The sequence below is a fragment of the Paraburkholderia sp. J94 genome (assembly GCF_905220285.1).
Taxonomy (GTDB): domain Bacteria; phylum Pseudomonadota; class Gammaproteobacteria; order Burkholderiales; family Burkholderiaceae; genus Paraburkholderia; species Paraburkholderia tropica_A.
In genome coordinates, this window is sequence record NZ_CAJMZH010000020.1 from 56652 (window position 1) to 113435 (window position 56784).

Sequence of the window (56784 nt, forward strand, 5' to 3'; positions counted from 1 at the left end):
GCATCAGGTTTCAAGGTGCCGGTGCTGAGTTTCGGCACGGGCACGTTCGGCGGCAAGGGCGAATTCTTCGAGGCGTGGGGCGCGACCGACGTGGCCGAAGCGCGCCGCCTCATCGACATCTGTCTCGAAGCGGGCGTGAACATGTTCGATAGCGCCGACATCTATTCGAACGGCTCATCGGAATCGGTGCTCGGCGAGGCGCTCAAGGGGCGGCGCGACAAGGTCATCATCTCGACCAAGGCGACCTTCCGTTTCGACGACGGCGCCAATAGCGTCGGTTCCTCGCGCATTCATCTGCGGCGTGCTGTGGACGCCGCGCTCAAGCGTCTGCAAACCGACTACATCGACCTGTTCCAGCTGCACGGTTTCGACGCGAAAACCCCTGCCGAAGAAGTGCTCTCGACGCTCGACGATCTGGTGCGCGCGGGCAAGATCCTCTACACGGGCGTGTCGAATTTTTCGGGCTGGCACCTGATGAAGTCGCTCGCGGTCGCCGACCGCTACGGCTATCCGCGCTACGTCGCCAATCAGACCTACTACTCGCTGATCGGCCGCGACTACGAATGGGAACTGATGCCGCTTGGGCTCGATCAGGGCGTGGGCGCGGTCGTGTGGAGCCCGCTCGGCTGGGGCCGTCTGACCGGCAAGATCCGTCGCGGACAGCCGCTGCCGCAGACGAGCCGTCTGCACAAGACCGCCGATCAGGGGCCGCCGGTGCCCGACGAAACCCTGTTCCGCGTGCTCGACGCCATCGACGGAATCGCGCAGGAAACCGGCAAGACCGTGCCGCAGATCGCGCTGAACTGGCTATTGCAGCGTCCGACCGTGGCGACCGTGCTGATCGGCGCGCGCGACGAGGCGCAGTTGCGTCAGAACCTCGGCGCGGTGGGCTGGAACCTCACGGCCGAACAGGTCGCGAAGCTCGACGCCGCGAGCAAGGTGCGGCCGGTCTATCCGTACTGGCATCAGGAAGGGTTCGCGGAGCGCAATCCGGCGCCGGTCGAGTGGTGAATCCGCCGCGCCGGTCGTGGGCAAGGGCGGCCGTCGCGGACCAGCGCCGCGCGGCACTTGCCTGACAAGTTCAGTTCGTGACGGACGCGCGCAGGATTTCGGCCGCGCCAAGGTGGATCGCCAGCGCGAAGAAGTCGCGTTCGGCGATGTTGGCCGATCGGGCGATGGCGAGCGCGCGGTCGTGGTCCTGCGGATGCAGAAGCAGTTTGACTTCGATCTTGGCGGGCGGCGTGAGGCTGGACTCCATGGCATTGCTCCTTCGGTAACCGGGCGCTCGGCCCGTGTGGGTGCGTGAGCCCATTACCGGCCGCCAGTGCGCGAACGCGCGCGGGCCGTCGGCCGGGGCGAAAGCCTCGGCGGTCGAACGGCGCTTGACGTGGAGTGGGCCTGGGAACGCCGCCGCATCTTGTGGACGCGGCGGCGCGATGCGCGTGCCGGTATTAGCGTGGCGCGCGCGGTCGCCCTTGTGCGGCGACGAAATCGACTGCGAATTGAACGACGTAAGAGACGACGTAACTGCGGGTGGAACCGGTGTCAGACGGGTACGGCAAGGAAGCGAACTGCATAAGCTGGCAACCTCCGGAATTATTTTTCTCGTGCGGCTGGGCGCCGCATCTGGTACGGGGCAGAGTATAGCCATGTCTTGACCTGGGGTAAACCCCTAGGTGTTACACCTTAGTCAAAACGTTGTTGCAACGGTTGATGTAATCGAGCGCCGACGCCGGACGGCGCCTTGAGGCGCGGTCCGGCATGGCAGAAAGAGCGGGGATTCTGGCGGGGAACGCCTGGCAAATACCTGGCGGGTGCGAAGCGGGTGCCAGGCAAGCGCCGGGCTGAGGCCGGCGCTGGGGCGGGCGAGCTTAGCCCGTGGTGTCTTTGCGCAGGCGCGCACGCGCCTCGCCGAGCGATTCGAAGCGGCCGTGCGTGTCGTCGAACACCGAAATCGTGCCGTGGCCGATGTCGTAGACCCAGCCTTGCAGCTCGAGCTGGCCTTGCGCCACGCGGGCCGCGACCGCCGGGTGCGTGCGCAGATGGGTGAGTTGCAGCCGCACGTTTTCCTCGACCAGCGCCTGCACGATCTGGTTTTCGTCGAGACCGCGCGTCTGCACGACGCTGCGCGCCGCTTCCGCGTTACGCAGCCAGGCCTGCACCGTCGGCATGCCGGCGGTGGCTTCGGCGCCCAGGGCGAGGCCCTTCATCGCGCCGCAATCGGTGTGGCCGCACAGCACGATCTGGCGCACGTTCAGCGCGAGCACCGCGAATTCGACCACGGCGGACACGCCGCCGAGCATTTCGCCGTAGGCCGGCACGATGTTGCCGATGTTGCGGCAGACGAACAGCTCGCCGGGGCGCACCTGCGTGATCATCTCAGGCGAGACGCGCGAGTCGGCGCAGGTGATGAACAGCGTGTGCGGCGCCTGGCTGTGCGCGAGGCTGCGGAACAGCTCCTTGTTGCCCGGGAACACGTTGTGACTGAACTCGTCCACGCCGTCGAGCAGGTGCAGCAGATCGCAGCCGCACGATTCGGAGTGTTCGTGCGAGTGAGTGTTGTCTGGCATGGGAGTTTCTCTCTTTATCATGAATCGACACAATCGAATGGCAACAGCGGGAGTTTACGCCGAGGCTTCGCGTTTCGGATCGGAAACCTGCCGTCCGACCGTGCGTTTTGCCTGTTTTCCCGCTTTCCGATCGGCAACCGGCTGAGCCGGCCGCCGCCTGCCGCCGCCACGCGCGGGGCGCTCAGGCTTCGGATTGTCGCCGGGTATTCGACACGCATTTTCTCACGCCGGGGGCGCCTGCGTGCCGCCGCGAGCATCGATCGGTCTGGTGGGTCGGGGCCTGGTGGGCCTTGTTGTCAAACGACCGGCTAGCCGGTCGGCGAGCGCCGGCGCGGCGGTGGTCCGGCTGACCGTCCAACTGGCCGTCCGATGCTGGCGGGGCAGCATTGTACGCGACGCGGCCGCTTACGCGGATGTGGGTTTCCGAAAGGAACGCGAGGAGGCGTCCGCGCGGGCGGGCGTGATCGTGTGGATTGATCAGCATTGCCTGGCAGTTTCGCCTGCCACGGCGGCGGGATGGCTGGCGGATGCGGGTTGCCGACGCGCGCGCGCACGCACGCGCGCCGATCCGTGTCCGCCTGCGCCCGGCACCGCTCGACGACGATTCGAGCGGCGCGGGTAGCGGTGGAGATAGGCCGATATCGGCTGCCAGCGTCGACAGCGCGGTCAGGATTCCAGCGCGGCGCGCGTGGCGTTGGCGCGGCGGCCCGGCATGAAATACCAGACGGCGGCCAGCGCCTGAATGACGATCAGCGCGCTCCAGACGGCCTGATGGGCGGCGACCGGATAGTGGCCGTCGACGGCGGTCCAGTGTCCGAGCGCGGCGCCGATCGCGATCTGCGCCACGAAGATCCCGACGAAAATCACGAGCGTGAACGTGGTATTCACTCGCCCGATCATCCGCGCAGGGAAGTATTCGGCGAGGACCGCGTAAGTGAGGATGCCGGTGCCGCCGAGCGCGCCATACGCCGCCCAGAGCACGGGCGCGGGCAGCGGCACGCGCGCCGCGAGCAGCGCCTGCACGATCACGAACAGCACCATCGTCGCGCCGGAGAAGTGCGCGACGCTCACGCCGCGCCGTTCGAAGCTGCGCGCGAGCGCGCCAAAACCGATATTGCCGACGATGAACGCCGCGCCCAGCACCGAGATCAGCGAGGCCGCGCGGCTCGTCACGTCGGCGGTCCCGGCAGGCACGACGTCGCGCAGGAACGCGCCGACCCAGAGCGACTGCATCGCGTAGAACACCGTCTGCGTGAGCGCCGAAAACGACGCCGTCTTCCAGAACGCGTGGCTGCGCAGGATGTGCGCGGTGCCCTTGAACTGTTCGAGCACGCTCGCCTGATGATGGGTGTCGCGCGTGCGCGGGCCGCCGATCCAGATGATGGCCGCGATCGCGGCCGTGAACACGGCGAGCCCGACGCTCACCGCGCGCCACGGCGCGAACGAGAGCAGCCAGGAGAGCGGCGCGCCCACCGCGACGCCGCCGAGTCCGCCGACCGCCATCACGAGGCCGTTGACGAGCGTGAGCTGCGCCACGGGGAAGTGCTGCGCGGTCGCCTTGAACGCGCCGCCGAGGCACACGGACACGCCCACGCCCACCAGCAGGCGTCCGGCCATCATCGCGCCCATGCTGTGCGCGAGGCCGAAGACGAGCGCGCCCGTCGCGGCGACGAGCATGACGCAGGCCGTCACGCGGCGCGGGCCGAAGTGGTCGAGCAGCACGCCGGCGGGAATCTGCGCGCCCGCGAAGCCGAGGAAGTAGAGGCTCGTGAGCGTGCCGAGATCGGTCGCGGTGAAGCCCATTTCGTGCGTCAGGAACGGTGCGAAGCCCAGATTGACGCCGCGAAACAGATAGGAAACGAAATAGCCGAGCGCGAAAACAACGAAAACGCGCAATCTGAGAGCGGTCATGAGGCGGACGGGCGCGTGGACAAAGCGTACGCGTTGAATGGCTGGGCCCTGATTATTGGCGAAAAGCCGGGCGCGAGGCCAGCGAGAGATTTCAGCCGCGATTGTGAGTAAAATTTGACGTCATGTCCCGAACGCTCCCTCCTTTGCAGGCCCTGCGCGCGCTAGAAGCGGCGGCGCGGCGGCGCAGTTTCAGCCGCGCCGCGGAAGAATTGCATTTGACGCACAGCGCCGTGAGCCACCATCTGCGCGGGCTCGAAGCGGAACTGGGCGTCGAGCTGTTCCGGCGCGCCGGCGGCCAGATGATCCCGACCGCGGCGGGCGCGCAGCTCGCCGAGCGCGTGCGCCGCAGTCTCGACGACCTGCGCGACGCGCTCGACGCCACGCGTCCCGGCGTGAGCGGCGTCACGCGTCTCGAACTGAGCGTGATGTCCGATTTCGCGTCGGTGTGGCTGATCCCGCGTCTCGGCGACTTTTACGACCGCTATCCCGACGTCGATCTGTCGATGCGCATGCATGCCGACGTCACGCCGCCCGATCCCTATCCGTTCGATATCGGCATCTGGCATCGCCGGGTCGACGAACCCGGTTTCCAGATCCGCAAGCTGCTCGACGACCAGGTCGTGGCCGTGTGCAGCCCCGCGCTGCTCGCGCGCTACCCCGATTTCCGCATCGCCGACCTGCCGCACATGCCGCTGCTGCGCTTCTCGCGGCGCTCGTGGCGCGACTTCTTCGAAGCCGCTGGGGTGGCGGGCGCGGAGCCCGAGCGCGGCCCCATCTTCGACGACGCCGGCCTGCTGCTTCAGGCGACGGTGGCCGGGCAGGGCGCGGCCACCGCGCGGCTGCAACTCGCGCGCGATTTCATCGAACGCGGCGAACTGGTGCAACTCGGGCAGGTGCGCATTCCCGCCTCGCTCGACTATTACTTCACCTGGCGCGAGGGCCATCCGCGCGAAGCCGCGATCCAGCAGTTCTATCGCTGGGTCAAGTCGCAGCTCGCGCGCTGAATGCGCATGTTTTAGGGCGCCATTCCGTGCGGATAAAAATCAATGCGGGTAAAACCTGTGTCGATGCGCGTCAACGGGCGGTGAATGACATACGTTGTTTGCGATAAAGGCGGGCAATGACGCGCGAATACCGCGCCAATGGTGAGCCAATAGCGAGTCAATGGTGGGTGAATAGCGCGCCAATGCAGCATCGAATAGCCGGCAATAGCGTGCAGTAAAGGGTGAAAAGAAAGATGCATCCGCAATATTCATTGTGCATGCACTCTTTAGGCGCACATTGCGCACGCGGCATTGTCCGGCAATGAAAACGCGTGAATGCGATTGAATGGCATCACCATAAACGCGCTTTGTCCTGGCATCCGGGACGGCGTGTGGTGGCGGACTGCAGGGGCATGCCGATTCGTCTGTGGAAATGAAGTCACAGATTAGCCACAGAAGGCCCGTGCCACGACGGTTTCGCATCAAGGTTGAAATAATTGGAGTATCGTTAGTTCCCGATGCGATTGCCGCAGTCACATCTGCCGCAATGACAGCGTCTGATTCGAAGTGAAAGCGTAGTGCACGGCCCCTAGAGGGCTATCAAAAAACTGTGACAACAGGAGAAAACTGCATGAAGGCTATTCAGGCGTTCAAACTGGCGGCAGGCACGATGCTCGTCGCCGCTTCGCTCCACGTGTATGCGCAGGACGCCGCCAGCGCGCCCGCCGCTGCACCGACCGACGCAGCCCAGGCTCAGCTGAAGGACTCGAAGGCGCAATACAAGTCCGCCAAGGCCGCTAACCGCGCGCTGTCGCGCAAGGTGCGTTCGGCACTCGCGAAGTCCAAGGACATCAGCGTGGCCAACATCACCGTGCGTGCTCGCGACGGCGCCGTGGTCCTGCAAGGCACCGTGCCGGAGCAACCGCAGATCGACCGCGCCACGGAAGTGGCCAAGGGCGTGGCCGGCGTGACGTCGGTGAAGAACGCGCTGACGATCCGTCCGGTCGGGACCTGATCCGCTGCACCCGAACGGGAATGCATCGCGCGCGTGGGGCGCGGGATGCACTCCGGTTCCGCTTCGAAACCGCACATGCCATTCGCGAACCGAATTGCATGTGCGGTTTTCTTTTGTGCGCGCGTTCAGGCCTCGACGTAGTGCATCTCGGGCGATTCGCCCATCAGCAAAGGCTGATTCGCGTCGGCGGCGGCGCGCAGATAATCCCATAGCGACGTGATGCGCCGCAGCTTGCGCAACTCTTCGCGGCTGCACAGCCAGAAACGCCGCGTCACCACGATTTCATCGGGCAGGACCGAGACCAGACGCGGATCGGGTTCGGCCATGAAGCACGGCAGGATCGCCAGCGCGCTGCCTTGCACGGCCGCGTGATATTGCGCGATCACGCTGGTGCTGCACAGATTCGCCTTGACGTTCGGCGCCGCGCGTTCGAGATAGAGCAGTTCGTGGCTGAAGGCGAGATCGGCGACATAGCTGATGAATGCGTGATGGCGCAGATCGGTGGCGCTGCGAATCGGCGCGTGTCGCGCGAGATAGTCAGGTGTCCCATACAATCTCAGCCGATAGTCGCTGAGCTTCGTATAAACATATTGGCCGCGCTCCGGGCGCTCCAGCATGATCGCCAGATCGGCTTCGCGTTTCGAAAGACTCACGAAATGCGGCACCGGCAGCAGGTCGATCGACATGTCGGGATGCTGGCCCGTAAAACGCGCGAGTTGCGGCGCGAGAAAAAAGCAGCCGAACCCCTCCGTCGATCCCACTCGCACATGTCCCGACAGCGATTGCGCGCCCAGCGCGAATTGCTCGCTCGCCGACTGCACCGTGGTTTCCACGGCGTCCGCGTAGGCGAGCAGTCGCTGGCCCTCGGCGGTCAGCACGAAACCGCCCGCGCGCGACTTGTCGAACAGCACCGTGCCGAGCGCGGCTTCCAGCTCGCGCACGCGCCGCGCCACCGTGGTGTGATCGACACCCAGGCGCTTCGCCGCGCCGCTCGCGCGCTGCGTGCGCGCCACTTCGAGGAAGTAGCGCAAATCGTCCCAATTCAATGTCTCCATCTGTCCCGTTGTGTTTTTTTGCATATCGGATGGGCTTTTTCATCTCTATGCCGTGGATATTCGAATAACTATACTCGTTTGCAGGTCGCTGAAAAGACGGCCGCACACAATATGGATGGAGACAAACGATGCACATGCAGTCCACCCCGGACGGGGCGGCAGTGGCCGTTCCCGTTCCAGAACAAAAACGCAGGACGCGCGACTATCTGATCGCCGGCTGGGCCAGCATGGCCGGCACCACCATCGAGTGGTACGACTTCTTCCTCTACGGCACCGCCGCCGCACTCGTTTTCAACAAGGTTTTCTTCCCGACGCTCGACCCGATCCTCGGCACGCTCGCGGCCTTCGCGACCTATGGCGTGGGCTTTATCGGCCGTCCGATGGGCGGCATCGTGTTCGGCCATTTCGGCGACCGCGTCGGCCGCAAGTCGATGCTGCTCGCCACGCTGCTGCTGATGGGCATTCCGAGCATGGTGATCGGCCTGATTCCTTCGTATCAGAGCATCGGTTATTGGGCCGCCGTGCTGCTCGTCGCCATGCGTTTTCTGCAGGGCATGGCCGTGGGCGGGGAATGGGGCGGCGCGGTGCTGATGGCTGTCGAACACGCGCCGCCGGGCCGCAAGGGCTTCTTCGGTTCGCTGCCGCAAACGGGCGTGGGTTTCGGCCTGATTCTTTCGTCGATCGCGATGGCGGCCGTCACCGCGCTGCCTGAAGCGGATCTGCTCTCGTGGGGCTGGCGCATTCCGTTTCTGGCGAGCATCGCGCTCGTGCTGCTCGGCTGGGTCATTCGTGTGCGCGTGCCGGAATCGCCCGATTTCGAGCGCGTGAAAAAGGAACGCGCGCCCGTGAAAGCACCCGTGCTCGAAGTGCTGCGACGCCAGCCGCGCGACCTGCTCATCATCATCGGCGCGCGGACGGCGGAGAACACGTGGTTTTATCTCGTGGTGGCGTTCGCGCTCGCCTATGCCGCGAATCAGCTGAAGATTCCCAAGGCGCAGATCTTGCACGCGATTACGGCGGGCGCCGCGCTCTCGCTCGCGACCATGCCGTTCTGCGGCTGGCTCAGCGACCGTATCGGACAGAAGCGTCTGTTTCTCGCGGGCCTCGTCGTCATGGCGGCGTTCGTCGCGCCGTTCTTCGCGATGCTCGAAACGCTTCATCCGCTCACGGTGTGGTGGGCGATGGTGCTCGGCGTCGGCGTGGTGTTCCCGATTCTCTATGCGCCCGAATCGCAATTGTTCGCCGCGCAGTTTCCGGCGGAAATCCGCTATAGCGGCATCTCGGTGTCGGTGCAGGTGGCCGGCGTGCTGGGCGGCGGCGTCGCGCCGATGATCGCGACCGCGCTGCTCGCCTGGGGCGGCGGCAATCCGCATTATGTGGTGGCGTATATGGTGGCGCTGGGCGTGATCGCGTTTCTGTGCACGCTGGCCATGCGCTCGCATTACGATTGATAGATGGTTCGTATTCCTACCAATCCGGTTTCAACCGCAGTCGAGACCGGACCCGTTCATCCCTTTCGCAGAGAGTTCATCATGAACGCAGTCACCCAGGATTCCAACGCGCAGGTCTCGACCGTCAAGCTGCTGATCGACGGCGAATTCGTCGAATCGAAAAGCCAGGAATGGCGCGACATCGTCAATCCGGCCACGCAGGAAGTGCTGGCGCGCGTGCCGTTCGCGACCGTCGCCGAAGTCGATGCCGCGGTCAAGAGCGCGCACGCCGCGTTCGCGGAGTGGAAGAACACGTCGCTCGGCGTGCGTTTGCGCATCATGCTCAAATTGCAGGCGTTGATTCGCGAGAACATGTCGCGCATCGCGAAGACGCTCACGGCCGAGCAGGGCAAGACGCTGCCCGACGCCGAAGGCGATATCTTCCGCGGCCTCGAAGTGGTCGAGCACGCCTGTTCGATCGGCACGCTGCAACAGGGCGGTTTCGCCGAGAACGTGGCGGGCGGCGTGGATACGTACACGCTGCAACAACCGATCGGTGTCTGCGCGGGCATCACGCCGTTCAATTTCCCCGCCATGATTCCGCTGTGGATGTTCCCGATGGCGATCGTCTGCGGCAACACCTTCGTGCTCAAGCCGTCCGAACAGGACCCGCTCTCGACCATGCAGCTCGTCGAACTCGCGCTCGAAGCGGGCATTCCGAAGGGCGTGCTCAACGTCGTGCACGGCGGCAAGGAAGTGGTCGACGCGATCTGCTCGCATCCGCTCGTGAAGGCGATTTCGTTCGTCGGCTCGACGGCGGTGGGCACGCATGTCTATCGCCTCGGCAGCGAACATGGCAAGCGCGTGCAGTCGATGATGGGCGCGAAGAATCACGCCGTCGTGCTGCCCGATGCGAACCGCGAGCAGGCGCTCAACGCGCTGGCGGGCGCGGCGTTCGGCGCGGCGGGTCAGCGCTGCATGGCCACTTCTGTGGTCGTGCTGGTGGGCGCGGCGCAGCAGTGGGTGCCCGAACTCGTCGAGAAGGCGAAGACGCTCAAGGTCAACGCGGGCCACGAGCCGAAAACCGATGTGGGTCCGGTGGTCTCGCGTGTCGCGAAGCAGCGCATTCTCGGCCTGATCGAATCGGGCGTGAAGCAGGGCGCGACGCTGGCACTCGACGGCCGCGACGTGAAGGTGCCCGGCTACGAGGACGGCAACTTCGTCGGCCCGACGATCTTCACGAACGTGAAGACCGATATGGACATTTACACCCACGAGATTTTCGGGCCGGTGCTGGTCGTGCTCACGGTGAATACGCTCGACGAGGCCATCGCGCTCGTCAATGCGAATCCGTTCGGCAACGGCGTGGGCCTGTTCACGCAAAGCGGCGCGGCGGCGCGCAAATTCCAGAGCGAAATCGATATCGGCCAGGTGGGCATCAATATTCCGATTCCGGTGCCGGTGCCGTATTTCAGCTTCACGGGTTCGCGCGGTTCGAAGCTCGGCGATCTCGGTCCGTACGGCAAGCAGGTCGTGCAGTTCTACACGCAGACCAAGACCGTCACGGCGCGCTGGTTCGACGACGCGACCGTCAACGACGGCGTGAACACCACGATCAGCCTGCGCTGAGCGCTCATTTCACCCGCACATAAAAAATGGAGAGAGGCTCATGAAAATCGGTTTCATCGGGCTGGGCCATATGGGCGCGCCGATGGCGCTCAATCTGATCAAGGCGGGCCACACGCTGAGCGTGTTCGACCTGAGCGCCGACGCGATGCGCACGCTCGCCGACGCGGGCGCGACGCTGGCCGCGTCGCCGAAAGCGGCCGCCACGGGCGCGGAGTGGGTCATCACCATGCTGCCCGCCGCCGCGCACGTGCGCACCGTGCTGAGCGCCGAAGACGGCGTGCTAGCGGGCGTCGCGAAGGGCGTGACGATCATCGATTCGAGCACCATCGATCCGGCCAGCGCGAAGGCGTTCGCGGCGCTCGCCGAAGCGAACGGCAACCGCTTCGTCGATGCGCCGGTCTCGGGCGGCACGGGCGGCGCGGTGGCGGGCACGCTCACCTTCATGGTGGGCGGCACGGCGGCGCTCTATGAAAGCGTGAAGCCGGTGCTCTCGGGCATGGGCAAGAACATCGTCCATTGCGGCGAGACCGGCACGGGGCAGGTCGCGAAGCTCTGCAACAACCTCGTGCTCGGCGTGACGATGGCGGGCGTGGCGGAAGCGATGGCGCTCGGCGAGGCGCTCGGCATCGACGCGAAGGTGCTGGGCGGCATCATGAATACGTCGACGGGCCGCTGCTGGAGTTCGGACACGTATAACCCGTTCCCGGGCGTGATCGAAACGGCGCCGTCGTCGCGCGGCTATACGGGCGGCTTCGGCACCGATCTGATGCTCAAGGATCTGGGCCTTGCCACCGACGCCGCGAAGCAGGCGCGTCAGCCCGCGTACATGGGCGCGCTCGCGCAGCAGCTTTATCAGGCGATGAGCAGCCACGGCGACGGCAAGCTCGACTTCTCGGCGATCATCAAGCTCTATCGGCGCGAGAGTCACGAGAAGGGCTGAGCGTTTCAGCCTGGTTTGAATACGGCGCGTGCGCAGATCGGCACGCGCCGTTTTACGTTAACGGCGATTTAAAGGGTTAAAGGGTTCAAGGGGTTTAAATCGCCTCGATCGCCTTCATGCGCGACTCGATGCGTTTGAGCAGGCGTTTGAACCACGCATCGAGCAGCGCGTTCGAGGGCGCGGCGAGCGTCGAGCACGCGAGAATGCGATAGACGTCGTTGCGCGTGAGCTTGGACGGACGCGCGGGATCGAGCCAGTCCTCGTTATCGACGAGACGTTCGAGCGTTTCGAGGCCGATCAGGATCGGCCACAAACACGCGAGGCGCAGACGCAGCGACAGACGCGGCAGCGCGAACGTGTAGTCGATGGCCGCGCGGAAATGATCGAGCGCGATGCGCACGAGGCCGAACATCAGCGGACGCGCGCGCGCCGAGGTGCCCGGCTGCATCAGGTCGGCGGGCGAGAGCGCCGCTTGCGCGAGCATCGTGGCGGGCAGATAGCAGCGGCCGATGCGCAGATCCTTGCCGCAATCGCGCAGCACGTTCACCATCTGCAAGGCCTTGCCGAAGCGCACGCCGCGCTGGTACATGGTGTCGCGCAGCGCCGGATCGAGCGCGCCGGGAATATGCAGGTACGTCATCTTCGTCCAGAACTCGCCGACGCAGCCCGCCACCAGATACGTGTAGCGGTCGAGCTCGTCCCACGTGCCGAGCGCGGCCACCTGGCCCGAGCGCTCGTCGGGGAAGGTGCGCAGATCGAATTCCATGCCTTCCGTGAGCGTCGTGACGATCTCGCGCACGGCGACGCGGTCGGCCTCGTCGAGCTGGCCGAGCACGTCGAGCGCGCCGTCGAGCGATTCGAGCAGCCGTTTTTCGTCCGATTGCGTCTGCTGGCCGGCGACTTCGCTGGCGATGCGCTTGAGCGCGTCGCCGTCGGCCGCGCCGGCGGACGTTCCATTCACGCGCTCGCGGAACGCCAGCAGCAGCGCGAGACGCTGGGCGGGCGGGATCAGCGAGGTATCGGCGATGGTGTCGGCGGCGCGCGCGAGCAGATACGCCTCGCCCACGGGGTCGCGCATGCCCACGGGCAGCACGCGCAGCGTGAGGTAGAACGAGCGGGAAACGCCTTTGAGCAACGGCCCGAGCAGGTAGGCCCGGTTAGAATTCTGCATGTCGGTTGGCTGGATGAGGCTGAATAACGGCAGCCGCATTGTAGCGTGGACGACGAGGGACCGACCCGGTAGCGCCTGGGCGCCGAATTTGGGGGCACGCCTGGGCCAAACTTCGACCACACCAGCGGCTAGGCTTCGGGCCAATTCCCGATGGCCGTAATTGCCTGCGTTTTCCACGACACCCGCTCGCGGTGCAAATCTCTCCGCGCATTTCCGCGCGCCCCATTGATCTCCTGTTCAGGTTTTTGTCGGCTTATCGACAGTCGCGGTAATCGTTTTCGTTACGACGTATTTTTCGCCCCTCATTCCCCATTTCGCGTGACGTAATTTGAAAGGACCGCGATTCAAGGCGTGAATCGCAGGCGTGGCGTGCAATGCCGCGCGCATTAACGGACCGCAAAACGCCGATCTCTTACGCGGCAATATTGATGAAAGTAATACGCGTAACGCTAGGGGTAATGGCTTCGCGGCGCCATCTCACTACACTCCGCCGATGGTTTTTGTCACGGAGGCGCCGTCTATGTCCACGTCCACGTCACTTGCCATCGACTCGCTGCGCGGTTTCGAGCTGACCGCGGACGGCCAGTATCTGATGGTGAATAGTAATCAGCCAGACAGCGTCGCCGTGCACTGTTCGGTCATGCACGAATTGCTGGCCGCACTCTCGAACGCGATTGGCCGTTCGGAGCGCATTCGTCACAAGAGTGCGAGCGTCAAATTCACCATGCCCTGCGAGGCGTGGGAGATCGGCCGCGAGTCGGGCGCCGTGCAGCATCTGGTGGTGAGCTTCCGCTTGCCGGGCGGCGCGGAACTGTCGTTCCGCCTGCATCCGTCGCAAGCCGCGCACATGACCGAAGTGCTCTCGCTCGCGACCGGACTCGCCAAGCCGCTGCGGCCCGCTTCGATGCGCGTGCAATAGCGCAGGGCGGCCGTGCGCCGGCCGCTTCGTCACGTGGCCGCGGCTCCCGCCGCTGCCGTCCTTCTCGCCGCGCGCGCAAACGCGGCGTTCCCGTTGGCCTTACTCTCGACCTCCCGCATGACGGTTTCATCTACCACGCGCTACACCCGCGCGCTGACCTTCGCTGGCCTTGGCCTGAGCATGGCCGCCACCGCGCACGCCACGGAACCCTTCGTGGTCCAGGACATTCGCATCGACGGCCTGCAGCGCATCGAACCGGGCACCGTGTTCGCCTATCTGCCGATCAAGCAGGGCGACACCTTCTCCGACGACAAGGCCTCCGACGCGATCCGCGCGCTCTACGCAACGGGCTTCTTCAGCGACGTGCGCATTGCCACCGAGGGCCGCACGGTCGTCGTGCAGGTGCAGGAACGCGCGGCGATCGGCACGATCGACTTCGCGGGCATTCACGAGTTCGACAAGGACAATCTGAACAAGGCGCTCGGCGCCGTGGGTCTCTCGCCGGGCCGCAGCTACGACAAGGCGCTCGTCGACCGCGCCGAGCAGGAACTCAAGCGCCAGTACCTCACGCGCGGCTATTACGCCGCCGAGGTGACGACCACGGTCACGCCGATCGACCGTAATCGCGTGGCCTTGCTGTTCTCGGTGATCGAAGGACCGAGCGCGAAGATCCGCCAGGTGAACTTCATCGGCAATAACGTGTTCACCGAAAGCACGCTGCGCGACGAGATGCAGCTTTCGACGCCGAACTGGTTCTCGTGGTACACGAAGAACGATCTGTATTCGAAGGACAAGCTCACGGGCGATCTGGAAAACGTGCGCTCGTATTATCTGGATCGCGGCTATCTGGAGTTCAATATCGACTCCACGCAGGTCTCGCTGTCGCCCGACAAAAAGGACATGTATCTGACGATCTCGATACATGAAGGCGAGCCGTACACGATTTCGAGCGTGAAGCTCGCGGGCAATCTGCTCAATCGCGAAGCCGAACTCACGAAACTGATCGGCGTGAAAAAAGGCCAGCGTTTCTCGGCGCAGAAACTCAAGGACACGACCAAGGCGCTCGTCGATCATCTCGGCGAATACGGCTACGCGTTCGCGACCGTCAACGCCGAACCGCAGATCGACCAGCAGCATCACACCGTGGCGCTGACGCTGCAAGTCGATCCGAGCCGCCGCGTCTACGTGCGGCACGTGAACATCACCGGCAACACGCGCACGCGCGACGAAGTGATTCGCCGCGAAATGCGCCAGCTCGAAAGCGCGTGGTTCGATTCGAACCGCCTTGCGCTGTCGAAGGACCGCGTGAATCGTCTGGGCTATTTCACCAACGTCGATGTGACGACCGTGCCCGTGGAAGGCACGCAGGATCAGGTCGACGTGGACGTGAACGTGACCGAGAAGCCGACCGGCACGCTCTCGCTGGGCGTGGGTTACGGCTCGGGCGAAGGCCCGATCATTTCGGCGGGCATTTCGCAGGACAACGTGTTCGGTTCGGGCAATACGCTGTCGCTGAACGTGAATACGGCGAGCACGTACCGCACGCTGTCGGTCACGCAGATCGATCCGTATTTCACGGTCGACGGCATCAAGCGCATTACCGACGTCTATTACCGCACGACCGAGCCGCTTTATTATTCGAGCACCAACGACACGAGTTTCCGTATCGTTTCGTATGGCGCGGACATGAAATTCGGCATTCCGTTTTCCGAAACCGATATGGTGTATTTCGGTCTCGGCATCGAACAGGATCGTCTGGATATCGACTCGACCACGCCGCAGACGTATAAGGATTACGTCGCCGATTTCGGCCGCGTGTCGAATATCGTGCCGTTGACAGTGGGCTGGTCGCGCGACAATCGTGACAGCGCGCTGGTGCCGAGCCGCGGTTACTTCGCGCAGGCCAACGCCGAATACGGCACGCCTGCCGGCCTGCAGTACTACAAGGCCGACGCGCAGATGCAGTATTACTACTCGTTCGCGCGCGGTTTCGTGCTGGGCCTGAATTTCCAGGGCGGCTACGGCAACGGCATTGGCGGCGCGTACCCGATCTTCAAGAACTACTACGCGGGCGGTATCGGTTCGGTGCGCGGCTACGAGTCGGGTTCGCTCGGTCCGCGCGACTCCAGCACGGGCGATCCGATCGGCGGCTCGAAGATGGTGGTCGGCAATATCGAACTCACGTTCCCGCTGCCCGGCACCGGCTACGACCGCACGCTGCGCGTCTTCACGTTCCTCGACGGCGGTAACGTCTGGGGCACGGAAGGCAACAGCACCGGCGCGAACGGCCTGCGTTACAGCTATGGCGCGGGTCTGGAATGGATCTCGCCGATCGGGCCGCTCAAGCTCGACATCGGCTTCCCGATCGTCAAGCACTCGGGCGATCAGTATCAGAAGTTCCAGTTCCAGATCGGTACGTCGTTCTAAGCGGCGATCAGATCAGCAACTCGAGCGAGTGATACAGGCGGCGCCGCTCTGGATCCTGCGAGGATTCTCCAGAGCGGATCGCCTGCTTGAGGCAATCGAGAAAGCATTCCGCGGCGGCCGAGAGCGGCACGCCGCGCCGCGCGACCACGCTCACCACGGTGCGGTCCACTTCCTCCTGTAGCGACAGCGCGCGCAGATTCTCGCGCGCGATGCGCGTTTCCACCAATGGCCACGGAAAGATGCTGGCCATGTCGGTGTTCATGATCAGCCCCATCGCGACGATGAACGAATGCGCGAGATGCACCGTGCGCGGCAGCGGCAGGCCGTGGCGGCGGAACACGTCGTCGGCGATCATGTCCTTGCTCGCCGGGTCCCAGTTGAGCAACCATTCGCAATCCTGAAGATCGCGCAGCGAATGCGTGTGTTCGAGCGGATGACCCTTGCGCACGACCACGGCGGATTCGGTGGCGAAGATCGGCGTCTGCGTGAATTCGGCGTGCAGCGACGCGAGTCCCGGTTTGCCGAGCGAGAAGTCGAGCGAGCCGTCGCGCAGACGCGGCATCACGATATTGAGCAGCCCCTCGTAGAACTCCAGCTGCATCTCGGGCATGCGCGCGCGAAACAGCGTGACGGCGTCGGGCAGAAACGAGAGCGCGAGCCACGGCGTCACGCCGATGGCGAGCTTGCCGCCGCCGCTGCCGCGCCGCGCGTCGAGTTCGTCCTGGGCGCGCGCCATCTGATGCACGATCGCGCGCGCATGCACGAGCAGCGCCTGACCCGCCTCGGTGAAGGCGATGCCGTTCGCGTTGCGCGTTACCAGTGCGATCTGCTGCTCGGCTTCGAGTTCGCGCACGGCCTTGGTGGCCGCGGCGGGCGAGATGCCGAGCGCGCGCGCGGCCGCGCGGATGCTGCCGGTATCGGCCATGGCGACGAGCGCCCGGAACTGATGGAACTTCATGAGGGAAAACCCGAGTGCGTACCTCTGGTTGGCGGGCCAACCATTGTAGGGCTGTCGGCGAAAAAACGGCGTCATTATCCTGAGCCTTGCTGAACCTCGCTGAACCTCGAACCGCATCGAAGCAGGAGACTCCCCGATGAACACGATGGCGATCCCGCCCGAAATTGCCGCGATCGAAGCAGAAATGATCGCGCTGCGCCACGCAATCCACGCGCACCCCGAACTCGGCTACGAGGAGTTCGTGACGAGCGATCTGGTCGCGCAGCGGCTGGCCGAATGGGGCTATGAAGTCCATCGCGGGCTGGGCGGCACGGGTGTGGTGGGCACGCTGAAAGTGGGCAGCGGCGCGCGGCGTCTGGGCCTGCGCGCCGACATGGACGCGCTGCCGATTCACGAAGCCACCGGGCTCGATTACGCGAGCCGCATTCCCGGCAAGATGCACGCGTGCGGTCACGACGGCCACACCGCGATGCTGCTCGCGGCAGCGAAGCATCTCGCGCAGTCGCGCAGTTTCGACGGCACGCTGCATCTGATCTTTCAACCGGCCGAGGAAGGCCTGGGCGGCGCGAAGCGCATGCTCGACGAAGGTCTCTTCGAGCGCTTTCCGTGCGATGCCGTGTTCGCCATGCACAACATGCCGGGCTTTCCGACCGGCAAGCTGGGATTTCGCGCGGGGCCGTTCATGGCGTCGTCGGATACGGTCGTGATCGATATCGACGGTCGCGGCGGCCATGGCGCGGTGCCGCATAAGGCCATCGATCCGGTGGTCGTCTGCGCGAACGTCGTGCTCGCATTGCAGACCATCGTGTCGCGCAACGTGCCGCCGCTCGACATGGCGATCGTCACGGTCGGCGCGATTCACGCGGGCGACGCGCCCAACGTGATTCCGCAAACCGCGCAGATGAAACTCTCGGTGCGCGCGCTGCGGCCCGAGGTTCGCGATCTGCTGCAAGCGCGTATTACCGCGCTCGTGCATGCGCAGGCGAGCGTGTATGGCGCGACGGCGCGCATCGATTATCAGCGCCGTTATCCTGTACTGGTGAACGATCCGGCGATGACCGCCTTCGCGCAGGACGTCGCGCGCGACTGGCTCGGCGAAGCGGGGCTGATTCACGACATGGACCCGCTCACGGGCAGCGAGGACTTCGCGTTCCTGCTCGAACATTGCGCGGGGAGTTATCTGATCATCGGAAACGGCGACGGGGAGGGCGGCTGCATGGTCCACAATCCCGGCTACGATTTCAACGACGATTGTCTCGCGACGGGCGCCGCGTACTGGGTCAAACTGGCCGAACGTTTCTTGCAGCCTTGATACCGAACACTTGATTCGGATAGCGAAGGATTAAAGGATCGGGCGCCGCGCGCTCGAACCGGGACAGGAGGAGACTCACGATGAACGCCAGTTCGCTGCACAGCGCCACGGATGCGTCGCCGCAAGCGCACACGCGTGTCACGCGTGCGAAAGCAATCGCCGCGATCACGCTCGGCAACGGCCTCGAGTTTTTCGATTTCACGGTTTACAGCTTCTTCGCCTCGACGATCGGCGCCCTGTATTTTCCGGTGCACGGCGCGCTGAATCAATTGATGCTTGCCGTGGGCAGTTTCGGCGTGGGTTTCATCGTGCGTCCGCTGGGCGGCGTGCTGATCGGCGCGTTCGCCGACCGCGCGGGCCGCAAGGCCGCCATGACGCTCACGCTCTGGCTCATGGCGCTCGGCTCCGCGCTGATCGCGTTCGCGCCCACGTATGCGCAGATCGGGCTCGCCGCGCCCGCACTCATTCTGCTCGCGCGTCTGATCCAGGGCTTCGCGGTGGGCGGCGAGGTGGGCGCGTCCACGTCGCTGCTGCTCGAATACGCCGACGACCGCACACGCGGCTTCTATGGCAGCTGGCAGTTCGTGAGCCAGGGGCTCAACGCCGTCTGCGGCGCGCTGATCGGCGTGGCGCTCTCGACGGCTCTGACGCCTTCGGCGCTCGAAAGCTGGGGCTGGCGCGTGCCGTTCGTGCTCGGCATGCTGGTCGCGCCCGTGGGCGTTTATATCCGCCGCCATCTCGACGAAACGCTCGTGCATGCACAGCCCGACGAAGGCGCCGCCGCCGTGGACGTCGCGCGGCCGTTGCGCGAGATTTTCACGCGTCATCGCGTGGCGCTCGTAGCGGGTGTGGTCACCACGATCGGCGGCACGGCGGCCAACTATATCGTGCTGTTCTACATGTCCACCTATGCGATCAAGATGCTCGGCTTGCCGGTTTCGGTGGGCATGAGTGCGGCGCTGGTGGCCGCGCTTGTCACGGCAGTGTGCTCGCCGTTCGCGGGCTGGCTCTCCGATCGCGTGGGGCGCAAGTGGGTGCTCGGCGTGTCGCGCGTGCTGCTGATCGCCGCGATTTATCCCGCGTTCATGCTGATTCACGCGATGCCCACGGTCGGCATGGTGCTGACCGTGGTGGGCGTGCTGGGCGCGATCGTCGCGTTCACGGCGGTGCCGAACATCGTCATGCTGCCCGAGCTTTTTCCTCAGTCGATCCGCGTCACGGGCATGTCCATCGTGTATTGCCTGGGTGTCTCGATCTTCGGCGGCTTCGCGCAATTCTTCGCGACTTGGCTCATCAAACTGCTCGGCGATCCGCTCGCGCCCGCGTGGTATCTGATTGGCTGCGGCGCGGTTTCGCTGCTGGCCTTGCCGTTGATTCGCGAACCGGCCGGACGTCCGCTCGATTGAATACGGTTTTGGCACGCGCCGACCGTTTCTTTACGCGATCTTTGCGCGCGTCTTTCTAGAATCGAGCCATGTTCAACTACGCGCGCGCCGCGCAATCGTGCGGCGCGCAACTACCCGACATGGCTTCGCTGCTTCCGCATCATCTCGCCTCCGTTTCGTCCTTTAAACCCAAAGCGCCGCGTGCGCGCATCGATCAGGCTCGCGCCACGCAAAGGCTTTCGTGCGTGCGCATGATCGTGCGCGTGGCGACGCACGACGCGCAACTCGCGCGCCGCCTGCTTCACGCCATGCTCGGCGAGGCGATGGGCGCGTATACCATCGACATCGACCGGCGCAGCGAACTCGCTTGCCTGCATGTCGAACTCGAACGCAAGCGCGTGCCGGAAGCGATGGCGTTACTGATCCGCACGTTGCCCGGCGCAGAATTCGGCACGATCAAACGGCTCGAACGCGATCATTAATGCGCCCGGCATTAAGCGATTCGGTTTTCAGGTTTGCAATCATCCAATCTATTTTCCGTTGCCATTTGCGTAACGCGATACACCATTATTTCGCCATGCATAGCAAACGGATGAGAGTGGCAAACATAAGGATGCAATGTCAAGAAACACAGTAAGATCTGCTCCGAGCTTCAAGGCGGCGCAGCGCGTCCGGTAGGTATGCCCGGAGCCGCCTCGGGTTCGTCGGTCCAGCGTAGATCGTCGACAACGGAGAGAACAGCATGGCATGCGGAATTCGGGTTGCCCGTTTGTGCTTGTCGTTGGGATTGCTGCTTGGGGTTGCCGCGTGCCATGAGAAGACGCCCACCGCGTCCGCGCCGCCGCCTGCGAATGTGGATGTGATCGACGTCGCGCTGCGCGACGTGCCGGTGGCATTCGATTATGTGGGACAGACGGAAAGCTCGCAGCAGGTCGAGATCCGCGCCCGCGTGAATGGCTTTCTGGAAAAGCGCATCTATCAGGAAGGCTCGCTGGTTCATCAGGGCGACGTGATGTTCGTGATGGACCGCAAGCCGTTCGAGGCCGCGCTCGACGCGGCGCACGCCGAATATGCGCAGCAGAAGGCGCGTCTGGACACGGCGCAGGCCAACCTGAACCGCGTGCGTCCGCTCGTCGCCAAGAATGCCTTGAGCCAGAAAGACCTCGACGATTCGCTCGGCCAGCAACAGGCCGCGGCGGCCGCGCTCGAACAGGCGCGCGCCAACGTCACGAGCGCGAGCCTCAATCTCGGCTATACGACGATCACCGCGCCCGTGACCGGCTTGTCGAGTTTCGCCAAGAAGCAGGACGGCTCGTATATCGATGCCACCAACAGTCTGCTCACTTACGTGGCGAAGCTCGATCCTATGTGGATCAACTTCTCGCTCTCCGAGAACGAGATGCTGGATCTGCGGACCCAGGTCAAGAGCGGCGCGCTCAAGCTGCCGCAGATCGGCAAACTCGAAGCGGTGATCGTGCTCGCGGACGGCAGCGTGTATCCGTCTCGCGGACGCATTGCCTTTACCGATGCCGCGCTGAGCACCGAAACCGGCACCTATCTGATTCGCGCCGAAGTGCCGAATCCGAATGGCGCGCTGCGTCCGGGCCAGTTCGTGCGGATCAAGCTGCTCGGCGCGGACCGCGCGAGCGCCGTGGCGGTGCCGCAGGACGCGGTGATGCAAGGGCCGCGCGGCGCATATGTCTGGACCGTCGACAAGGATTCGAAGGCGCAGCAGCGCTCGGTGGAAACGGGCGAGTGGAACGGCAACGACTGGGTGATTCGCTCCGGCCTGCGGGCGGGCGACCGCGTGGTGGTCGACAATACCTTGCGGCTGATGCCCGGCGCGGTCGTGAAGGCGAATCTGGTCGCGACGCCGCCGGCCAGCGTGAAGATCCCTGGCGTGGATGCCGCCAATGCACAAGATGGGAATCCTAACGAATCGGATAACAAGCAATCGACGCAGCACGGCACGAACGCCGCGAGCGCATCCAGCCCGGGCGCGTCGACATCGTCATCAGCTTCGGCTTCGGCCGACTCGAACGCTGCGGCACGCACGCCGCTTTATTTCCCGGTCGGCAGCGCCAGCCTCGACGCGCAGTCGGCAAGCGCCCTGGCCGCGGTCGCGAAGCATCTCGCGAGCGCACCCGACACGCACGTGATCATCTCGGGCTACACCGATGCGAGCGGCTCTTACGCCGCGAACGAACGTCTGGCCGCTTCGCGCGCGGCGACCGTGCGTGCGGCGCTGATCGTGGCGGGCGTGCAGAACGCGCGCATCGACATGCGCAAACCCGCGCGCATCGTCGCCACCGATCCGCCCGACAAGTCTCGACGCGTGGACGTCACGCTCTCGCCCTCCACGGGAGGGTGAGCGATGAAGTTCTCCCACTTCTTTATCGACCGGCCGATTTTCGCGTCGGTGCTGTCGATCATTCTCGTGGTCGCCGGGCTGGTCTCGATGTTCAATCTGCCGATTGCGCAGTTTCCCGACATCGCGCCGCCCACGATCACGGTGAGCGCCACTTATCCGGGCGCGAGCGCCGACATCGTCGCGCAGAATGTGGCCGCGCCCATCGAGCAGCAGGTCAATGGCGCCGACGACATGATGTATATGAGTTCGTCGAGTTCTTCGACGGGCAATATGACGCTCACGGTGTATTTCAATATCGGCACCGATCCGTCGCTTGCGCAGGTGGACGTGCAGAATCGCGTGAATCTCGCGCTGCCCACGCTGCCCGATGCGGTGACGGCGCAGGGCGTGTCGGTGCAGAAGCGCTCGTCGGCGTTCATGATGGTGGTCGCGATTTATTCGCCCGATAACGCTTACGACCAGGCCTATGTGGCGAACTACGCGAACGTCTACGTGCTCGATGCGCTCAAGCGCATTCCGGGCGCGAATCAGGCCTCGATTTTCGGTTCCGCCGATTACGCCATGCGCATCTGGCTCAAGCCCGACCGTATGGCGAAGCTGGGCATTACGGTCGCCGATGTGCAGAACGCGATCAGCGCGCAGAATCAGCAGTTTTCCGCGGGCCGATTAGGGCAATCGCCGACCACCGAACCCGTGCAGCAGACTTTCCCGGTGGCCACCAAAGGGCGGCTGACCGAGCCCGTCGATTTCGACAATATCATTCTGCGCGCGGGTTCGACCGACGCCGCCATTGTGCGCATCAAGGATATTGGTCACGCGGAACTCGGCGCAAAGGATTATTCGCTGCGTGGCCGCTATAACGGCAAAACGGCAACGCTGATCGCCGTTTATCAGCAGCCGGGCGCGAACGCGCTGCAAGTGGCCAAGCAGGTGCGCGCCACGCTGGAGCAACTGAAAAAGAATTTCCCGCCGGGCCTGAAATACGAAGTCGCGCTCGACACCACCGAATTCGTGCACGAGTCGATTGGCGAAGTGGTGCATACGCTGCGCGACGCGGTGATCCTCGTGATTCTGGTGGTCTATATCTTCCTGCAAAGTTTTCGCGCGACGCTCGTGCCGATTCTCGCGGTGCCGGTATCGATCATCGGCGCGTTTATCGGCATGGAGGCGTTCGGCTTTTCGATCAATATGCTGACCTTGTTCGGCATGGTGCTGGCGATCGGCATCGTGGTGGACGATGCGATCGTCGTGATCGAAAACGTCGAGCGCAATATGAGCGAATTCAAATTGCCACCGAAGGAAGCGGCCAAGCGCGCGATGGATGAAGTCAGCGGGCCGGTGGTGGCGATCGTGCTCGTGTTGCTCGCGGTGTTTATTCCAGTGGCGTTTCTTTCCGGCATTACCGGGCAGTTGTACAAGCAATTCGCGGTGACGATCGCGGTGTCCGTGGTGCTGTCCGGCGTGGTGGCGCTCACGCTTTCGCCGGCGCTCGCGGCCATTCTGCTGAAACCGGGCGAGCAGAAAAAGAACCGCTTTTTCCGCTGGTTCAACGAGAAATTCGACAAGCTCACCGAGGGCTACGGCAGCTGGGTGCAGAGCGCGATTCGCCGCGTGCTGCTGTCGATCGGACTGATCGTTGTGATGCTGATCGCCACGGGCGGACTCTTCAAGAGCATTCCGTCGTCGTTCTTGCCGGTGGAAGATCAGGGCTATCTGCTCGGCGCGGTCGTATTGCCCGACGCGGCGAGTCTCGACCGCACCGGCGCATTGTCGAAGAAGGCGGAAGACTGGTTCGCGAAGCAGCCCGCCGTGAGTTCGGTGGCGGCGCCTATCGGTTATAGCCTGATCGATTCGCAATATAAATCGAATGCGGGCACGCTCTTTATCACGCTCAAGGGCTTCAAGGATCGCGGCGAAAACGGCTCGGCGCAGGATCTGATTCGCGAAGCGAACAAGGCGTTTTCGAGTTTCAAGGACGGCGCAGTGGTGCCGCTCAATCCGCCTTCGATTCCGGGCCTTGGCACCACGGGCGGTTTTGAATTCTGGCTGCAAAGCACCGGCGACGGCAATTATCAGCAGCTTGAGGAGAAAGTGCGCCAGGTCATTGCGAAGGCGCGCCAGAATCCCGCGTTGCGCAGCGTGAATTCGACCATCAATACGAATTCGCGGCAATTGCTCGTGGAAGTCGATCGCGAGCGCGCGGAAACGCTCGGTGTGCCGATTCAGGATGTGTATTCCGCGTTGCAGACGATGTTCGGATCGTCGTATGTGAGTCAATTCCCGAAGGGCAGCCGTCTGTTTCAGGTGATCGTGCAGGCGGAGCCGCAATATCGCACGCGCCCTGAAGACATTCAGCAGCTTTACGTGCGCAACACCAGCGGCCAGATGGTGCCGATCAAGGCGCTCGCGACCGTGCGTTTCGTGCCGGGCGCGGATATCGTGAATCGCTTCAATAATTTCCCGGCGGCCAAGATTACCGGCGATGCCGCGCCGGGTCACAGTTCCGGCGAGGCAATTGCGGCGATGGAGAATATCGCGCGCGAAACGCTCGGCGACGGCTACAACTACGAATGGAGCGGCCAGGCCTACGAAGAAAAGAAAGCGGGCTCGACGGCGGCGCTCGTGTTTGCATTCGCGTTGCTGATGGTGTTCCTGATTCTCGCGGCGCAATACGAAAAATGGTCGCTGCCGATTGGCGTGTTGCTCGCGGTGCCATTCGCGTTGTTTGGCGCATTGGTCGGCATTTTCATACGCGGCATGGAAAACGATGTGTATTTCCAGATCGGTTTGACCGTGCTGATTGCGCTGGCCGCGAAGAACGCCATTCTGATTTTCGAATTTGCCGTGGAAATGCGCGAGAAAGAAGGGCTCTCGCCTTACGACGCCGCGCTGCACGCCGCCAAATTGCGGCTGCGTCCGATCATCATGACCTCGCTCGCGTTCATTCTCGGTTGCGTGCCGCTCGCGATCGCCAGCGGCGCGTCGGCGGCGAGCCGGCGCTCGCTCGGCACTGGCGTGATTTTCGGCATGCTCGGCGCCACGGTGATCGCGCTGTTCTTCATTCCGATGTTCTTCTGGGGCCTCGAAACGCTGTCGTCGCGCAAAAAGCCGAAGGCCGAGCCGACCATGCCGCCGCCGTCGGCGCCGCCCGCGCAGGAGGGTTGAAGCCATGAAGCCGAGACTCCCGCGCGCCTTGCAACGCACCGCGCCGATGGCGCTTGCGGCCTGCCTCGCCGCTTGCGCGGTCGGGCCCGACTATCACCGGCCGACGGTGGACACGCCGTCGTCGTATCGCTTCGCTTCGCCGGGCGCGGAGGTGGTCGATCCGTCGCTCGACTGGTGGACGCAATTCAACGACCCCGTGCTTGACGACCTGATCGCGAGGGCGCTCGCGCAGAACAAGGATTTGCGTATTGCCGCCGCGCGCATCGAGGAATATTACGGGCGCTACGTGGTCACGCGTGCGGGGCTGTTTCCGCAGGTGGGCGCGAATTTCGGCGCCTCGCGCAGCCGCAGCGTGCCCGCGCCCGGTTTTCCGCCCCAGGTTGGCAATCAGGTGCAGCTCGAAGGCGTGGCGTCGTGGGAACTCGATTTGTTCGGGCGTCTGCGGCGTTTGACCGAGGCCGCGCGCGCCGATTATCTCGGCACGCAATCGGCGCAGCAGGCCACGCGCATCGCCTTGATCGCCAATGTGGCGTCGAGTTATCTGCAATTGCGCGATTACGATAATCAGCTGACGATTGCGCAGGAAACGCTCAAAAGCCGTCAAGGCGCGCTTGATCTATTTAACGAGCGCTTTTCGGGCGGCGTGGTGTCGAAACTGCAATTGAGTCAGGCGCGTTCGGAATATGAATCCGCGCAAGCGTCGGTGTATTCGATTCAGCAGCAAATCGCGCAGCAGGAAACGGCGATTTCGCTTTTGCTCGGCCAGAATCCGGGGCCGATTCCGCGCGGTAAATCGATTACCGAATTGTCCGCGCCCGAGATTCCAGCCGGTTTGCCTTCGTCGCTTATCGAGCGGCGGCCCGATGTTCTTCAGGCGGAGCAGGCGCTCGTGTCCGCCAATGCGTCGATCGGCGCGGCGCGCGCGCTGTATTTTCCGCAGATTTCGCTCACGGGATTATTCGGCGCGGCCAGCACGGCGCTCTCCGGTTTGTGGACGGGACCGGCGCGCGTCTGGTCGTTCGCAGGGTCGATCACGCAGCCGATTTTCGAGGGCGGCGCGATTGCGGGATCGGTGCATCAGGCGGAAGCGGTGCAGCAGGAAGCGCTGCTGAGCTACGAACAGACCATTCAGCAAGCGTTCGCCGATGTGGAGAATGCGCTCGTCGGCGCGGCGCGCACGCGCGATCAACTCGACGCCACCACGCGCCAGGTGGAGGCGCTCACGCAATATGCGTCGCTTTCGCGCGATCTTTACGAGGGCGGCTATACGAGTTATCTGGAAGTGCTCGATGCGGAACGCAGTCTGTTTAGCGCGCAATTGCAGCAATCGGCGTTACAGGATCAGCAACTCGCGCAAATCGTGAGTCTGTATAAGGCGCTCGGTTATGGCTGGACGCCGCAAGCCAATGCGGATGGCGCGCAGGATACGAAAGGCGCAAACAGCGCGACGAAAACCGCTCCGCAGTCGTAACGCGCGGAGCGGTCGCTGAAAAAGAGAGAGTGAATTCGCGGAGAATAAGAAGCGGCAACACGCGCCGTTCAAGGCGATTCCGCTAGCAGATAGCGCAGCGATTGAGGTTCGGCGCGCGCCGCTTTCGCGACGTGCTGCGATTTGCGATCGGTCTTCGGCGCGATTTTCTGCACCTGTTTGCCGCTATGCATGCCGGGCGTCGGCGTATCGCGCTGCGCCCAGACCGTGGTGCTCGCCGCCGATGCGCAAGCGCACAGCGAAATGGCGACGAACGTGCTGGCGAATCGAGAGGGGATCATCGGAACGCTCCCGCAGCGGCGCGTGGCCGCGAGTGCGCGAACGGGAGTTCGCGCGGCGTTCCTGAGTATGGTCGTGCGACGGGCGCGCCGCCTCCATCGTCTGATGGAGAAACGTGCGGCGGGCGTTCTCGCTTATTCGGCGGCGCGGCGGTCGGCGAGTGCGAGTTCGCAGTCCTTGAGCACCTGCAGAACCAGCTTCGCCTGGTAATTGAGGTCGTCGGTATCGAGGATTTCCTCGACGGCGTCGCGCGCCCAGGTGGCGTCGACGAACCATGCGTGCTGCTTGGCGATTTCCTGCGCGATGGCGGTGAGCCGCGCGATGGCAAGCCAGTCGGCTTCGCGCGCGTGACGGTCGAGCCACTTGTGCGCCGCCTGCACGTGAAAAGCCGCGTTGGGCCAGGATTCGTTGAGGTAGTACGCTCCGAGGCTCCCGCACGTGAGCCAGCAGAGCAATTCCACGCGGTCGCGCGGGCTTAGATGGTGGCGTACATCACTCATGGCGACGCTCGCGAAGGTGACGAAGTTCGATTGACGGGCACATGCACGTTACGACTCCAGTGCCAAAACAATATCACGTAAACGCAGTGGAGCAACAGACGTGCCTTGCGCGGGCTACAGATGTAGCGTCGCCTGGAGGCGGTTCGTATGCATACCAGGAGTGTCACCAGGACTGCGTGCGCCAGCACACCTGGCGGCGCAGATCGGGCGGCATAAAGCGGTTCGGCAGGGCGAAATAGATGCCTGGCGCATTCGTCCCGGCCGGTCGGATCGCGCCATCGCTTCGGGGTGAGCGCGCCGCGTGTTGATGCGTGTTGGCGCGTGTTGCAGCCGGGAGTCGAGCCCTTAAATCGCTGCGCGAAGCCGCAGTGGCCTAGCTGGTCCTGCCGCTGGCGCGCGCGAGCCATGCGGCGGCGTCGGAGGCGCCCATGCCGTTGGCGACGTCGAACGCGGTGTTGCCCGCGCCATCCTGCGCGGACGGATTCGCGCCGCGTGCAATCAGCATTTCGACGATGTCCACGCGGTTGAACATGGCCGCGATCATCAGCGCGGTGCGGCCGTCGGGCGAGGCGCCTTCCACGTCGGCGCCGTTGTCGAGCAGCGCGGCGATCACCTCGGTGTAGCCCTTGAACGCAGCGCCCGCGAGCGGCGTCTGGCCGTTGTCGTTGCGCAGGTCGGGATCCGCGCCGCGTTGCACCAGCGCGCGCACGGCGTTGGCGTGGCCGTGATAGCTCGCGAGCATTACGAGGCTGTCGCCTTTATCGTTGCGCAGATTGGGCGGCAGGCCCTGGTCGATCAGCGAGGCGAGCGTGGCGGCTTCGCCGCGGCGCGCGGTGTCGAAGACTTCGCGGGCAAAGTCGAGGAGGCGTGGATCAAAATCGTCGGCGGATGGGGCGTTGGCGGTCAAGGCGGGCTCCTTCGGTGCGGTCGGTGGCGCGCCCGCGCGCTGCCGGGCGAGCCCCATTGTCGCCGATTCGCGCGTGCAGTGCGCGTCCCCGGAAGTGCAGCGAAGCGCCGCAAAAGCGCAAGGAAAGCGGCGCGCACGAAAACAAAAAAACAAAACGGCGCCGCGCTCCGCCGCTCGTGAGACAAACGCGGCAGGCGCGGCGCCGTTGGGCCGCTCAAACGGAGACTGCATCGCAGGCCGACGTCATGCGGCCCATGCAGCGACGAGCAGACGATCAGCGCATCACGGCACGAGCCAGAGCGCCACCGCGTAAATCACGAGCGAGACCGCGAACGTCACGGCCGTGTAGCCCATCACGCGCTGGATGCGGATGCCCGCGATCGCCACGATCGGCACGGCCCAGAACGGTTGCAGCATGTTCGAGACGTTTTCGGCCATCGCCACGCCCATCGCGGTGCGCGGCACCGACGCGTGCAGGCTCAGCGCGGCGGGCAACACGAACGGACCTTGCACGGCCCAGTGACCGCCCGCGCTCGGCACCAGCAGCGTGATGATCAGCGAACTCAGATAGCTCCAGATCGGCAGCGAAACCGGCGTGGCGATCGTCACGAACGCCTTGGCGATCATCGACGCGAGGCCGGTGCCTTTCATGATCCCCATGATGCCGCCGTAGACCGGGTATTGCAGCAGCATCGAGCCGGTCTGGCGCGCGGCGCGGCGGATCGCGTTCGCGTAGGCGATGGGCGTGCGCTGCAGCGCGAGGCCGATCAGCAGGAAGATCAGGATGGTCGTGTTGATGTCGAGATCGAAGCCTTTCTCGCTCCACTCCATCGCCAGAAAACCCACGCCGAGCACGAGCAGCAGCAGCGTGCCGAGCATCGACTGTTCGAGGCGCGTGGCGAACGACGGCGTGTCGCTGATGCGCGCGTGCGGGTCGTCGCTGGGCGCGCTGTCTTCGTCCTGCGCGGCCTGATTGAAGGGCACCACGTCTTCCGCCTTCGGGTGCATGCGGATGAAGATCGCGGTCATCACAACGACCACCAGCACGGTCGGCACGAACACGAACGGCGCGAACACGGTCTCGGCGAGCGGCACGACGTGGCCCGTGGCCTTTTCGACCAGATTGAGCGCGTTGCCGTGCGAAGCCTGCGAGAGCGCGATGGAACTCGACAGGCCGCTATTGCAGATCGACCACGCCGAATAGCTGCCGGCGACGAGCCACGCGAAATCGACCTTCACGCGCCGCGCGATTTCGCGCGAGAGCAGCGCGCCGACGATCAGGCCGAGGCCCCAGTTCAGCCACGCCGCAATGGCGACGACCGGAAACACCAGCAGCGCGGCGCGCGCGGGCGTCTGCGCTTTGGCCGCGAGCGCGCGCAGGCCACGCTGGACGATGGGCGCTTCGGCGATGGCGTAGCCGGTCGCGAGAATCAGGATCATCTGCAGCGCGAAGCCGAGGATGCCGAAGGTGCCCGTGTACCAGGCGTCGAGCAGCGTCGGGATATGGCCTTGCGGCGCAATCGCGAGCGCGAGCACGGCGACGAACGCAGTGAGGCAGATCGAGAGGACGAAGGGGTCGGGCATGACCCGCTCGAACACATAGACGAGGGCGGCGACGACGCCGCGGCCTTTCGCGGAGGGTGGCTGGGCGGTGGATGACGCGTTGGAGTGGTTGTCTCTTTTCATGCTGTTATGAATCGCGCAGTGTGTGGCTGCAAGCTGATGTGCGCCACGCGCGGCGTGCCACGAGGTGTCACGGCATGCGTGCGGCGGCCTGCTCGTTGTTCTTGTTATCGTGCGTTCGCAATGCGAACGACGTTTCGTTTATCGAACCGGCCAATGGTCGCTTTATGCCTGCTGAATGTCAAGCCGCAATCGCGTCAGTTCGCGGCTTTTTCGCGGCAGATCGACGCGAATTGAATGCAAATTGAAAGTAAGTGAAAGCTGAAAAGAAGGCGCGGGAGGCGTTGGGGCGCGAGTCGGCGCGCAGGCGCAGCGTCGATCGGGCGAGCGATCGGCAGGCGTGGGAGAGCGAGGCGGGGAGAGGGGACCGGGGAGAGGGAAAAGCGCGCGTGGCGTGGCACCACGCGCGCGACGTGCGAATGACGTCAGGCTTGCTGCAGGAACTCGTCGACGAGCGGGGCGAGCACGCTCGCGTGCGCTTTCGCCAGATCGTGGCCGCCGCCGTTCACGAGATCGAGTTCGGAATTCGGCAGCAATTCCAGCAGTTTTTCGCCGACGGCGAGCGGGCTAATGGGGTCTTCGTCGCCCCACAGCAACATTACCGGCTGCTGGATATAGGGCAGTTCGCCCGTGAGGTCTTCGCGCAGCGTCAGGAACCAGTCCGGCAGATGCGGATTCTCCTTGCCGAAGCTCTCGCGCCAGTCGCTCGCGCCCAGCGCCTGCGTGTCGAGGCCGCCCGAAGTGACGGCCAGCACGAGGTGCGTGACGAGCGCGGGCTTCGCGAGCGCCGCGCGCAGGGCCAGCACGCCGCCCATCGACTGGGCGATCAGCGCGGTCGGACGGTCGATGCGCTGCACGAGGCGGCGCACGAGGTCTTCGAAGTTTTCGACGTCGGGGTCGGCCGGTTCGGCGCCGAAGCCCGGATAGGCGAGGAACTGATGCTCGGCCTCATAGGTGAGCGCGTTCGCCATCGGTTGCCAGAACGCGGGGTCGCCCGAGGCGCCCGGCAGGAAAATGAGTTGGGTCGGTGCGTTCAAGGTCGTTTCGCTCGGAGCGCGCGTGAAGGTGGCGTAAAGGGGGGCGGCGCCGCGAACGCGCGCCGCAAGATGGCCCGGACCGGCGGCCTGGACCGGAAGCCGCCGATCTTAGCACGCAAGCGCGCGGGCTTCGCGCGTGGCGTGAACGAAGCGCAGCGGCGCGCCGGAACGTCAACGGTACAATGTGGCCGGTCCATTTCCCGCTCGACACCATGCAAAAAAAGCCGGCTCAGGGTGCGCCACTGCCCGCCTACGAACAGATCAAGCGTCACGTCCTCGCGCAGATCGAAAGCGGTGCGCTCAAGCCCGGCGACGTCGTGCCGTCCGAAACGGAAATGGTGAAGGAATTCGGCGTCGCGCGCATGACCGCCTCGCGCGCGCTGCGCGAACTGATGGCCGAAGGCGTGCTGAACCGCGTGCGTGGATCGGGCACCTACGTGGCGCCGCGCCAATACGAATCGACGGCGCTGCAGATCCGCAATATCGCTGATGAAATCGCCGCGCGCGGCCATCGCCACAGCGCCAACGTGCTCGCGCTCGAAGCCAGCGACGACGCCGGCGCCATCGCCGCGCTCGAACTCGACCAGGGGCCGGTCTATCACTCGCGCATCGTGCACAGCGAGGAGGGCGAGCCGATCCAGTACGAGGACCGCTACGTGAATCCCGAGGTGTTTCCCGAGTATCTCGAACAGGACTTCACGGTCGAAACGCCCAATCACTATATGGTGCGGCTCGCGCCGATCCAGCGCGCGGAATTCCGCATCTACGCGCAGAAGCCCGACGCGCGCGTGCGCCAGTATCTGGCGATGGAGATCGGCGAGCCTTGTCTGCTGCTGCTGCGCCGCACGTGGGTGGGCCAGCACGTGGCGACCTCGGTGCGCCTCTGGCATCCGGCTTCGCGTTTTCATCTGGCCGGCACGGTCTGACGCCTTTTCCCGCTTCGCGGCGCGCCTTTCTGCGCGCGCCCGGCACGCCCGTCGTGCTTGTCTTGTAGTCGTCTTGTCTAGTCAATGAGCGCCGCTTCAGAGCGCTCGATTCTCCGCTAACACGCTAAAAAACCTCGTGAAACGCCAGGGTAATCCCCTGGCTTTGTTTTATTGAAACGAGTTGTATATACAACTTGTCGGCGTTAGACTGGGCCTCACGTTGTCGCGACGCCGTATCGCGCCCGAACTTTCCTTCCGACACTGCCGAGACGAAAGCACGCCATGAACCATCCGAACTTCACCGATCCCCGCCTCGATCCTTCCCGCACGATCCGCGCGCCGCGCGGCAGCGAGAAAGTCTGCAAGACCTGGCTGGCGGAAGCCGCCTATCGCATGATCCAGAATAATCTGGACCCGGAAGTCGCCGAGCATCCGCACGCGCTGGTGGTTTATGGCGGCATCGGTCGCGCCGCGCGCAACTGGGAATGTTTCGATCAGATCCTCGCGTCGCTGAAGGATCTCGGCGAAGACGAAACGCTGCTGATCCAGTCGGGCAAGCCGGTCGGCGTGTTCCGCACGCATGCCGACGCGCCGCGCGTGCTGCTCGCGAATTCGAATCTCGTGCCGCACTGGGCCACGTGGGAGCATTTCCACGAACTCGACCGCAAGGGCCTCATGATGTACGGCCAGATGACGGCGGGCAGCTGGATCTATATCGGCTCGCAGGGCATCGTGCAGGGCACCTACGAAACGTTCTATTCGGTCGCGAACCAGCATTTCAACGGCAATCCGAAGGGCCGCTGGATTCTCACGGGCGGCCTCGGCGGCATGGGCGGCGCGCAGCCGCTCGCAGCCACGATGGCGGGCTTCTCGATGATCGCGGTGGAATGCGACGAGACGCGCATCGACTTCCGTCTGAAGACGCGCTATGTGGATCGCAAGGCGAAGACGCTCGACGAGGCGCTCGCCATCGTCGAAGAAGCGAAGCAGACGGGCAAGCCGGTGTCGGTGGGTCTGCTCGGCAACGCGGCCGACGTGTTCGCCGAATGCGTGACGCGCGGCATCACGCCGGACTGCGTGACCGATCAGACCAGCGCGCACGATCCGATCAACGGTTATCTGCCGCAAGGCTGGAGCGTCGAGCAGTGGCGCGAGGCGCAGAAGGTCGCGCCCGACAGCATCGTGAAGGTCGCGAAGCAGTCGATGGCGCATCAGGTCCAGGCGATGCTCACGCTGCAGGAACGCGGCGCGGCCACGCTCGATTACGGCAACAACATTCGCCAGATGGCGCTGGAAATGGGCGTCGAAAACGCCTTCGATTTCCCGGGTTTCGTGCCGGCGTATATCCGTCCGCTGTTCTGCGAAGGCAAGGGGCCGTTCCGCTGGGTCGCGCTCTCCGGCGATCCCGAGGACATCTACAAGACCGACGCGAAGGTCAAGGAACTGATTCCCGACGATCCGCATCTGCACAACTGGCTCGACATGGCGCGCGAACGCATCGCGTTCCAGGGTCTGCCCGCGCGGATCTGCTGGGTGGGCGTGAAGGATCGTTATCGTCTGGGTCAGGCGTTCAACGAGATGGTCAAGAACGGCGAATTGAAAGCGCCGATCGTGATTGGCCGCGATCACCTCGACACGGGTTCGGTCGCGAGCCCGAACCGCGAAACCGAATCGATGAAGGACGGCTCGGACGCCGTGAGCGACTGGCCGCTGCTCAACGCGCTGCTGAACACGGCGGGTGGCGCATCGTGGGTGTCGCTGCATCACGGCGGCGGCGTGGGGATGGGCTTCTCGCAGCACTCGGGCGTGGTGATCGTCGCGGACGGCACGCAGGCGGCGCATGAACGCCTGGGCCGCGTGCTGCACAACGACCCGGCCACGGGCGTGATGCGCCACGCCGACGCCGGCTACGAACTCGCGCAGCAGACCGCGCGCGAAGCCGGTCTCAAGCTGCCGATGCTGGGCCGATGAGCGACGTTCGCGCAACGCACGCGCCGCGGCTCACGCTGCTGCGCGGCGCGGATCTCGTGGCGTCGCCGTGGAAGAACGGCGGCGGCGTCACGCGCGAGATTGCGGCTGAGTCTGCGCCTTGGCTCGCCGATGAGCTTGCGCACGACGTGACCTTCGCGTGGCGCGTAAGCGTCGCCGACGTTGCGCAGGCGGGGCCGTTTTCGCGCTTCGCGGGCGTGGATCGCACGCTGGTGTTGCTCGAAGGCGCGGGCATGTTGCTCGATGAACGCGATGCGATGGGTTTGACGACACACGCGCTCACGCGAGCGCTGGACGTCGCGCGTTTCGACGGAGCCACGCCCATCGATGCGCGTCTCGTCGATGGTGCGACGCGCGATTTCAACCTGATGGTGCGCCGCGACGTGGCGAGTGGCACGCTCGATATCTGGCGAGAGGCGGGTTCGCATCGCGTTCCGGCGCAAACGGATACCGTGCTGCTGTATGGCGCGCAAGGCGTCATGCGTGCGCGCATCGCTGGCGGCGATTGGATCGCGCTCGAAACCGGCGACATGCTGCGTATCGACTGCGCGCAGGCAGCAGAAATCGAAACGCAAGGCGAGGGCGCGCTGCTCGCCATTACGCTGAACGTGCAACGACATTCCACGAAAGCGCCATGAATCAAACCGTCTGGCACCACCTCAAACTCTGCGCGCAGGGCGACCCGCGCGACACGATCGACGACGCGGCCATCGTCGTCGAGAACGGTACGATTGCGTGGCTCGGCGCGGCGTCGGCGCTACCCGCCGCGTACGCGCAATGGCCGCGCGAAGACCTCGGCGGCGCGTGGGTGACGCCGGGTCTCGTCGACTGCCATACGCATCTGGTCTATGGCGGCCAGCGCGCCGACGAATTCGCGCAACGCCTCGCGGGCGTGAGCTACGAAGAGATTGCGCGTCAAGGCGGAGGCATCGTTTCGACGGTGCGCGCCACGCGCGCCGCGAGCGAAGCCGAACTCTTCGCGCAATCGGCCGCGCGTCTCGAACCGCTGCTCGCGGAAGGCGTGACCGCCGTCGAAATCAAATCGGGCTACGGCCTCGAACTCGATACCGAACGCAAGATGCTGCGTGTCGCGCGGCAACTGGGCGAGCGTTATCCGGTGACAGTGCGCACGACGTTTCTCGGCGCGCACGCATTGCCGCCCGAATACGCGGGACGCGCCGACGCTTATATCGACGAAGTCTGCGAACGCATGCTGCCCGCGCTCGCGGATGAAGGTCTCGTCGATGCCGTCGATGTGTTCTGCGAGCGCATCGGCTTTTCGATCGCGCAGAGCGAGCGCGTGTTCGAAGCCGCGGCGCGTCGCCATCTGCCCGTGAAAATGCACGCGGAGCAATTGTCGAATAGCGGCGGCGCGGCGCTGGCGGCGCGTTATGGCGCGTTGTCGTCGGATCATCTTGAGTTTCTCGACGAAGCAGGCGTGGCCGCGATGAAAGAGGCGGGCAGCGTGGCCGTGCTGCTGCCGGGCGCGTATTACTTCATCCGCGAAACGCAGTTGCCGCCGCTCGATCTGCTGCGCCGCTACGAAGTGCCGATCGCGATCTCCACCGACAGCAACCCCGGCACGTCGCCCGCGACCTCGCTGCTGCTGATGATGAACATGGCGACCACGCTGTTTCGCATGACCGTGCCCGAAGTGCTGCAAGGCGTGACGCGTCACGCGGCGCAGGCATTCGGCGACGCGGCGCATCACGGCACGCTAGGCGTGGGACGTCCCGCCGATTTCGCGGTCTGGCAGGTGCAATCGCTCGCCGAACTGGCCTACTGGATCGGCCGTCCGCTGTGCGCGCGCGTCGTGCGCGGCGGTCAAACTGTTTTCGAACGCGGTCAACGCGCATGAACACCTTGAATTCCGATTCTTCCAATCGCGCGCTGTTCGCGGCGCACGCGTGGCTGCCCGAAGGCTGGCGGCGTAACGTCCTGCTCGAATGGGACGCGCGCGGCACGCTGCTGCGTGTGCAGGCCGATCTTCCCGCCGCGCCCGCGGGCGTAACGGTGGCGTCCGGTCCAGTAATGCCAGGCATGCCTAATCTTCATTCGCACGCGTTTCAGCGCGCGATGGCGGGCCTCACCGAATACCGCGCGAATCCCACCGATAGTTTCTGGAGCTGGCGCGATCTGATGTATCGCTTTGCCGCGCGCATCACGCCCGACGATCTCGGTGCGGTTGCGCGCTGGCTCTATGTGGAAATGCTCAAGGCGGGCTATACGTCCGTCTGCGAATTCCATTACGTGCATCACACGCAGGACGGCCAGCGTTACGCGAGTCCCGCCGAACTCGCGCAGCGCGTGGTGGGCGCGGCGCGCGACACGGGCATCGGCATGACGATGCTGCCGGTGCTTTACCAGTACAGCGGCTTCGGCGCGCGCGCGCCGCGCGACGATCAGCGCCGCTTCATCAACACGCCCGAGCAGTTGCTCGCGATCATCGAAGCGCTGCGCGAAACGCATCCCGAGCAGGGCGCGTTGCGTTACGGCGTCGCGCCGCATTCGTTGCGTGCGGTCTCGCACGATTCCTTGCGCGCGATGCTCGACGGTCTCGACGCGGCTTTGCCCGGCGCGCCCGTGCATATCCACATCGCCGAGCAAACCGCTGAAGTCGATGCGTGCATCGAGACCGAAGGCGCGCGTCCGGTGCAGTGGCTGCTCGATCGCTTCGATGTGAATGCGCGCTGGTGCCTCGTGCATGCCACGCACGTCGATGCGCAGGAGACGCTTGCGCTCGCGCGCAGCGGCGCGGTCGCGGGCTTGTGCCTGACCACCGAGGCGAATCTCGGCGACGGCATTTTCCCGGCGCACGATTACCTCAACGCGCAAGGTGCATTCGGCGTGGGCTCGGACAGCCATATCGGCGTCGATTGGCGCGCGGAATTGCGCCTGCTCGAATACGGCCAGCGTCTCGTCCGCCGCGAGCGCAACGTGCTCGCTTCGCCGCAAACGGCTTGTGTCGCCGACCGGCTTTATGCAGGCGCGCTGGCAGGCGGCGCGCGGGCGACGGGCCGTCAGGTGGGCGCGCTCGAAACGGGCGCGCGCGCCGACTGGATCGTGCTCGATCCACAACATCCGAATCTCGCCGAGCAGACGCCGCGCACGTGGCTCTCGTCGGTGGTGTTCTGCGAACACGGCGAGACGCCGGTGCTCGACGTCTATACCGGCGGCGAGAAAGTGATCGAACAACGCCGCCATCGCGACGAAGCGCGCCTTTATGCCGACTATCGCCGGACGCTTGCGCGCCTGCTCGCCGATGCCTGAGCGCACCGCCATTCAACGGACCGAATCATGACCGAACTCTTTACGCTCGAACGCGGCACGGCGCCTTTGCTCGTTTCGATTCCGCATCTGGGCACCACGATTCCCGCCGATTTGCGCGATCAGTACAGCGATATTGCGCTCACGGTCGCCGATACGGATTGGCATCTCGATCGTCTTTACGCCTTCGCGAAGGCGCTCGGCGCGACGATTCTGGGCGCGCGCATCTCGCGTTATGTGATCGACCTGAATCGTCCGCCGAACGACGAAAGTCTCTATCCGGGCCAGACGACTACGTCGCTGTGTCCCACGGAAACGTTTCGCGGCGAGCCGGTTTATCGCGAAGGCCGTGCGCCCGATGCCGCGGAACGCCAGCGCCGCGTGCAAACTTACTGGCAGCCGTATCACGACACGCTGCGCGCGGAACTGCAACGTCTGCGCGCCGACCATGCGAACGTGCTGTTGTGGGAAGCGCACTCGATTGCGAGCGTGCTGCCGCGTTTATTCGACGATAAATTGCCGGATCTGAATATCGGCACGCAGGATGGCCGCACGGCGCATGCATCGGTGCAGGCGGCCGTCGAGCGCGGCGCGAGCGCGAGTGCATTCACGTCGATTGCGAATGGCCGCTTCAAAGGCGGCTATATCACGCGCCATTTCGGCGCGCCGCAAGACGGCGTGCATGCCGTTCAGCTCGAAATGTGCCAGTCGACCTATATGAACGAGGACGCGCCATTCGACTATCGGCCCGATCTCGCGCAGAAGGTGCAGCCGGTGTTGAGCGCGATGGTGGGCGGTGCGCTCGATGCGGTGCAGGCTTTGAATCGCGGATAACACGCGCGGCTTTTACAGCAGCCACTCGATCGGCAGAATCGAAAAGAACCACACGGCGAGGCGCGTGCTCCAGCGCGAATTCGGTTCGGCGTCGTAGCGGATCGTGCTGTCGCCATTGCGGCGAATCCAGTAGAGCGAGCCGTTCGGCGCGAGCTTCACTTCGTAGGCCAGTTGTGGAATGCGCGTCGAAAACGCGCTTTCGATCTGACTCGCGAGTTTAGGGCTTTCGATCACGAGGCCGAGTTCGGTGTTGAGATTCGCGGAGCGCGGATCGAAATTGAGCGAGCCGACGAACACGCGCTGCGCATCCACGGCGAAGGTCTTCGCATGCAGGCTCGAACCGGAACTGCCGAACATGCCGGGCGCCTGTTCCTTCGCAGGGTTGACACCCGCTGCGCGCCGCAATTCCCACAGTTCGACGCCGCTTTCGAGCAGCGCCTTGCGCCGACGCGCGTAGCCGCCGTGCACCGGCACGACGTCGGTGGCTTCGAGTGAGTTCGTGAGCACGCGCACGGTCACGCCGCGTTGCGCGAGTTCGGCGAAGTAACGCGTGCCGTCCTCGGCGGGCACGAAATACGGCGAAATCAGGTCGAGTTCGCGTTGCGGCTCGCCGAGAATGTCCTTGAGTTGACTGAGGATGAGCGACGCTTGCGGCGCCTTGCCGAGCGCTTTCGCGGGGTCGTCGCTGACAAGCCGGGTGGGCGCCCATTCGAAATCGAGCGTGCCGTCGAGCAGACGGCGCACGTCGGTTTTCGCTTCGAGCGAGTCGATATAGGCGCGGGCCGCGGGATTGTCCCGCACCGCGCGCGCGGCGCGATCGAGCGCGTCGAGTTGATTCGCAGGCGCGGCGGGCAGGATGTCCTTCACGGGCCACGACGAGGCGCTCGACCAGTAACGGTCGAAGTCGTGTGCAACGTCGCTGGCGGCGGGGCCGATGGCGAGCACGTCGAGATCGGCGAACACCACGCCATCGGTCGCGCCGAAATACTCGTCGCCGATATTGCGTCCACCGAGTATCGTCGCCACGCCGTCGGCGGTCAGCGACTTGTTGTGCATGCGCCGGTTCAGACGCGAAAAATCAGTCAGGAATCCGATGAATTTAGGATTGCGCGTCACGAAGGGATTGAACAGACGCACTTCGATATTCGGATGCGCGTCGAGTGCTGCGAGCGTGTTGTCGAGCGACGAGGGTATGCCGTTGTCGTCGAGCAGCAGACGCACGCGCACGCCCCGGTCGGCCGCTTCGCGCAACTCTTCGAGCAGCAGCGTGCCGGTGAGATCGTCGCGCCAGATGTAGTACTGCACGTCGAGCGTGCGCTGCGCCGTGCGCACGAGATCGACGCGCGACGCGAAGGCTTGCAGCGGTTGCGTCAGCGGATCGATGCCGCTCAGGTCGGGATGAGTCGCGCGTGCGGCGTCGATGGCCTGGCCGAGCGGCGTGGCGCTCGCTTGCGCGGACGTGAGCGTCGTCGACTGCGTGCGCGGGCCGGGCGCGGGCAATTGCTGGCATGCCGTGAAGGTCGTCGCGCAGAGCAGGGCGCACAACCCGGCGATGGCCGCGCGATAACGCGTTCGAACAGCGGTCACAACCGGGGTGAAGGGCAAGCTGGGCATGGACGGTCCGCGCGAGAATTGACGCTAGCTTACGCGATTGCCTGGACGCGCTCCACGCGGGCGTCCGGCGCACGTTTGACGGGCGTTCGACGGACGAAAGACAACGCACACAAGCCGCGCCCGCGCAAAGGCGGTTGCAGCTCGTAGTGGCGAGTGTTGCCGACCGGGCGTTATTGCGTGTTGAGGGAAACGGGCGCCGCGCCATTCGGCGCATTCGATGTATTGAGCGCGTCTTGCGCGCGTGCGCGAGACTCCTGCGCGGCTTGATTGCGTTCGCCGCGCGCCTGCTTCACTTCGCTCTTGTACGCCTTCTTCGCGTCGGCGTTCTTCGCGCGCTGTTCGCGATTCGCGTCGCGAATCTCCATGCGCTTCTGGACGATCGGGTCGTTGTGGGTGGCGGCTGCCTGTGCTTGTTCGGGATTGGCCGGCGCGGGCTGTTGCGCCATGACCGAACCGGCGATCATGGCGCCGACCACGGCCAGCACGACGGCGGTCGTTGCGATTCTGGATTTCATTATTGACTCTCCGATTTATGATGCGGATGACTAACTATCGGCAATGGATCGGTAAATCCAGCCGAATTAATAACGGCACGACGTATCGGTAAATGCGTGTGCGCGCTTGATGACATCGACTTTCATTTTACTTTCAGTGCGCCGCGCGTCAAGCCGATTGGCGTGAATACGCCAGGCGTATGCTTCTATTCATCGAAGCGAAAAGCCCTTAAAACAGGGCGCCATAGACATAGTGTCGCGATTCGAATCGCCGTCGATTAACGCAGCATCGTCGCGAGCGTATTGAACAGCAGCGTGCGCTTATTCGACTTCCGGTGAATCATGCCGACGGTGCGCATGAACGGCGGATTGCAGAGCGGAATCAGCCGCAGATGCGGATCGTCGTGCCAGTGGCCGTTGTGCAGCACGGGCAGCACGCTCACGCCCACGTCGTTGCGCACGAGAGAAACAATGGTCTCGATCGAATTGAGTTCGAGATATTCGTTCGGCTTGATGCCGAGCGTGCGCATCGCGTTGTCGATTACGGCGCCCGTCGGCACGAGGCGATCGAAACGCAGAAAGCCGCGTTCGCGCAAGATGCGCCGCGCGTGATTGCCTGTCGTCGCGGCGCTCGTCACGAGCATCAGCGGTTCTTCGTAGAGCGGCGTCCAGGCGAGCGAGTCGTGCAGCGCACCGTCGATATTGCCGACCACCACCGCGAGATCGACTTCGCCCGCTTCGACCATCTGCGCGAGTTCGGTCGAACGCGCGGAAGTCAGACGGACTTCGAGTTCGGGATGTTCGGTCTTGAGATGCGCGACGGCCAGCGAGAGCGCGCCGATCACCGAGACCACGGCACCGACGATCACCGAGCCGCGTATCGCATCGTCGGCGCCGGCCGGCAGTTCGTCGACGAGTTCGAGTATGCGCTCGACCTTCGCGCAGATTTCGCGGCCTTCGCGCGTGAGCGCCACCTGGCGCGCGCGGCGGTCGAAAATCTGACGCCCGAGCGCTTCTTCGAGGCCGCGCATCTGCAAGCTCACGGCGGCCTGGGTCAGCGCGGTCTTTTCGGCGGCGGTGGCGAACGAGCCGCTGCGCGCGACAGCCTGCAAGGTGCGCAACATGCGTAGCGTGAGCATGAAAGAAAAATTTAAGTGTCGACAACGAAATATTAATATTATTTTGTGCGCACCTTCAAGATAATCGGCATATCGGCTCGTGCGCCCCGTGCGGCCCGGCCACGCTTCTCCTCACCGGAATCGATACTTTCATGACGCGCTTTAACTGGCAGAACCCGTATCCGACACCGCGCCTGCCGGTGTTCGCCCGCAATATCGTTTCGACTTCGCACCCGCTGGCCGCGCAGGCCGGGCTGCGCATGCTCTGGAAGGGCGGCAACGCCGTGGATGCCGCGATCGCGGCGGCGGCGGCCATCACCGTGGTCGAGCCGGTCTCGTGCGGCCTCGGCGGCGACGCGTTCGCGCTGATCTGGGACGGCGCGAAACTGCACGGCCTCAATGCGTCGGGTACGGCGCCGGCCGCCTGGAGCGTCGACTATTTCCGCCGCAAGCACGGCGAGGAACACGGTCTCGCGAAGCAACCCAAGCGCGGCTGGGACACCGTGACGGTGCCGGGCGTGATCGCGGGCTGGGAGGCGCTGCACGCGAAGTTCGGTTCGCTGCCGTTCGCCGACCTGATGGCGCCCGCCATCGAGATCGCCGAGCGCGGCTATGCGGTGGCGTCGATCGTCGCGCGCAAATGGCAGGCGGCGATTCCCGAGTTGCGCGATCAGCCCGGTTTCGCCGAGACCTTCATGCCGCGTGGACGCGCGCCCGAAGTGGGCGAGCATGTGCGCCTGCCGGGCCACGCCGCCACGTTGCGGCGGCTCGCGGAGCAAGGTCCGCGCGCGTATTACGAGGGCGATATCGCCGAACGCATCGCAGCGTTCGCGCGCGAAGGCGGCGCGGCGCTCGCGCTCGACGACCTGCGCAACTATCGCGCGCAATGGGTCGAGCCGATTTCGAAAACGTATCGCGGCTACAAGGTCCACGAGATTCCGCCGAACGGGCAGGGCATCGCCGCGCTGATCGCGCTCGGCATTCTGGAGCAGTTCGACGTGGCGTCGCTGCCCTGCGATGGCATCGAGTCGCAACATCTGCAGATCGAAGCGATGAAGCTCGCGTTCGCCGACGTGTACCGCTATGTGTCCGATCCGCGCTCGATGGACGTGACGCCCGAGCAGATGCTCGACGACGCGTATCTCAAGTCGCGCGCGAAACTAATCGACCCGGCGCGCGCGACGCATTTCGACTTCGGCATGCCGCGTTCGGGCGGCACGATCTATCTCTCGGCCGCCGACGAACGCGGCATGATGGTGAGCTTTATCCAGTCGAATTACATGGGCTTCGGCTCCGGCGTCGTGGTGCCCGGCACTGGCATCGCGATGCAGAATCGCGGCTGCGGTTTTTCGATGGACCCGGTTTCGCCGAATGTGGTCGAAGGCGGCAAGCGGCCGTTCCACACCATCATTCCGGCCTTCCTCACGCAAGAGGTGGCGGGCCGCGACGAGGCGGTCATGAGCTTCGGCGTGATGGGCGGCGACATGCAGCCGCAAGGCCATTTGCAGACCGTCGTGCGCATGCTCGACTATGGCCAGCAGCCGCAAGCCGCGTGCGATGCGCCGCGCTGGAAGGTCAATCGCGATTTCACGCTCGATATCGAATCGACCTTCGATTCGCAGACGGCGCAGGCCTTGCAGGCGCGCGGCCATCGCATTCAGGGCATCGACGATCCGTATATGGATTTCGGCTCGGGCCAGTTCATCTGGAAACTCGATCGCGAGAATCCCGATCACGGCTATGTCGCCGCGAGCGATACGCGGCGCGACGGGCTCGCAGCGGGTTTTTAGTTTTTGTTCCAGATGCTGAGCCGATCGCCTGCTTCACTGAAAGGGCTGCACAGCAGTGCTATATTCAGACACCCGCTGCAACGCAGCGATCATGCTTACGTTTTGTCAGGTGTCGGAGAGAAAATGGCGATCGAATACCGTGGCTTTCAAATCGTGGTCGATACGAAAGCGGACGCGACGGACACGCAATGGCTGTGCCGCGCGGAAATTACTGGCGTCGAAGGTCACGCGCGCGACGCCGTGCTGCCTGTCGTCGAACTGGCGCTGCCCAAGCTGAAGATCGACGTGCTGATGGGTGTCAGCATGGTCGAGCACAAGGCGCGCCAATCCGTCGACGAATGGCATATCGAGCATCCGACGCCGGTTTGAGCACGGAGCAAATCGCGCCGGGTTTCAAACCTGGCGATCAGTGAAAAAGGCCCGCAAGGGCCTTTTGCTTTTTGGGCCGCCGATATTCCTCGTTTTACGGCTTTACGGCTTCACGTCTTCGACACGACATGGCGCTGCTCGCCCGCATGAAACGCGGCGATATTGCCGATCAACTGATCGGCGAGCGCCTGCACGGCTTCGTCGCTCGCCCAGGCCACGTGCGGCGTGAGGATAAAGCGCGGATGCCCGAGGATCGCCTGGAACGGATGCGCGGCGGGCAGCGGCTCCGTGGAGACGACGTCGAAGCCCGCGCCGGAAATCGCGCCGCTTTGCAGCGCTTCCACGAGCGCGGCTTCATCGACGAGACCGCCGCGCGCCGTATTGATGAGCAACGGGCGGCGCGTCATGCGCGCGAACGCACGCGCGTCGATCAGATGACGCGTGGCGGGCGTGAGCGGGCAATGCAGCGAAACGATGTCGCTTTGCGCGAGCAGATCGTCGAAGGGCACGTGATCGTCGGATACGGGCGCGCGCTCGCCGTGGGCGGCGAACAGCACGCGCAAGCCCAGTGCCCGGCCCACGGCCGCCACCGCCTGGCCGAGCGCGCCCGCGCCGACGATGCCGAGCGTCGACCCTGCAAGGTCGCGGATCGGGAAATCGAAGAAACAGAACTGACCCGAGTCGAGCCAGCGCCCGGCGCGCACGGCGTCGCGATACGCGACGAGGCTGCGGCGCAGCGCGAAGATCAGCGCGAACGCGTGTTCCGGCACGGTGTGGACCGCGTAGTCGCGGATATTGCTGACCACGATGCCGCGCGCGGCGCATGCGCGCAGATCGACGTTGTCGGTGCCCGTGGCGGCGATGGCGATCATGCGCACCGAGGGCGCTTCGGCCAGCGCCTCGGCGCTGATCGGCGTCTTGTTGGTGATGACGATGTCGGCGTCGCGGATGCGGGCGGCGACGTCCTGGGCAGCCGTGCGCTCGAAGCAGTGCAGCGTGTGAGCGAACGGCAAGGCGCGCAGGACGGTTTGCGGCGAGAGCGTCGCGCGGTCGAGAAAGACGATGCGGATGGGCGGGGTCGGATTGGACATGAGCAGGGGCGAAATTTTCTTTCGGATCGGAAACACGTGAACGAGGCGCGGCGGTCGTTTTTTTCGTATCGGAAACGCTTGGCATTGTCGGGCCGCGCCGCGTGCGCCGGTTTGCCGTTTGCGCCTGCTTCCTTTCCCGTTCGGAAAATCGCGTGCCGATCCGGGCGGAGGCATTCGCGCGCGGCGGACCTTACGCGCTCGCAGGCTTTCCATTTCGTCAAGCGGCGTTGAGCAACCGTCGATTATCAAAGCGGCACGTCGCGCGCATCATGACGTCCAGAAACGACACACTCTGGAGACGTCATGTCACGACCCCTCACCGGTATTCGCGTGCTCGAACTCGGGCAACTGATCGCGGGTCCGTTCGCCGGCAAGATGCTCGCCGAATTCGGCGCGAGCGTGATCAAGGTGGAGCCGCCCGGCACCGGCGACCCGCTGCGCAAATGGCGTCTGCTGCACGAGGGCACGTCGGTCTGGTGGGCCGCGCAGTCGCGCAACAAGCAGTCGCTCACGCTCGATCTGCGTGCGCCCGAAGGTCAGGACGTGATCCGGCGTCTCGTCGCGGAGACCGATGTGCTGATCGAGAATTTCCGGCCCGGCACGCTCGAAGGCTGGGGGCTCGGCTGGGAAGCGCTCAGCGAGATCAATCCGGGACTCATCATGCTGCGCGTCTCGGGCTACGGTCAGACCGGCCCGTATCGCGACCGTCCGGGCTTCGGCGTGGTCGCGGAAGCGATGGGCGGCCTGCGTCATCTGAGCGGCGAGCCAGGGCGCACGCCGGTGCGTGTGGGGATTTCGATCGGCGATTCGCTGTCGGCGCTGCATGGCGTGATCGGCGTGCTGATGGCGCTGCGCCATCGCGAGCAGCAGGGCGGCAAGGGCCAGGTCGTGGACGTCGCGCTCTACGAGTCCGTGTTCAACATGATGGAGAGCCTGCTGCCCGAGTATTCGGTGTTCGGCGCGGTGCGCCAGCCGGCCGGCAGCAGCCTGCCCGGCATCGCGCCGAGCAATGCCTATCGCTGCAGCGACGGCAAGTACGCGCTGATCGCAGGCAACGGCGACAGCATTTTCCGCCGCCTGATGGAACTGATCGATCGCGCCGATCTGGGCAACGATCCGACGCTCGCACAGAACGATGGACGCGTGGCGCAGGTCGAGCGCATCGACGCGGCGATTGCGGCCTGGTGCGAGCGCCGTCCGCTCGATGCCGTGCTCGCGGCGCTCAACGAGGCGCGCATTCCGGCGGGCCGCATCTACGACGTGGCCGATATCGACGCCGATCCGCACTATCACGCACGCGAGATGATCGTCGAGGACCGCTTGCCCGACGGCACGCCGGTGCGCGTGCCGGGCGTGGTGCCGAAGCTGAACGCGACGCCGGGCACCATCGAACACAGCGCGCCGGAACTCGGCGAACATACCGACGCGGTGCTGGCGTCCATCGGCGTGGACGCGGCGACGCGCGACGCCTGGCGCGCGCGCGGCGTGATCTGAACGGAGACGCGTACCATGACGCAGCCTACCCAACGCCTCTTGCTGAACGAAGTCGCCACGCGCGATGGCTTCCAGAACGAGGCGGTTTTCATCGACACCGACGACAAGATCGCGCTGATCGACCAACTGAGCGCGTGCGGCTACGCGAAGATCGAAGTGACCTCGTTCACCTCGCCGAAAGCGATTCCCGCGCTGCGCGACGCCGAGGCCGTGATGCACGGCATCGCGCGCGTGCCGGGCGTCGTCTATACGGTGCTCGTGCCCAATGTGCGCGGCGCGGAACGCGCGTTGTCGTGCAAGGTCGACGAGGTGAATCTCGTGATGTCGGTGAGCGAGAGCCATAATCGCGCGAATCTGCGCATGTCCCGCGAGGAATCGTTCGGACAGCTACGCGATGTGATCGGCGCCGTGCGCGGCTCGGGCGTGGCGATCAACGTGTCCTTGTCGACGGCGATGGGCTGCCCGATGGAAGGCGACGTGCCGGTGGAGACCGTGCTCGGCTGGATCGACCGTTTCGCCGGGCTGGGCGTGAACGGCGTGACGCTCTGCGATACGACCGGCATGGCGCATCCCGCGCAGGTGCGCGACCTGTGCGCGCGCGCGGGCGCGGCGTTCGCGCCGCTCGAACTCACGCTGCATTTTCACAATACGCGCGGCATGGCGCTCGCCAATACGCTCGCGGCGCTCGATGCCGGTATCGTGCGTTTCGACGCTTCGCTCGGCGGGCTCGGCGGCTGTCCGTATGCGCCGGGCGCGACCGGCAATGTGTGCACCGAGGAGCTCGTTCACATGCTCGAACTGGACGGCTACGATACCGGCGTGAATCTCGCGGCGGTGCTCGATGCTGCCGCGCGTCTGCCCGCGCTCATCGGCCACGACGTGCCGAGCCAGATCCTCAAGGCAGGGCGGCGGCTCGATCTGCATCCGATGCCAGCCTGCGCCTGAACGCCACTGAAATTAATCGAAGGAGTGAAACATGGCTTTGATCGATCACCTCGACCATCTGGTGCTGACCTGCGTGGACCCCGAGGCGACCCGCCACTTCTATACCGAAGTGCTGCAGATGCAGCTCGAAACGTTCGGCGCGGGGCGTCTCGCGTTTCGCTTCGGCAATCAGAAGATCAATCTGCACGTGCGCGGCGCGGAGTTCGAGCCGAAGGCGCATGTGCCGGTGCCGGGCGCGCTCGATCTGTGCTTTATCGCCGCCGTGCCGCTGGACGCGGTGATCGCGCATCTGAAGCAGGTCGAATGGCCGATCGTGGAAGGGCCGGTCGAGCGCACGGGCGCGACGCAGAAGATCCGCTCGGTCTATGTGCGTGACCCCGATCTGAACCTGATCGAGATCTCCGAACTGATCTGATGTGATCTGATTTGCGCCGCTGTCGTTTTCTGCTGTCGTTTGCCGCTGCGTGCGGCGTTTCCGATCGGAAAACCGCCGTGTTTCCGATCGGAGAAAAAGTTTTCCCGTTTTCCTGCTTTCCCATCTTCGCCACGGCGTCGGGGGGCGCCGACGTCGCGGCGATTGCGCGGGCTTCGTGCCCGTGAGCGGGCGCGCCAGAACGGCGCGTCCGCGCCTTCCTGCCTGCTTGTCCGGCACACGCGGCCCAGTTCTCCAGCGCTCCTGCGCCTCGCCTGCATCACCCGCCACTTTCCCCGCCGCCGCCAATGCAGCACAATCGCTTCTGCATCGGCACTTCTTCAGCCTTTCCTTATGGTCAATCCGCTTCATTTCGATCTGCAGTCGCTGCGGGTCTTTCTGCTCGTGGCCGAGCACGGCAGTCTCACCAAGGCCGCGGAAAACGGGCAGCTCACGCTGTCCGCGGTGAGCAAGCGCATCGCGGAACTCGAAAGCGTCACCGACTGCGCGCTGTTCATCCGGCGCGCGCGCGGCGTCGAACTCACGCCTGCCGGCGTGGCCTTGCTCGATCATGCGAACCGCGTCGTCGATCAGGTCAACCGCATGGCGAGCGAGATGGGCGATTACGCGGCGGGCGTGCGCGGCCACGTGCGCATGTGGGCCAATACCTCGGCGATCGTGCAATTTCTGCCCGTCGATCTCGCGGGTTTTCTCAACGCGCATCCGCGCATCAAGGTGTCGCTCGAAGAACGGTTGAGTCACGAGATCGTCGCGGCGCTGGGCGCGGGCAAGGCCGATCTGGGCGTGTTCGCGGACAACGTGCCCGCGCCGGGGATCGAGCGGCGGCTGTATCGGCGTGACGAACTCGTGCTGCTCGTGCCGCAGGGGCATCCGTTTGCGCAGCGCGAGATCATTCGCTTCGCGGAAACGCTCGACGAAGATTACGTGGGCCTCAGCGACGGCAGTTCGCTGCTCGCACGCATGACGGATGCCGCGTTCGGCGCCGAGCGCTCGCTCAAGCTGCGGATTCAGGCGTCGAATTTCGATGGCGTGTGCCGCATGATCGAGGCCGGACTCGGCATCGGTATCTTGCCGCGCGATTCGGTGAGCGACGCGCGCGGCAAGATCGGCGTGACGAAAGTGAAGCTCGCGGACGCGTGGGCCACGCGCACGCTGTGGGTCGGCGTGAAGGCGGGCGAGGCGCCCAGCTCCGATGTCGCGAGCCTGTTCGATTACATGTCGGCGCGTAACGGCGAAGAGTGAACGCTGGCCTGGAAAACGACGCGGGCCGCGTGCGCGCAATGCGCGGCACGCGGCCCGGCGGGAACGGCTGGCGCGATTCAAGTCGCGCCTTGACTCGCGTACTTAAACCGGATTGATTTCATCCTGGCTGCGTCGCGTCGTGAGCGGCCCGAGCGCGCGCAGCGTGATGGCGACAATCGCGAGCGCCGCCGAAATCACGCCGAACATCGCCAGCGGACCATGCTGATTGAGCACGGGCAGCAGGATGAACGGCAGCGCGCTGCTGACGATGCGCGAGAGCGAATAGGTGCTGCCAATCGCCGTCGAACGCACGCTGGCCGGAAAGATTTCCGCCTGATAAACGTGATACGCGTTGCTGAAGACATTGGACGCGCAAGTCGTCAGGAATCCAAAGCAGACGATTAGCGCGATGCTGTTCGAGTAGGCGAAACCGAGGCCGAACAGCGCGACCGAGATCAGCGAGGCGATCACCAGCGTGCGCCGCTCGATCCAGTTGAGCAGCGGCACGGAGAGCAGCGAGCCGATCGGATAGCCGAGAAACGAGAGCGCGACGAACAGCGTGCTGCCCGTGACGTCGAAGCCACGGCTTTTCACCACCACACCGGCAAGCGTGCCGAAGCCGTAATAGCCGAACGCCTGGAACAGGTGAAAGACGGTCAGCATGAAATAACGCTTGCCATAGGGCGCGCGGCGCAGCAGGGCGAGGCGTTCGCCGAGCGTGAGCGGATGCTTGCGCTCGCCGCTTTCCACGAACGCGGCGGGCAGCGCGACGCCCGCGCTATCGGCGAAACGGCCCAGCGTGGTGCGCGCTTCGTCGGCGCGTCCTTGCGCGAGCAGCCAGCGCGGGCTTTCGGGCAGACGATGCTTGATGGCCAGCACGAACACCGCGCCCAGGCTGCCGATCGCCAGAATCACACGCCAGCCCGCCACGCCGCCCACGTGCAGCGGATTGAGCCACACGGCGAGAAAACCCACCAGCGGCACCGCGATATACGAAGTGGTGTAGGCCCATGCGGCGAGGCGTCCGCGCCGGTCTTTCGGCAGGATCTCGGAGAGATAGCTGTCGGCGACCGGGTAGATCGCGCCGACGCCCACGCCCGTGAGAAAGCGGCAGATCACCAGCATGCCCGCGTTGACTGAGAACGCGGCGAGCAGCGAAAACGCGCTGTACCAGACCAGCGTGAGCAGAAAGGCGCGGCGTCGGCCGATGCGATCCGCGAGACTGCCCAGACACAGCGAGCCGAAGAACATGCCGATGAACGCCGAGGCCAGCAACAGCTTGAAGCCCGTGCTGTGTCCGTCGAGCCCGTATTCGTTTTGCAGCGCCGAGCCGATCGAACTGACGAGGAAGATCTCGTACATGTCGAAGAACAGGCCGATGCCGACGACCCACACCACGAAGCGATGCAGCGCGCCGACCGGCATCTCGTCCATGAAGCCGCCTAGCGTGACGCCTTGCGCGGCGCGTGCGGCCCGCTCGCGCGCGGCGGCGGGCAGGCCGGTGTCGGCATCGCGCGCCGCGCGGCCGCCCAGATCCATCGGTTGGCTGTTCATCGTGTCTCCTGGTATAGGTATGCCGCGCGGTCCGCGCGTTGATGCCTAGTTTGGGAGAATTCGGCCAGCGCGAAAATTGCGCATGCCTCAAGCAGGCTTTCCCGACGAGAAAGGCTGCGCGCCCGCGCGGCGGTGCGGGTTTCCGATGCGAAACGTCTGCTTCGGCTCGATTGAGCGCCCGGCATCACGCGTTTCTGATTGGAAACGTTTGACGCCGAACGGCAACGACCGCGCCTTCGTCACGCTCGCCGCGGCCCGAATCGTTACGTAACGCGCGATGCGCAATGGATATTTCCCTGCCTGGATCGGCGATTTGGCCCGCTTCAACGCCATTTCTGCGCGAATCCGCGTGTTTAGCCGCGCTTTGGCATCGATGTTGCGAAGGCACACGCATCATCAACGGCAGACTCGATTGGGGAGAGCGATCGTGCGAGGCATGTCACAGCAAGCGGTTCGAACGGATTTCATGGCCGATCCGTGCGTCGACCGGTACGTCGGTCCACAGCCTGTCAGGGCGAAGCGCATCGGCTTCGTGCTGTTCAAGGGCTTTGCGCTGCCGGACGTGGCGGCGATCATCGAGATCTACGATGCGGCCACCGCGCTCGCACAGCTTCAATCCGGCGACGACGAGGCAGCGGGTTTCGAACTCGTGTCGCTCTCGGTGACGGGCGGGCCGGTCGAGAGCGCGTCGTCGGTGGTGATCCTGACCGAGAGCGTCGAGCGCACGCGCAATGCGGGCGCGTTTCACACGCTGTTCGTCGCGGGCGGCGCGGGCACGGCCGACGCGGCGCGCGACATGCGCCTCGTCCAGTGGCTCGCCGACGAGGGGCAGCGCTGTGAAGCGGTCGTGGCGCTCGCCGAGGGGCGTCTGTTGATGGCGGCGGCGGGGCTGTCGCTGCGCGACACGCGTGGCGGCGTCGGCGCGTTTAGCGGATTGGGTGGATCGGTTGGATCGCGAGGATCGGGTGGCATCGGCGGCACGCTCGCGTCCTGAGCGCGCCGCCGGATTTCAGCGCAACTGCAGCCGCAACCTCAGCGCAGCTTCACCGTCACGAAGCTGCGCGCGCTGTCGCGCTGAATCAGCACCGCGACGCTCTTGCCCGCCACGGCTTCGAGCGTGGCGGCTTGCTGCTGGGTCTCGACGAGCGTGTCGTCGAGCGACAGCACGATGTCGCCCGCCTGGATGCCCGCGTGCGCGGCCGGGCCGCTCGCGGCGTCGACCATCAGGCCGAGCGGCAGGTCGCTCGAACGCTTTTCGGCTTCGCTCAACGCGTGCGTGGTCAATCCCAGGCGGTCGGCGACGGCGCGTCCGCCGCTTTTCGCGCCCGTGCCGCTGCCATTCCCATTCGCGCTGCGGGCCGCACCGCCGGTCTCGCCGATAGGCGCCGCGTGCGTGACCGGCATCGCCACGGGTACGATGCTGGCGCCCGGTCCCGCGCTCGCGGCGTTGTCCGCACCGGCCTTCCTGACGGGATTCGCGGCCACGCTGTCCGTGAGCGCCGCGCCGCCTGCCAGGGTCGCCGCCGCGCCTGCGGCCGTGCCCGCCGCGGTACCCACGGCCGTGCCCGCTGCCGCGCCCGCGTTTTTGCCCGCGCTTGCGCCCAAATTGGCCGCCGCGCCTGCATCGCTGTCCGTATCGGTGTCGTCGGCGTCGTCGCTGTTGGCGTCGGCGGCTGCGTTCGCGAAGCTCGCCGTCATCGCGTGGCGGCCCCGGATCAGCCTGATCGACGTCGGCGTGGCGGGCGGCAGCGCAGCCAGTTGCCCGGCCAGCGCCGACGACTGCGGGACCGCCGCATTGCCGACCTTCACGATCACATCGCCCGCCTTCAGGCCCGCCGCCGCTGCCGCCGAGCCCGGCGCGACGCTGTCCACGAGCGCGCCGCCCGCGCGCGTCAGCCCGAGCGCCGCCGCGAGGCCGGGGCTCACATCCTCGACATGCATGCCGAACGTCGAAGACGTGCGCGGCTTGGCCGGCGCCGCGTCATCCACGGCATCGACCGCATCCGCCGCGTCGCCGTCCTTCGCGTTCGCCGCGCCCTTGGTCCCGCGCCCGGCCTGCGCCAGTTGCGCGCGGAACGAGTTGGCCGCCTCGATCGGAATCGCGAAGGTCAGGCTCGAGTAGCGCTCGCCGTCGCCGTACACCTGCACGGCGATGCCGATCACCTCGCCCGCGCGATTGAACAGCGGGCCGCCCGAGTTGTCGGGATTCACGGGCACTTCGGTCTGGAAGAACGGGAACGAGCGGCCGTCCGCGAGCGTGCGCGAGGTCGCGCTGACGATGCCGGTCGTCACCGTGTTCTGGAAGCTGTCGGGCGAGCCGATCGTCAGCACGGGTTCGCCGACGCGCACTTTCGACGAGTCGCCGAGCTTCACGAACGGCAGATCCTGCGCGTCGATCTGCAGGATGGCGACGTCGCTCTGCGTGTCGACGGCCACGACTTCGGCCTTGAACGCGCGGCGGTCGGTGAGATGCACGACGACGTCGCCGGCATTGTCGACGACGTGTGCGGTCGTGAGGATCAGGCCGTCCGGGCTGACGATGAAGCCGGAGCCCGCGCCCGTCATCACGCGCGGCGCGCCCGCCGGGCTCGTCTGGCCCGTCTGGTTCATCTGGGCGGACGACGTGCTGGCGCGCGTGCGCTGGTTGCGCCGGAAGAATGCGGAGAACGGATCGTCGCTGTCGATGGCTTCCTGCTCGGGCGGCGCGGTCTGATCGTCGGCGGCGCGCGCGCTCACGTGCACGACGGCGGGACCGTAGCGGTCGACAAAGGTGGCGAAGTCCGATGCGCTGCCCGATGCGGCAGCTGAACCGTCGTTGAGGGCGGCCGCCGGCGCGAGCGCCTGGGCCTGCGCGGCGTTGGCCTTCGCAACGGCCTTGCTCGCGGATTTTTTCGCGGACGCCGACGAGGTCGAGGATGACGATGCGGACTGCACCGTCGCGGACGACGCTGAAGGCGTAGCCGCATGAGCGCCGCCGCAACAGACGCCGGCACACGCCAGCGCGGCCGCGGCGGCGGAGCGCGCGGCACTCAAAGGAAACAGGCGTAGCACAAGACACCTCCCCGATGGTCGTCATGCTGGCGGGTGGACAGTGCGGCCCGGCGTTCGAGGGCGCGACGCATCATCCACGAAATCAGTGTAGACGCGGCGCGCGCGAAGTCGAGACCCATTTGTTTTCTAGCGCACCATCCGACACAAGCACTGGCACAACGGGGAAATCGGTACTGGCGAGGCGCGTGTGTGGTCTCGCTCGTGGTCTTGCTTGCGATCGGCTTGCGGACGCGACTGCGCGCTCGCGGGCTTTGTGGCACCATCCGGGCCCCATTCATCAACCGGAGATCGTAGTCCCCATGCTCAAGCGTGTCCTGTTTGCCGCCGCCCTGGTCGCCACGTCGGCGATCGCCATTCCTCAAGCTGCCAGCGCCCATCCGCGCATGGAATGCCACCGCGTGTGGATTCATGGCCATCCTGAGCGCCGTTGCCATCCGGTGCGTTGGCATCATCATCCGCGTGATCATCACCCGCATTACGGGTATTGATCGGCGATTGACCGACTGGCGCGCATAGCTCGCGCGCCCATCGAATCGCAGGGCGCACACGCCCGACGCCGGATCGGCGCCTTGCTCGCACACGCGGGCAGGCGCCGTTTTTTTTGTACTGCGTTTTTGCGCGGCGATCTCGCCGACCTGGATTATCCGCGGTCGGTCCGATCGGCCTGCGTGCCCCGCCGCACAGGCTGTTGCCCTGCACAAAAGTTGACTTTGCCGACGATACGGACTTACCCGAATGCAAAAAAGTATCAATCGGCGGTCTTATTTTCAGTGGTGAGACGCCGCCGATACGGTTACTTTTTCACTCATGGCAGCCGCCCTCGCGCGGACTGCGAGCCGCAAGAAAAAATCAAGAAAGGGCGCAGGAGGAAGACACATGCAAGCGCAGATGCAAGCGAGTCACCCGATCAAGGCGCACAAGGATGCGCGCGCAGCGGACGGCCGCCCCACGGATGGCCGTCCCACGCGCATGGATCAGCCGGATCTCGAACTGGTGGCCGTGCCGCGCGACGAGTCGTTCAAGGTCTGGTCGCACGGCTATCCGTACCGGACGGTGCGCTGGCATTTTCATCCCGAGTACGAGATCCACCTGATCACGTCGACCACGGGCAAGTACTTCGTCGGCGATTACATCGGCAATTTCGAGCCCGGCAATCTCGTGATGATGGGTGCGAACCTGCCGCATAACTGGGTGAGCAGCGTGGCGGGCGGCGAGCGTGTCGACGAACGTTGCCTCGTCCTGCAATTCGATGCGGACTTCATCGCGCGCACGATCGACGCCTTTCCCGAGTTCCGCCGCGTGGAGCCGCTGCTCGACGCGTCGCGCTGGGGCCTGCTGTTCACGCCCGAAACGGGCGCGGCCGCCGAGCCGATCATGCGCGAGATGCTGGGCGCGCAAGGGCTGCGGCGCATCGTGCTGTTCATCGAATTGTTCGAACTGCTCGCGCAAGGCGCGGAACCCGCGAAGCTCGCGAGCGCCGCCTATCGCGCGGACCCGACGCGCTATGCGGGCACGCGCATCAATCATGTGCTGGCCTTCATCGGCAAGAATCTTTCGCAGGAGTTGCGCGAGACGGAGCTGGCGGAACTGTCGGGGCAGAGCGTGAGCGCGTTCTCGCGTTACTTCCGGCGCCATACGGGCTTGCCGTTCGTGCAGTACGTGAACCGCTTGCGCATCGATCTTGCGTGCCAGTTGCTGTTGTCGGGAGAGCTAACGATTACCGATATCTGCTATCGCGTGGGCTTCAACAATCTCTCGAACTTCAACCGGCAATTTCTGCTGCTCAAGGAAATGCCGCCGTCGCGCTGGCGCGCATGGCATCGCGTGAACGCGGCCAGTGCGAATGAATCCGTCCACGTGACGACGAACGCGGCGGCGCTTGCCTGACGCGCGGCACGCATCCTGTCACGCCTGTTTGCAGGTGTTGTAGCGGCGGATTCGCCTCCGCCAACCCGGTCGCACCCAAAAAAAGTCCAACATTTTTCAAACAACGGAGACACCCGATGACCAAGCTTTCGAACTTCGCGGCCGGCGCCGCCATGCTGGGCCTCGCGCTGACCGTCGGCCAGGCGGCGCACGCCGCGCCGAGCGGCACGGTCGCGTTCCTGATGCCCGACCACGCGTCCACGCGCTACGAGCAGCACGATTTTCCGGGCTTCAAGGCCGAGATGGCCAAGCTCTGCCCGGACTGCAAGGTGCTGTACCAGAACGCCAACGCCGACGCTTCGCAACAGCAGCAACAGTTCAATTCGGTGATCGCGCAGGGTGCGAAGGTGATCGTGCTCGATCCGGTCGATTCGACGGCGGCGGCCTCGCTCGTGCACATGGCGCAGAGCCAGGGCATCAAGGTCATCGCCTACGACCGGCCGGTGCCCTCGACGCCCGCCGACTACTACGTGTCGTTCGACAACGAGGAGATCGGCAAGTCGATCGCGCAATCGCTCGTGCAGCATCTGAAGGCCAGCGGCGTGACGGCGGCCAAGGGCGGCGTGCTCGAAGTCAACGGCTCGCCGACCGACGCGGCGGCGGGGCTCATCAAGAAGGGCATTCACGAAGGGCTCGAAGGCAGCGGCTTCAAGACGCTCGCCGAATACGACACGCCCGAGTGGGCGCCGCCGAAGGCGCAGCAGTGGGTGAGCGGCCAGATCACGCGCTTCAGCACGCAGATCGTGGGCGTGGTGGCGGCCAACGACGGCACGGCGGGCGGCACCATCGCCGCGTTCAAGGCCGCCGGCGTGAATCCCGTGCCGCCCGTGACCGGCAACGACGCGACGCTCGCGGGCTTGCAGCTGATCATCGCGGGCGACCAGTACAACACGATTCTCAAGCCCAGCGAAATCGTGGCGGGCGCGGCGGCGAAGGTGGCCGTGGGCTTCCTCTCGGGCCAGGCGCCGAAGGGCGAAACGACGCTCTACAAGACGCCGACGCAACTGTTCAAGCCTGCGGTGATCACGGCGCAGAACCTCAAGGCGGAAGTCGTCGACAAGGGTTTCGCGAGCGGCAAGGATCTGTGCACGGGCCGTTACGCGGACGGTTGCAAGAAACTCGGCATTGCTAACTGATGGTTCGATAAACACCTCTCACACAGCAATGGCATCGACGGCGGGGTCCGGCACGCGCCGGTCCCGCTGGCAGCATTCAGGAGCACCTTTTCATGACTGAACCTTCCACGACCGACGCGCCGCCCGGCGAACTCGTGCTGAGTCTGCGCGGCGTCTCGAAGCACTTCGGCGCGGTCTCGGCGCTGACCGATATCGAACTCGACGTGCGCGCGGGCGAAGTGGTCGCCCTCGTCGGCGACAACGGCGCGGGAAAATCCACGCTGGTGAAAATCCTCGCGGGCGTGCATCAGCCGAGCGCGGGCACCATCACGTTTCGCGGCCAGGAAGTCGTGCTCTCCGACCCGGCGACGGCGCTCGATCTGGGCATCGCCACCG

50 protein-coding genes (2 of these 50 running past the window's edge) are annotated in these 56784 nt (G+C 65.0%); 31 read left to right on the forward strand and 19 right to left on the reverse strand.

Features of this window, described 5'->3' with window-relative positions:
• On the forward strand, positions 1–1011 hold the 3' portion of the coding sequence (locus U4Y88_RS32705) for an aldo/keto reductase (RefSeq protein ID WP_321788995.1). Its footprint begins 21 nt before the window's first position; 1011 of the gene's 1032 nt are visible here — the last part of the coding sequence; its start codon lies off the left edge, out of view; it ends in the stop codon at positions 1009–1011.
• Positions 1012–1081: 70 nt separating this feature from the next.
• On the opposite strand, the gene U4Y88_RS32710 is transcribed toward U4Y88_RS32705, so the two are convergent.
• The 3 genes from U4Y88_RS32710 to U4Y88_RS32720 form a co-directional block, all read right to left on the reverse strand.
• A complete protein-coding gene (locus U4Y88_RS32710; protein WP_224014850.1) occupies positions 1082–1258 on the reverse strand; it encodes a hypothetical protein in 177 nt (58 codons plus the stop codon).
• 613 nt (positions 1259–1871) lie between these two features.
• A complete protein-coding gene (locus tag U4Y88_RS32715) occupies positions 1872–2570 on the reverse strand; it encodes a carbonic anhydrase (RefSeq protein WP_224014848.1) in 699 nt (232 codons plus the stop codon).
• Positions 2571–3236: 666 nt separating this feature from the next.
• The gene (locus tag U4Y88_RS32720) at positions 3237–4481 is read right to left on the reverse strand and encodes an MFS transporter (protein WP_321788997.1); all 1245 of its coding nucleotides are present in this window, start codon (positions 4479–4481) and stop codon (positions 3237–3239) included.
• Positions 4482–4603: 122 nt separating this feature from the next.
• Between U4Y88_RS32720 and U4Y88_RS32725 the strand changes: the two genes are divergently transcribed.
• Positions 4604–5485 (forward strand): LysR substrate-binding domain-containing protein, encoded by an 882-nt coding sequence (locus U4Y88_RS32725; RefSeq protein ID WP_224014844.1) that lies wholly within the window; start codon positions 4604–4606, stop codon positions 5483–5485.
• An 11-nt stretch (positions 5486–5496) separates the two neighbouring features.
• Here the strand turns inward: U4Y88_RS32725 and U4Y88_RS32730 are convergent, their stop codons facing one another.
• Positions 5497–5724 (reverse strand): hypothetical protein, encoded by a 228-nt coding sequence (locus U4Y88_RS32730; protein ID WP_224014842.1) that lies wholly within the window; start codon positions 5722–5724, stop codon positions 5497–5499.
• 371 nt (positions 5725–6095) lie between these two features.
• Between U4Y88_RS32730 and U4Y88_RS32735 the strand changes: the two genes are divergently transcribed.
• Positions 6096–6479 (forward strand): BON domain-containing protein, encoded by a 384-nt coding sequence (locus tag U4Y88_RS32735; RefSeq protein WP_224014840.1) that lies wholly within the window; start codon positions 6096–6098, stop codon positions 6477–6479.
• A 125-nt stretch (positions 6480–6604) separates the two neighbouring features.
• Here U4Y88_RS32735 and U4Y88_RS32740 read toward each other — a convergent pair whose 3' ends face one another.
• Positions 6605–7558 carry a LysR family transcriptional regulator gene (locus U4Y88_RS32740; RefSeq protein WP_224014838.1) on the reverse strand — a complete coding sequence of 318 codons (954 nt, stop codon included), beginning with the start codon at positions 7556–7558 and terminating at the stop codon, positions 6605–6607.
• A gap of 104 nt (positions 7559–7662) precedes the next feature.
• Here U4Y88_RS32740 and U4Y88_RS32745 point away from each other — a divergent pair, with 104 nt between their 5' ends.
• From U4Y88_RS32745 to mmsB, 3 genes are all read left to right on the forward strand, one after another.
• Complete coding sequence (locus U4Y88_RS32745) at positions 7663–8985, forward strand: MFS transporter (RefSeq protein ID WP_321788999.1); 1323 nt, start codon at positions 7663–7665, stop codon at positions 8983–8985.
• 81 nt (positions 8986–9066) lie between these two features.
• Positions 9067–10593 (forward strand): CoA-acylating methylmalonate-semialdehyde dehydrogenase, encoded by a 1527-nt coding sequence (locus U4Y88_RS32750; RefSeq protein ID WP_321789001.1) that lies wholly within the window; start codon positions 9067–9069, stop codon positions 10591–10593.
• 40 nt (positions 10594–10633) lie between these two features.
• Positions 10634–11533, forward strand: a complete 900-nt coding sequence (gene mmsB / locus U4Y88_RS32755) for a 3-hydroxyisobutyrate dehydrogenase (RefSeq protein ID WP_321789003.1) — start codon at positions 10634–10636, stop codon at positions 11531–11533.
• A gap of 94 nt (positions 11534–11627) precedes the next feature.
• Here mmsB and U4Y88_RS32760 read toward each other — a convergent pair whose 3' ends face one another.
• Positions 11628–12704: a phytoene/squalene synthase family protein gene (locus U4Y88_RS32760; protein WP_321789005.1), complete on the reverse strand. Its 1077-nt coding sequence runs from the start codon at positions 12702–12704 to the stop codon at positions 11628–11630.
• 520 nt (positions 12705–13224) lie between these two features.
• Here U4Y88_RS32760 and U4Y88_RS32765 point away from each other — a divergent pair.
• Positions 13225–13623, forward strand: coding sequence for a hypothetical protein (locus tag U4Y88_RS32765; RefSeq protein WP_065065970.1), 399 nt, complete (start codon positions 13225–13227; stop codon positions 13621–13623).
• Positions 13624–13803: 180 nt separating this feature from the next.
• A complete protein-coding gene (bamA, locus tag U4Y88_RS32770) occupies positions 13804–16050 on the forward strand; it encodes an outer membrane protein assembly factor BamA (RefSeq protein WP_224015210.1) in 2247 nt (748 codons plus the stop codon).
• Between the two features lie 7 nt (positions 16051–16057).
• On the opposite strand, the gene U4Y88_RS32775 is transcribed toward bamA, so the two are convergent.
• Positions 16058–17008 carry a LysR substrate-binding domain-containing protein gene (locus U4Y88_RS32775; RefSeq protein ID WP_224014829.1) on the reverse strand — a complete coding sequence of 317 codons (951 nt, stop codon included), beginning with the start codon at positions 17006–17008 and terminating at the stop codon, positions 16058–16060.
• Positions 17009–17144: 136 nt separating this feature from the next.
• Here U4Y88_RS32775 and U4Y88_RS32780 point away from each other — a divergent pair, with 136 nt between their 5' ends.
• The 6 genes from U4Y88_RS32780 (at position 17145) to U4Y88_RS32805 (ending at position 26712) form a co-directional block, all read left to right on the forward strand.
• The gene (locus tag U4Y88_RS32780) at positions 17145–18320 is read left to right on the forward strand and encodes a M20 aminoacylase family protein (RefSeq protein WP_321789007.1); all 1176 of its coding nucleotides are present in this window, start codon (positions 17145–17147) and stop codon (positions 18318–18320) included.
• An 80-nt stretch (positions 18321–18400) separates the two neighbouring features.
• A complete protein-coding gene (locus U4Y88_RS32785; RefSeq protein WP_321789009.1) occupies positions 18401–19726 on the forward strand; it encodes an MFS transporter in 1326 nt (441 codons plus the stop codon).
• A 68-nt stretch (positions 19727–19794) separates the two neighbouring features.
• The gene (locus tag U4Y88_RS32790) at positions 19795–20187 is read left to right on the forward strand and encodes a hypothetical protein (protein WP_321789011.1); all 393 of its coding nucleotides are present in this window, start codon (positions 19795–19797) and stop codon (positions 20185–20187) included.
• A gap of 260 nt (positions 20188–20447) precedes the next feature.
• Positions 20448–22076 carry an efflux RND transporter periplasmic adaptor subunit gene (locus U4Y88_RS32795; RefSeq protein WP_321789013.1) on the forward strand — a complete coding sequence of 543 codons (1629 nt, stop codon included), beginning with the start codon at positions 20448–20450 and terminating at the stop codon, positions 22074–22076.
• A gap of 3 nt (positions 22077–22079) precedes the next feature.
• Complete coding sequence (locus U4Y88_RS32800) at positions 22080–25241, forward strand: multidrug efflux RND transporter permease subunit (protein ID WP_310631159.1); 3162 nt, start codon at positions 22080–22082, stop codon at positions 25239–25241.
• A gap of 4 nt (positions 25242–25245) precedes the next feature.
• Positions 25246–26712, forward strand: a complete 1467-nt coding sequence (locus tag U4Y88_RS32805) for an efflux transporter outer membrane subunit (protein WP_321789015.1) — start codon at positions 25246–25248, stop codon at positions 26710–26712.
• 68 nt (positions 26713–26780) lie between these two features.
• Here U4Y88_RS32805 and U4Y88_RS32810 read toward each other — a convergent pair whose 3' ends face one another.
• From U4Y88_RS32810 to U4Y88_RS32830, 5 genes are all read right to left on the reverse strand, one after another.
• Positions 26781–27011 (reverse strand): hypothetical protein, encoded by a 231-nt coding sequence (locus tag U4Y88_RS32810; protein ID WP_321789016.1) that lies wholly within the window; start codon positions 27009–27011, stop codon positions 26781–26783.
• Positions 27012–27143: 132 nt separating this feature from the next.
• A complete protein-coding gene (locus U4Y88_RS32815; RefSeq protein ID WP_224014816.1) occupies positions 27144–27509 on the reverse strand; it encodes a hypothetical protein in 366 nt (121 codons plus the stop codon).
• 373 nt (positions 27510–27882) lie between these two features.
• The gene (locus tag U4Y88_RS32820; RefSeq protein WP_310631156.1) at positions 27883–28416 is read right to left on the reverse strand and encodes an ankyrin repeat domain-containing protein; all 534 of its coding nucleotides are present in this window, start codon (positions 28414–28416) and stop codon (positions 27883–27885) included.
• Positions 28417–28698: 282 nt separating this feature from the next.
• Positions 28699–30102 carry a TIGR00366 family protein gene (locus U4Y88_RS32825; protein WP_321789018.1) on the reverse strand — a complete coding sequence of 468 codons (1404 nt, stop codon included), beginning with the start codon at positions 30100–30102 and terminating at the stop codon, positions 28699–28701.
• Positions 30103–30524: 422 nt separating this feature from the next.
• Complete coding sequence (locus U4Y88_RS32830; RefSeq protein ID WP_224014810.1) at positions 30525–31136, reverse strand: alpha/beta fold hydrolase; 612 nt, start codon at positions 31134–31136, stop codon at positions 30525–30527.
• A gap of 212 nt (positions 31137–31348) precedes the next feature.
• On the opposite strand from U4Y88_RS32830, the gene hutC reads away from it, so the two are divergent.
• From hutC to hutG, 6 genes are all read left to right on the forward strand, one after another.
• The gene (gene hutC, locus U4Y88_RS32835) at positions 31349–32062 is read left to right on the forward strand and encodes a histidine utilization repressor (protein ID WP_224014808.1); all 714 of its coding nucleotides are present in this window, start codon (positions 31349–31351) and stop codon (positions 32060–32062) included.
• A 282-nt stretch (positions 32063–32344) separates the two neighbouring features.
• Positions 32345–34033, forward strand: a complete 1689-nt coding sequence (gene hutU, locus U4Y88_RS32840) for a urocanate hydratase (RefSeq protein ID WP_224014806.1) — start codon at positions 32345–32347, stop codon at positions 34031–34033.
• The gene (locus U4Y88_RS32845; RefSeq protein ID WP_321789020.1) at positions 34030–34689 is read left to right on the forward strand and encodes a HutD family protein; all 660 of its coding nucleotides are present in this window, start codon (positions 34030–34032) and stop codon (positions 34687–34689) included. The genes hutU and U4Y88_RS32845 overlap by 4 nt, the downstream gene beginning before the upstream one ends.
• Positions 34686–35909 carry an imidazolonepropionase gene (hutI, locus tag U4Y88_RS32850; protein ID WP_321789022.1) on the forward strand — a complete coding sequence of 408 codons (1224 nt, stop codon included), beginning with the start codon at positions 34686–34688 and terminating at the stop codon, positions 35907–35909. The genes U4Y88_RS32845 and hutI overlap by 4 nt, the downstream gene beginning before the upstream one ends.
• Positions 35906–37321, forward strand: a complete 1416-nt coding sequence (locus tag U4Y88_RS32855; protein ID WP_321789024.1) for a formimidoylglutamate deiminase — start codon at positions 35906–35908, stop codon at positions 37319–37321. The genes hutI and U4Y88_RS32855 overlap by 4 nt, the downstream gene beginning before the upstream one ends.
• Positions 37322–37348: 27 nt before the next feature.
• Complete coding sequence (hutG, locus tag U4Y88_RS32860) at positions 37349–38152, forward strand: N-formylglutamate deformylase (RefSeq protein WP_321789026.1); 804 nt, start codon at positions 37349–37351, stop codon at positions 38150–38152.
• Positions 38153–38164: 12 nt separating this feature from the next.
• Here the strand turns inward: hutG and U4Y88_RS32865 are convergent, their stop codons facing one another.
• The 3 genes from U4Y88_RS32865 to U4Y88_RS32875 all read right to left on the reverse strand — a co-directional run bounded on the left by U4Y88_RS32865 (position 38165) and on the right by U4Y88_RS32875 (position 41399).
• Entirely contained in the window at positions 38165–39766 is a 1602-nt protein-coding gene (locus U4Y88_RS32865; RefSeq protein WP_310631148.1) for a phospholipase D family protein, read from the reverse strand.
• A 170-nt stretch (positions 39767–39936) separates the two neighbouring features.
• Complete coding sequence (locus tag U4Y88_RS32870) at positions 39937–40281, reverse strand: hypothetical protein (protein WP_321789028.1); 345 nt, start codon at positions 40279–40281, stop codon at positions 39937–39939.
• A gap of 257 nt (positions 40282–40538) precedes the next feature.
• On the reverse strand, positions 40539–41399 hold the full coding sequence (locus tag U4Y88_RS32875) for a LysR family transcriptional regulator (protein WP_224014793.1): 861 nt from the start codon (positions 41397–41399) through the stop codon (positions 40539–40541).
• 131 nt (positions 41400–41530) lie between these two features.
• Here U4Y88_RS32875 and U4Y88_RS32880 point away from each other — a divergent pair, with 131 nt between their 5' ends.
• Both U4Y88_RS32880 and U4Y88_RS32885 read left to right on the forward strand, forming a co-directional pair.
• Positions 41531–43168, forward strand: coding sequence for a gamma-glutamyltransferase family protein (locus U4Y88_RS32880; RefSeq protein ID WP_321789030.1), 1638 nt, complete (start codon positions 41531–41533; stop codon positions 43166–43168).
• 123 nt (positions 43169–43291) lie between these two features.
• Positions 43292–43537 carry a hypothetical protein gene (locus U4Y88_RS32885; RefSeq protein ID WP_224014789.1) on the forward strand — a complete coding sequence of 82 codons (246 nt, stop codon included), beginning with the start codon at positions 43292–43294 and terminating at the stop codon, positions 43535–43537.
• Between the two features lie 110 nt (positions 43538–43647).
• On the opposite strand, the gene U4Y88_RS32890 is transcribed toward U4Y88_RS32885, so the two are convergent.
• Positions 43648–44628 (reverse strand): D-2-hydroxyacid dehydrogenase, encoded by a 981-nt coding sequence (locus U4Y88_RS32890; RefSeq protein WP_321789032.1) that lies wholly within the window; start codon positions 44626–44628, stop codon positions 43648–43650.
• Between the two features lie 303 nt (positions 44629–44931).
• Between U4Y88_RS32890 and U4Y88_RS32895 the strand changes: the two genes are divergently transcribed.
• The 4 genes from U4Y88_RS32895 (at position 44932) to U4Y88_RS32910 (ending at position 48742) form a co-directional block, all read left to right on the forward strand.
• A complete protein-coding gene (locus U4Y88_RS32895; protein ID WP_321789033.1) occupies positions 44932–46122 on the forward strand; it encodes a CoA transferase in 1191 nt (396 codons plus the stop codon).
• 15 nt (positions 46123–46137) lie between these two features.
• Positions 46138–47067 (forward strand): hydroxymethylglutaryl-CoA lyase, encoded by a 930-nt coding sequence (locus U4Y88_RS32900; RefSeq protein WP_310631143.1) that lies wholly within the window; start codon positions 46138–46140, stop codon positions 47065–47067.
• Between the two features lie 31 nt (positions 47068–47098).
• Positions 47099–47482 carry a VOC family protein gene (locus U4Y88_RS32905; RefSeq protein WP_224014781.1) on the forward strand — a complete coding sequence of 128 codons (384 nt, stop codon included), beginning with the start codon at positions 47099–47101 and terminating at the stop codon, positions 47480–47482.
• A 351-nt stretch (positions 47483–47833) separates the two neighbouring features.
• A complete protein-coding gene (locus U4Y88_RS32910; RefSeq protein WP_224014779.1) occupies positions 47834–48742 on the forward strand; it encodes a LysR substrate-binding domain-containing protein in 909 nt (302 codons plus the stop codon).
• Between the two features lie 102 nt (positions 48743–48844).
• Here the strand turns inward: U4Y88_RS32910 and U4Y88_RS32915 are convergent, their stop codons facing one another.
• Both U4Y88_RS32915 and U4Y88_RS32920 read right to left on the reverse strand, forming a co-directional pair.
• Positions 48845–50296, reverse strand: coding sequence for an MFS transporter (locus U4Y88_RS32915; protein ID WP_321789035.1), 1452 nt, complete (start codon positions 50294–50296; stop codon positions 48845–48847).
• 87 nt (positions 50297–50383) lie between these two features.
• Positions 50384–50629, reverse strand: a complete 246-nt coding sequence (locus tag U4Y88_RS32920; RefSeq protein ID WP_321789037.1) for a hypothetical protein — start codon at positions 50627–50629, stop codon at positions 50384–50386.
• 133 nt (positions 50630–50762) lie between these two features.
• Here U4Y88_RS32920 and U4Y88_RS32925 point away from each other — a divergent pair, with 133 nt between their 5' ends.
• Positions 50763–51290: a hypothetical protein gene (locus tag U4Y88_RS32925; protein ID WP_321789039.1), complete on the forward strand. Its 528-nt coding sequence runs from the start codon at positions 50763–50765 to the stop codon at positions 51288–51290.
• Between the two features lie 38 nt (positions 51291–51328).
• Here the strand turns inward: U4Y88_RS32925 and U4Y88_RS32930 are convergent, their stop codons facing one another.
• Entirely contained in the window at positions 51329–53230 is a 1902-nt protein-coding gene (locus U4Y88_RS32930; RefSeq protein ID WP_321789041.1) for a trypsin-like peptidase domain-containing protein, read from the reverse strand.
• A gap of 416 nt (positions 53231–53646) precedes the next feature.
• Here U4Y88_RS32930 and U4Y88_RS32935 point away from each other — a divergent pair, with 416 nt between their 5' ends.
• The 4 genes from U4Y88_RS32935 to U4Y88_RS32950 form a co-directional block, all read left to right on the forward strand.
• Positions 53647–53835 (forward strand): hypothetical protein, encoded by a 189-nt coding sequence (locus U4Y88_RS32935; protein WP_224014769.1) that lies wholly within the window; start codon positions 53647–53649, stop codon positions 53833–53835.
• A gap of 481 nt (positions 53836–54316) precedes the next feature.
• Positions 54317–55234 carry an AraC family transcriptional regulator gene (locus U4Y88_RS32940; protein ID WP_321789108.1) on the forward strand — a complete coding sequence of 306 codons (918 nt, stop codon included), beginning with the start codon at positions 54317–54319 and terminating at the stop codon, positions 55232–55234.
• A 116-nt stretch (positions 55235–55350) separates the two neighbouring features.
• Positions 55351–56409: a sugar ABC transporter substrate-binding protein gene (locus U4Y88_RS32945; protein WP_224014767.1), complete on the forward strand. Its 1059-nt coding sequence runs from the start codon at positions 55351–55353 to the stop codon at positions 56407–56409.
• Between the two features lie 92 nt (positions 56410–56501).
• Positions 56502–56784, forward strand: partial view of an ATP-binding cassette domain-containing protein gene (locus U4Y88_RS32950; protein ID WP_321789043.1) — the start only. It continues 563 nt past the right edge of the window; only the first 283 of its 846 coding nucleotides appear in the window; it begins with the start codon at positions 56502–56504; the stop codon falls past the right edge of the window.

Excerpts from the sequence above, each read along its gene's own strand:
- U4Y88_RS32940 (WP_321789108.1), top strand. The coding sequence starts at position 54,317 with ATGGATCAGCCGGATCTCGAACTGGTGGCCGTGCCGCGCGACGAGTCG.
- U4Y88_RS32775 (WP_224014829.1), bottom strand. The coding sequence starts at position 17,008 with ATGAAGTTCCATCAGTTCCGGGCGCTCGTCGCCATGGCCGATACCGGC.
- hutU (WP_224014806.1), top strand. The coding sequence starts at position 32,345 with ATGAACCATCCGAACTTCACCGATCCCCGCCTCGATCCTTCCCGCACG.
- U4Y88_RS32865 (WP_310631148.1), bottom strand. The coding sequence starts at position 39,766 with ATGCCCAGCTTGCCCTTCACCCCGGTTGTGACCGCTGTTCGAACGCGT.
- U4Y88_RS32715 (WP_224014848.1), bottom strand. The coding sequence starts at position 2,570 with ATGCCAGACAACACTCACTCGCACGAACACTCCGAATCGTGCGGCTGC.
- U4Y88_RS32870 (WP_321789028.1), bottom strand. The coding sequence starts at position 40,281 with ATGAAATCCAGAATCGCAACGACCGCCGTCGTGCTGGCCGTGGTCGGC.
- U4Y88_RS32910 (WP_224014779.1), top strand. The coding sequence starts at position 47,834 with ATGGTCAATCCGCTTCATTTCGATCTGCAGTCGCTGCGGGTCTTTCTG.
- U4Y88_RS32800 (WP_310631159.1), top strand. The coding sequence starts at position 22,080 with ATGAAGTTCTCCCACTTCTTTATCGACCGGCCGATTTTCGCGTCGGTG.
- U4Y88_RS32885 (WP_224014789.1), top strand. The coding sequence starts at position 43,292 with ATGGCGATCGAATACCGTGGCTTTCAAATCGTGGTCGATACGAAAGCG.
- U4Y88_RS32935 (WP_224014769.1), top strand. The coding sequence starts at position 53,647 with ATGCTCAAGCGTGTCCTGTTTGCCGCCGCCCTGGTCGCCACGTCGGCG.
- bamA (WP_224015210.1), top strand. The coding sequence starts at position 13,804 with ATGGCCGCCACCGCGCACGCCACGGAACCCTTCGTGGTCCAGGACATT.
- U4Y88_RS32780 (WP_321789007.1), top strand. The coding sequence starts at position 17,145 with ATGAACACGATGGCGATCCCGCCCGAAATTGCCGCGATCGAAGCAGAA.
- U4Y88_RS32765 (WP_065065970.1), top strand. The coding sequence starts at position 13,225 with ATGTCCACGTCCACGTCACTTGCCATCGACTCGCTGCGCGGTTTCGAG.
- U4Y88_RS32750 (WP_321789001.1), top strand. The coding sequence starts at position 9,067 with ATGAACGCAGTCACCCAGGATTCCAACGCGCAGGTCTCGACCGTCAAG.
- U4Y88_RS32925 (WP_321789039.1), top strand. The coding sequence starts at position 50,763 with ATGGCCGATCCGTGCGTCGACCGGTACGTCGGTCCACAGCCTGTCAGG.
- U4Y88_RS32760 (WP_321789005.1), bottom strand. The coding sequence starts at position 12,704 with ATGCAGAATTCTAACCGGGCCTACCTGCTCGGGCCGTTGCTCAAAGGC.
- U4Y88_RS32730 (WP_224014842.1), bottom strand. The coding sequence starts at position 5,724 with ATGCATCTTTCTTTTCACCCTTTACTGCACGCTATTGCCGGCTATTCG.
- U4Y88_RS32855 (WP_321789024.1), top strand. The coding sequence starts at position 35,906 with ATGAACACCTTGAATTCCGATTCTTCCAATCGCGCGCTGTTCGCGGCG.
- U4Y88_RS32735 (WP_224014840.1), top strand. The coding sequence starts at position 6,096 with ATGAAGGCTATTCAGGCGTTCAAACTGGCGGCAGGCACGATGCTCGTC.
- U4Y88_RS32845 (WP_321789020.1), top strand. The coding sequence starts at position 34,030 with ATGAGCGACGTTCGCGCAACGCACGCGCCGCGGCTCACGCTGCTGCGC.
- hutC (WP_224014808.1), top strand. The coding sequence starts at position 31,349 with ATGCAAAAAAAGCCGGCTCAGGGTGCGCCACTGCCCGCCTACGAACAG.
- U4Y88_RS32915 (WP_321789035.1), bottom strand. The coding sequence starts at position 50,296 with ATGAACAGCCAACCGATGGATCTGGGCGGCCGCGCGGCGCGCGATGCC.
- U4Y88_RS32810 (WP_321789016.1), bottom strand. The coding sequence starts at position 27,011 with ATGATCCCCTCTCGATTCGCCAGCACGTTCGTCGCCATTTCGCTGTGC.
- U4Y88_RS32805 (WP_321789015.1), top strand. The coding sequence starts at position 25,246 with ATGAAGCCGAGACTCCCGCGCGCCTTGCAACGCACCGCGCCGATGGCG.
- U4Y88_RS32790 (WP_321789011.1), top strand. The coding sequence starts at position 19,795 with ATGTTCAACTACGCGCGCGCCGCGCAATCGTGCGGCGCGCAACTACCC.
- U4Y88_RS32745 (WP_321788999.1), top strand. The coding sequence starts at position 7,663 with ATGCACATGCAGTCCACCCCGGACGGGGCGGCAGTGGCCGTTCCCGTT.
- U4Y88_RS32905 (WP_224014781.1), top strand. The coding sequence starts at position 47,099 with ATGGCTTTGATCGATCACCTCGACCATCTGGTGCTGACCTGCGTGGAC.
- hutG (WP_321789026.1), top strand. The coding sequence starts at position 37,349 with ATGACCGAACTCTTTACGCTCGAACGCGGCACGGCGCCTTTGCTCGTT.
- U4Y88_RS32710 (WP_224014850.1), bottom strand. The coding sequence starts at position 1,258 with ATGGAGTCCAGCCTCACGCCGCCCGCCAAGATCGAAGTCAAACTGCTT.
- U4Y88_RS32725 (WP_224014844.1), top strand. The coding sequence starts at position 4,604 with ATGTCCCGAACGCTCCCTCCTTTGCAGGCCCTGCGCGCGCTAGAAGCG.
- U4Y88_RS32945 (WP_224014767.1), top strand. The coding sequence starts at position 55,351 with ATGACCAAGCTTTCGAACTTCGCGGCCGGCGCCGCCATGCTGGGCCTC.
- U4Y88_RS32875 (WP_224014793.1), bottom strand. The coding sequence starts at position 41,399 with ATGCTCACGCTACGCATGTTGCGCACCTTGCAGGCTGTCGCGCGCAGC.
- U4Y88_RS32890 (WP_321789032.1), bottom strand. The coding sequence starts at position 44,628 with ATGTCCAATCCGACCCCGCCCATCCGCATCGTCTTTCTCGACCGCGCG.
- U4Y88_RS32720 (WP_321788997.1), bottom strand. The coding sequence starts at position 4,481 with ATGACCGCTCTCAGATTGCGCGTTTTCGTTGTTTTCGCGCTCGGCTAT.
- U4Y88_RS32795 (WP_321789013.1), top strand. The coding sequence starts at position 20,448 with ATGGCATGCGGAATTCGGGTTGCCCGTTTGTGCTTGTCGTTGGGATTG.
- U4Y88_RS32825 (WP_321789018.1), bottom strand. The coding sequence starts at position 30,102 with ATGAAAAGAGACAACCACTCCAACGCGTCATCCACCGCCCAGCCACCC.
- mmsB (WP_321789003.1), top strand. The coding sequence starts at position 10,634 with ATGAAAATCGGTTTCATCGGGCTGGGCCATATGGGCGCGCCGATGGCG.
- U4Y88_RS32895 (WP_321789033.1), top strand. The coding sequence starts at position 44,932 with ATGTCACGACCCCTCACCGGTATTCGCGTGCTCGAACTCGGGCAACTG.
- U4Y88_RS32785 (WP_321789009.1), top strand. The coding sequence starts at position 18,401 with ATGAACGCCAGTTCGCTGCACAGCGCCACGGATGCGTCGCCGCAAGCG.
- hutI (WP_321789022.1), top strand. The coding sequence starts at position 34,686 with ATGAATCAAACCGTCTGGCACCACCTCAAACTCTGCGCGCAGGGCGAC.
- U4Y88_RS32815 (WP_224014816.1), bottom strand. The coding sequence starts at position 27,509 with ATGAGTGATGTACGCCACCATCTAAGCCCGCGCGACCGCGTGGAATTG.
- U4Y88_RS32920 (WP_321789037.1), bottom strand. The coding sequence starts at position 50,629 with ATGGCGTTGAAGCGGGCCAAATCGCCGATCCAGGCAGGGAAATATCCA.
- U4Y88_RS32880 (WP_321789030.1), top strand. The coding sequence starts at position 41,531 with ATGACGCGCTTTAACTGGCAGAACCCGTATCCGACACCGCGCCTGCCG.
- U4Y88_RS32740 (WP_224014838.1), bottom strand. The coding sequence starts at position 7,558 with ATGCAAAAAAACACAACGGGACAGATGGAGACATTGAATTGGGACGAT.
- U4Y88_RS32900 (WP_310631143.1), top strand. The coding sequence starts at position 46,138 with ATGACGCAGCCTACCCAACGCCTCTTGCTGAACGAAGTCGCCACGCGC.